Source organism: Alloalcanivorax marinus (assembly GCF_016906305.1).
GTDB classification, from domain to species: Bacteria; Pseudomonadota; Gammaproteobacteria; order Pseudomonadales; family Alcanivoracaceae; genus Alloalcanivorax; species Alloalcanivorax marinus.
Window position 1 is genome coordinate 1 of record NZ_JADDOL010000018.1, and the last position, 57,671, is coordinate 57,671.

Annotated in this window: 42 protein-coding genes (1 of these 42 running past the window's edge); 33 read left to right on the forward strand and 9 right to left on the reverse strand. The window is 66.9% G+C overall.

All coding sequences use genetic code 11. From position 1 onward, the window contains the following. Positions 1–36 precede the first annotated feature (36 nt). From IM760_RS14225 to IM760_RS14305, 17 genes are all read left to right on the forward strand, one after another. Positions 37–366, forward strand: a complete 330-nt coding sequence (locus tag IM760_RS14225) for a hypothetical protein (protein ID WP_420838126.1) — start codon at positions 37–39, stop codon at positions 364–366. 138 nt (positions 367–504) lie between these two features. Next, positions 505–1,707, forward strand: coding sequence for an acyl-CoA dehydrogenase family protein (locus IM760_RS14230; protein WP_204430521.1), 1,203 nt, complete (start codon positions 505–507; stop codon positions 1,705–1,707). 17 nt (positions 1,708–1,724) lie between these two features. After that, complete coding sequence (locus IM760_RS14235) at positions 1,725–2,489, forward strand: SDR family NAD(P)-dependent oxidoreductase (protein WP_204430525.1); 765 nt, start codon at positions 1,725–1,727, stop codon at positions 2,487–2,489. Next, the gene (locus IM760_RS14240; RefSeq protein ID WP_239549856.1) at positions 2,490–3,560 is read left to right on the forward strand and encodes a phosphotransferase; all 1,071 of its coding nucleotides are present in this window, start codon (positions 2,490–2,492) and stop codon (positions 3,558–3,560) included. 23 nt (positions 3,561–3,583) lie between these two features. After that, positions 3,584–4,384, forward strand: coding sequence for a 5'/3'-nucleotidase SurE (gene surE / locus IM760_RS14245; RefSeq protein ID WP_204430527.1), 801 nt, complete (start codon positions 3,584–3,586; stop codon positions 4,382–4,384). A gap of 269 nt (positions 4,385–4,653) precedes the next feature. After that, entirely contained in the window at positions 4,654–6,330 is a 1,677-nt protein-coding gene (locus IM760_RS14250) for a long-chain fatty acid--CoA ligase (RefSeq protein WP_204430529.1), read from the forward strand. 203 nt (positions 6,331–6,533) lie between these two features. Beyond that, positions 6,534–7,391 carry a branched-chain amino acid ABC transporter permease gene (locus IM760_RS14255; protein WP_228234433.1) on the forward strand — a complete coding sequence of 286 codons (858 nt, stop codon included), beginning with the start codon at positions 6,534–6,536 and terminating at the stop codon, positions 7,389–7,391. After that, on the forward strand, positions 7,391–8,419 hold the full coding sequence (locus IM760_RS14260; RefSeq protein ID WP_204430531.1) for a branched-chain amino acid ABC transporter permease: 1,029 nt from the start codon (positions 7,391–7,393) through the stop codon (positions 8,417–8,419). Before IM760_RS14255 ends, IM760_RS14260 begins: the two co-directional genes overlap by 1 nt. Beyond that, positions 8,412–9,194: an ABC transporter ATP-binding protein gene (locus IM760_RS14265; protein ID WP_228234418.1), complete on the forward strand. Its 783-nt coding sequence runs from the start codon at positions 8,412–8,414 to the stop codon at positions 9,192–9,194. The genes IM760_RS14260 and IM760_RS14265 overlap by 8 nt, the downstream gene beginning before the upstream one ends. Further along, entirely contained in the window at positions 9,181–9,888 is a 708-nt protein-coding gene (locus IM760_RS14270) for an ABC transporter ATP-binding protein (RefSeq protein ID WP_204430533.1), read from the forward strand. Before IM760_RS14265 ends, IM760_RS14270 begins: the two co-directional genes overlap by 14 nt. A gap of 72 nt (positions 9,889–9,960) precedes the next feature. Next, positions 9,961–11,124, forward strand: coding sequence for an ABC transporter substrate-binding protein (locus IM760_RS14275; RefSeq protein WP_204430535.1), 1,164 nt, complete (start codon positions 9,961–9,963; stop codon positions 11,122–11,124). 233 nt (positions 11,125–11,357) lie between these two features. Next, a complete protein-coding gene (locus IM760_RS14280) occupies positions 11,358–13,442 on the forward strand; it encodes a 3-hydroxyacyl-CoA dehydrogenase NAD-binding domain-containing protein (RefSeq protein ID WP_204430536.1) in 2,085 nt (694 codons plus the stop codon). Positions 13,443–13,464: 22 nt separating this feature from the next. Beyond that, the gene (locus IM760_RS14285; protein ID WP_204430539.1) at positions 13,465–14,664 is read left to right on the forward strand and encodes an acyl-CoA dehydrogenase family protein; all 1,200 of its coding nucleotides are present in this window, start codon (positions 13,465–13,467) and stop codon (positions 14,662–14,664) included. 12 nt (positions 14,665–14,676) lie between these two features. After that, a complete protein-coding gene (locus IM760_RS14290) occupies positions 14,677–15,828 on the forward strand; it encodes an acyl-CoA dehydrogenase family protein (protein WP_204430548.1) in 1,152 nt (383 codons plus the stop codon). Between the two features lie 149 nt (positions 15,829–15,977). Next, positions 15,978–17,009, forward strand: coding sequence for an NADP-dependent oxidoreductase (locus tag IM760_RS14295; protein ID WP_204430550.1), 1,032 nt, complete (start codon positions 15,978–15,980; stop codon positions 17,007–17,009). Between the two features lie 10 nt (positions 17,010–17,019). Next, on the forward strand, positions 17,020–18,468 hold the full coding sequence (locus IM760_RS14300) for an MDR family MFS transporter (RefSeq protein ID WP_204430552.1): 1,449 nt from the start codon (positions 17,020–17,022) through the stop codon (positions 18,466–18,468). Beyond that, positions 18,468–19,388, forward strand: a complete 921-nt coding sequence (locus IM760_RS14305) for a ketopantoate reductase family protein (RefSeq protein WP_204430554.1) — start codon at positions 18,468–18,470, stop codon at positions 19,386–19,388. Before IM760_RS14300 ends, IM760_RS14305 begins: the two co-directional genes overlap by 1 nt. Before the next feature lie 81 nt (positions 19,389–19,469). On the opposite strand, the gene IM760_RS14310 is transcribed toward IM760_RS14305, so the two are convergent. Together IM760_RS14310 and IM760_RS14315 are read right to left on the reverse strand one after the other, a co-directional pair. Next, entirely contained in the window at positions 19,470–20,225 is a 756-nt protein-coding gene (locus IM760_RS14310; protein ID WP_204430556.1) for a class II aldolase/adducin family protein, read from the reverse strand. An 85-nt stretch (positions 20,226–20,310) separates the two neighbouring features. Continuing rightward, on the reverse strand, positions 20,311–21,276 hold the full coding sequence (locus IM760_RS14315) for an NAD(P)H-quinone oxidoreductase (protein WP_204430558.1): 966 nt from the start codon (positions 21,274–21,276) through the stop codon (positions 20,311–20,313). A 74-nt stretch (positions 21,277–21,350) separates the two neighbouring features. On the opposite strand from IM760_RS14315, the gene IM760_RS14320 reads away from it, so the two are divergent. After that, positions 21,351–22,376 (forward strand): MBL fold metallo-hydrolase, encoded by a 1,026-nt coding sequence (locus IM760_RS14320; protein WP_204430559.1) that lies wholly within the window; start codon positions 21,351–21,353, stop codon positions 22,374–22,376. 140 nt (positions 22,377–22,516) lie between these two features. Here IM760_RS14320 and IM760_RS14325 read toward each other — a convergent pair whose 3' ends face one another. Then, positions 22,517–23,668: an acyl-CoA dehydrogenase family protein gene (locus IM760_RS14325; protein ID WP_204430561.1), complete on the reverse strand. Its 1,152-nt coding sequence runs from the start codon at positions 23,666–23,668 to the stop codon at positions 22,517–22,519. Between the two features lie 203 nt (positions 23,669–23,871). Between IM760_RS14325 and IM760_RS14330 the strand changes: the two genes are divergently transcribed. Then, positions 23,872–25,077, forward strand: a complete 1,206-nt coding sequence (locus IM760_RS14330; RefSeq protein WP_204430563.1) for a 3-oxoadipyl-CoA thiolase — start codon at positions 23,872–23,874, stop codon at positions 25,075–25,077. Here the strand turns inward: IM760_RS14330 and IM760_RS14335 are convergent. Both IM760_RS14335 and IM760_RS14340 read right to left on the reverse strand, forming a co-directional pair. Beyond that, positions 25,074–25,484, reverse strand: a complete 411-nt coding sequence (locus IM760_RS14335; protein ID WP_204430565.1) for a GntR family transcriptional regulator — start codon at positions 25,482–25,484, stop codon at positions 25,074–25,076. The genes IM760_RS14330 and IM760_RS14335 overlap by 4 nt on opposite strands. Further along, positions 25,471–25,755 (reverse strand): hypothetical protein, encoded by a 285-nt coding sequence (locus tag IM760_RS14340; protein WP_204430567.1) that lies wholly within the window; start codon positions 25,753–25,755, stop codon positions 25,471–25,473. Before IM760_RS14340 ends, IM760_RS14335 begins: the two co-directional genes overlap by 14 nt. A gap of 108 nt (positions 25,756–25,863) precedes the next feature. Between IM760_RS14340 and IM760_RS14345 the strand changes: the two genes are divergently transcribed. The 6 genes from IM760_RS14345 (at position 25,864) to IM760_RS14370 (ending at position 41,782) form a co-directional block, all read left to right on the forward strand. Further along, positions 25,864–26,658 carry an AraC family transcriptional regulator gene (locus IM760_RS14345; RefSeq protein ID WP_239549858.1) on the forward strand — a complete coding sequence of 265 codons (795 nt, stop codon included), beginning with the start codon at positions 25,864–25,866 and terminating at the stop codon, positions 26,656–26,658. A 27-nt stretch (positions 26,659–26,685) separates the two neighbouring features. Continuing rightward, positions 26,686–27,141: a MarR family winged helix-turn-helix transcriptional regulator gene (locus IM760_RS14350; protein WP_204430569.1), complete on the forward strand. Its 456-nt coding sequence runs from the start codon at positions 26,686–26,688 to the stop codon at positions 27,139–27,141. Positions 27,142–27,279: 138 nt separating this feature from the next. Next, the gene (locus tag IM760_RS14355) at positions 27,280–27,708 is read left to right on the forward strand and encodes an organic hydroperoxide resistance protein (RefSeq protein ID WP_204430571.1); all 429 of its coding nucleotides are present in this window, start codon (positions 27,280–27,282) and stop codon (positions 27,706–27,708) included. A gap of 121 nt (positions 27,709–27,829) precedes the next feature. After that, complete coding sequence (cysZ, locus tag IM760_RS14360; protein WP_204430573.1) at positions 27,830–28,606, forward strand: sulfate transporter CysZ; 777 nt, start codon at positions 27,830–27,832, stop codon at positions 28,604–28,606. Between the two features lie 545 nt (positions 28,607–29,151). After that, complete coding sequence (locus IM760_RS14365; RefSeq protein ID WP_204430575.1) at positions 29,152–30,714, forward strand: ShlB/FhaC/HecB family hemolysin secretion/activation protein; 1,563 nt, start codon at positions 29,152–29,154, stop codon at positions 30,712–30,714. 28 nt (positions 30,715–30,742) lie between these two features. Beyond that, positions 30,743–41,782, forward strand: a complete 11,040-nt coding sequence (locus IM760_RS14370) for a beta strand repeat-containing protein (RefSeq protein ID WP_204430577.1) — start codon at positions 30,743–30,745, stop codon at positions 41,780–41,782. Between the two features lie 287 nt (positions 41,783–42,069). Here the strand turns inward: IM760_RS14370 and dbpA are convergent, their stop codons facing one another. After that, positions 42,070–43,449 carry an ATP-dependent RNA helicase DbpA gene (gene dbpA / locus IM760_RS14375; RefSeq protein ID WP_204430579.1) on the reverse strand — a complete coding sequence of 460 codons (1,380 nt, stop codon included), beginning with the start codon at positions 43,447–43,449 and terminating at the stop codon, positions 42,070–42,072. Between the two features lie 521 nt (positions 43,450–43,970). Between dbpA and smc the strand changes: the two genes are divergently transcribed. The 6 genes from smc to IM760_RS14405 all read left to right on the forward strand — a co-directional run bounded on the left by smc (position 43,971) and on the right by IM760_RS14405 (position 52,595). Next, positions 43,971–47,465, forward strand: coding sequence for a chromosome segregation protein SMC (smc, locus tag IM760_RS14380; RefSeq protein WP_204430581.1), 3,495 nt, complete (start codon positions 43,971–43,973; stop codon positions 47,463–47,465). A gap of 68 nt (positions 47,466–47,533) precedes the next feature. Further along, the gene (gene zipA / locus IM760_RS14385; RefSeq protein WP_204430583.1) at positions 47,534–48,622 is read left to right on the forward strand and encodes a cell division protein ZipA; all 1,089 of its coding nucleotides are present in this window, start codon (positions 47,534–47,536) and stop codon (positions 48,620–48,622) included. A 145-nt stretch (positions 48,623–48,767) separates the two neighbouring features. After that, positions 48,768–51,101 (forward strand): NAD-dependent DNA ligase LigA, encoded by a 2,334-nt coding sequence (gene ligA, locus IM760_RS14390; protein ID WP_338021404.1) that lies wholly within the window; start codon positions 48,768–48,770, stop codon positions 51,099–51,101. A gap of 172 nt (positions 51,102–51,273) precedes the next feature. Then, positions 51,274–51,852 (forward strand): transglycosylase SLT domain-containing protein, encoded by a 579-nt coding sequence (locus IM760_RS14395; protein ID WP_204430593.1) that lies wholly within the window; start codon positions 51,274–51,276, stop codon positions 51,850–51,852. Between the two features lie 64 nt (positions 51,853–51,916). Beyond that, positions 51,917–52,342, forward strand: a complete 426-nt coding sequence (locus IM760_RS14400; protein WP_204430597.1) for a hypothetical protein — start codon at positions 51,917–51,919, stop codon at positions 52,340–52,342. 25 nt (positions 52,343–52,367) lie between these two features. Beyond that, positions 52,368–52,595 (forward strand): YheU family protein, encoded by a 228-nt coding sequence (locus IM760_RS14405; protein ID WP_204430602.1) that lies wholly within the window; start codon positions 52,368–52,370, stop codon positions 52,593–52,595. 5 nt (positions 52,596–52,600) lie between these two features. On the opposite strand, the gene IM760_RS14410 is transcribed toward IM760_RS14405, so the two are convergent. Together IM760_RS14410 and mnmC are read right to left on the reverse strand one after the other, a co-directional pair. Then, positions 52,601–52,993, reverse strand: coding sequence for an MAPEG family protein (locus IM760_RS14410; protein ID WP_204430612.1), 393 nt, complete (start codon positions 52,991–52,993; stop codon positions 52,601–52,603). Positions 52,994–53,010: 17 nt separating this feature from the next. Then, the gene (gene mnmC, locus IM760_RS14415; RefSeq protein ID WP_204430621.1) at positions 53,011–54,906 is read right to left on the reverse strand and encodes a bifunctional tRNA (5-methylaminomethyl-2-thiouridine)(34)-methyltransferase MnmC2/FAD-dependent 5-carboxymethylaminomethyl-2-thiouridine(34) oxidoreductase MnmC1; all 1,896 of its coding nucleotides are present in this window, start codon (positions 54,904–54,906) and stop codon (positions 53,011–53,013) included. 79 nt (positions 54,907–54,985) lie between these two features. On the opposite strand from mnmC, the gene IM760_RS14420 reads away from it, so the two are divergent. After that, positions 54,986–55,864, forward strand: a complete 879-nt coding sequence (locus IM760_RS14420) for an AEC family transporter (protein WP_204430625.1) — start codon at positions 54,986–54,988, stop codon at positions 55,862–55,864. Here the strand turns inward: IM760_RS14420 and IM760_RS14425 are convergent. Further along, the gene (locus IM760_RS14425) at positions 55,771–56,484 is read right to left on the reverse strand and encodes a hypothetical protein (RefSeq protein ID WP_204430628.1); all 714 of its coding nucleotides are present in this window, start codon (positions 56,482–56,484) and stop codon (positions 55,771–55,773) included. The two genes, IM760_RS14420 and IM760_RS14425, sit on opposite strands and share 94 nt — an antisense overlap. 114 nt (positions 56,485–56,598) lie before the next feature. Between IM760_RS14425 and IM760_RS19100 the strand changes: the two genes are divergently transcribed. Further along, a protein-coding gene (locus IM760_RS19100) for an ATP-binding protein (protein WP_204430635.1) crosses the window boundary here: on the forward strand, positions 56,599–57,671 show its 5' end (the start). It continues 1,465 nt past the right edge of the window; 1,073 of the gene's 2,538 nt are visible here — the first part of the coding sequence; the start codon lies at positions 56,599–56,601; the stop codon falls past the right edge of the window.

Below are 57,671 nucleotides of genomic sequence, written 5' to 3' on the forward strand. Positions count from 1 at the left end.
TTTGTCGGCCACCTTTCTCTCTCGCATACCAACCAGATAATCCGGATACCCTTTTATAAATGTGAATTTACCAAGGAAACCGACCCGCTGATGGCCCGTGTGCGGGACAGTTTCCTGGACGGCGGCGCCAAGGTGCGCCGTACCCTGGGCAACGCCATCGAGCGCGGCCAGTTGCCCGCCACCCTCAATATTGACCGGGCCATCACCCTGCTGCACGTGCAGATGACCGGTCTGCTCTACACCTGGCTGCTGCTGCCGGACAGCTTTGATCTGGACGCGGAGGCGGCGGACTTCGTGGATTGTTACCTGGCCAGTCTGCGCCAGTGTCCCACCCTGGCCGGGCGGACCGCCGCCCCCGCTTCCTGAAATCAAAACGCCATTTCAATTTATTTGACGACGCCGCCGGGGCATGCCACATTCTCCCGACATACCAATAAGTATGTCCGTCGGGCGTTCCGTTCCGGCGGGCCTCAGAACCACGCCGGAAACACCCGAGGAGAGCCCATGCTGCCCCTTTCCGACCGGGCCCAGGCCCTGCACGACCAGCTCGTTGCCTTCATGGACCAGCACATCTACCCCAACGAAGCGCTCTACGCGGAGCAGATCAACACCGGGGAGAACCGCTGGGCCCCGCCGCCCATCGTCAAGGCACTGAAGCAAAAGGCCAAGGCCGAGGGCCTGTGGAATCTGTTTCTGCCGGAAAGCGAGCACGGCGCCGGCCTGAGCAACTATGACTACGCGCACCTGTGCGAAATCATGGGCCGCAGCGGCATGGTGCCGCAGGTGTTCAACTGCGCGGCGCCGGACACCGGCAATATGGAAGTGCTGGCCCGGTACGGCAGCCCCGAGCAACAGGAACAATGGCTCAAGCCGCTGCTGGCCGGCGAGATCCGCTCCTGCTTTTCGATGACCGAACCGGCGGTGGCCTCCTCCGACGCCACCAACATTTGCACCGAGATCAAGCGTGACGGCGACGAGTACGTCATCAACGGCCGCAAATGGTGGTCTTCCGGCGCCATGTCCACCGATTGCAAGATCGCCATCGTGATGGGCAAGACCGACCCGCAAGCACCGCGCCACCAGCAACAGTCCCAGATTCTGGTGCCGCTGGATACCCCCGGCGTGACCATCGAACGTGCCCTGCACGTGTTCGGCTACGATCACGCTCCGAAGGGTCACGCGGAAATCGTCTACGACAACGTGAGGGTGCCCGCCGGCAACCTGATTCTCGGCGAGGGCCGCGGCTTCGAGATCGCCCAGGGCCGCCTGGGCCCGGGCCGTATCCACCACTGCATGCGCACCATCGGTCTGGCGGAGCGGGCCCTGGAAGCCATGTGCCAGCGGGTCGAGGCCCGCGAGGCCTTTGGCCGCAAGCTGTCCCAGTTTGATTCCATCCGCAAGGACATTGCCCGCTCCCGCCTGGAGATCGAACAAGCACGGCTGATGACGCTGAAAGCGGCGCACATGATGGACACCGTGGGCAACAAGGTGGCCCGTCAGGAAATCGCCATGATCAAGGTGATCGCCCCGGAAATGGCGCTCAAGGTGGTGGACCGCGCCATCCAGGTCCACGGTGCCCTGGGCGTGTGCCAGGACAGCTTCCTGGCCTCCGCCTGGGCCAACCTGCGCACCTTGCGCCTGGCCGACGGCCCGGACGAGGTGCACCTGGACACCATCGCCAAGCTCGAACTGGGCCGGTATCGGTAAAACCAAGGAGAACAACAATGAGCAAACTCTTTGATCTGACCGGCAAGGTCGCCCTGATCACCGGCTCCACCCGCGGCATCGGCAAGGCCATCGCCGAGGAAATGGCCCGCGCCGGCGCCAAGGTGGTGATCTCCAGCCGCAAGCCGGAGCCCTGCCACGAAGTGTGCGAGGCGATCAAGGCGGAAGGCGGCGAGGCCATCGCCGTGCCCTGTAACGTGGGCAAGAAAGACGACCTGATGAACCTGGTCGACGAAACCCTGGCCGCCTTCGGCAAAATCGATATTCTGGTGTGCAACGCCGCCACCAATCCGGTCTACGGTCCCACCGCCGAGCTTACCGACGAGGCCTGGGACAAGATCATGGACACCAACGTCAAGGGCACCTTCTGGCTGTGCAACCGGGTGCTGCCGGAGATGGACAAGAACGGCGGCGGCAATGTGGTGATCATTTCCAGCATCGCCGGCCTGCGCGGTAATACCGTGATTGGTACCTACGGCGTGTCCAAGGCCGCCGAGGCCGCCCTGGCCCGCAACCTGGCGGTGGAGTGGGGCCCGCGCAATATCCGTGTCAACGCCATCGCCCCGGGCCTGGTGCGCACCGACTTCGCCAAGGCGCTCACCGAGGACCCGGAACGCCGCAAGCGCGCCGAGGAGCGTACCCCGGTGCGCCGCATCGGCGAGCCGGTGGACATCGCCGGGGTGGCGCTGTTCCTGTCCAGCGCGGCCAGTGGCTATGTCACCGGTCAGACCATCGTGGCCGACGGCGGCGAAACGATCTGCTGATTGCGTGAGGTTCTTATGGAAGGTCAACCGGAGATCGTGCCGGTCCTGGACGCCCATCGCATCGACGAAAAGCGCCTGGCCGACTATCTTCAGCAACGGGACCTGCTCGACGGTCCCCTGACGGTGCGCCAGTTCCAGGGCGGCCAGTCCAACCCCACCTACCTGCTGGAAAGCGGCGCGCGGCGCTATGTGCTGCGCAAGAAGCCGCCGGGCAAGGTGCTGCCGTCCGCCCACCAGGTGGACCGGGAATACCGGGTGATGAAGGCGCTGGGCGAACACAGCCAGGTGCCGGTGCCGACCATGCACGTGCTGTGCGAGGACGACGAGGTGATCGGCACCAGCTTCTATGTCATGGATTTCGTGCCGGGCCGGGTCTATTCGCACCCGCAGCTGGAGAGCCTCGACAAGAACGATCGCACCCGACTCTACCAGGATAAGATCGACACCCTGGCGCGGCTGCACCGGGTCGACTACCAGGCCGCCGGGCTCGGCGATTTCGGTCGTCCCCAGGGCTATGTGACCCGCCAGGTGAAGCGCTGGAGCGCCCAGTACGAAGCGTCCAAGACCGATGAACTGCCGGCCATGGACAACCTGATGGCCTGGCTGGCGGACAACATTCCCGACGACGACAGCGCCGCCATCGCCCACGGTGACTTCCGCCTGGGCAACCTGCTGGTGGACAATCGGGAAGCGCGGGTGGTGGCGGTGCTGGACTGGGAACTGGCCACCATCGGTCACCCGCTGGCGGACCTGGCCTATTGCTGCCTGCCGTACCACATGCCCCACGGCGTCAACGGCGTGCGCGGACTGGATGGCCTGGATCTGAGTGCCCGTGGCATCCCCGACGAACGCACCCTGCTGGAGCGTTACTGTGAAGGGGCCGGCCGCGACGGCATCAACGACTGGCCGGTGTTCCTGGCGTTCGCCCTGTTCCGCTCGGCGGCGATTTTGCAGGGCGTCTACGCTCGCGCCCTGCAGGGCAACGCCAGCAACCGGGACGCGCTGGAGGTGGGCAAGCGCGCCGGCCTGATGGCCGAGCGCGGCTGGCAGATCGCCCGGGCGCATAAATAGCGAACCCCAACCGAGAGAGCCTCATGTCGAAAACGTTCCGCAAGATCCTGGTCACCAACGACGACGGCATCGACGCCCCCGGGCTGCGGGTGGCCGAAGCGGTGGCCGCCGAGCTCGCCGACGAGGTGTGGACGGTGGCGCCGGAGCACGACCAGAGCGGCGTGGGGCAGGGCATATCCCTGCACTCGCCACTGCGCGTCTACCACCACGGCGAACGGCGCTTCGCGGTGTCCGGCACGCCGGCGGACTGCGTCATGTTCGCCATGGCCGAATGGTTCGCCGAGGACCCGCCGGATCTGGTGCTCTCCGGCGTCAACTGCGGTGCCAACCTGAGCGATTCGGTGATGTATTCGGGCACCGTGGGCGCGGTGCTGGCGGCGGCCCATCTGGGGCTGCCGGGCATCGCCCTGAGCCAGGCCTTCGTGGGCGACCGGGAGGCCATCGATTACGCCCCCACCGAGCGCCACTCGGCGGCCCTGATCCGTGAACTGTGGGAGGCCGGCGCCGACCGGGACGGTTACCAGCGCGCCTGCTGGAACCTGAACTTCCCGGACCGGCCGGTGGCGGAACTGCGCGGCAGCCGGTTCACCCGCCAGATCGGCGGCGGCATCGCCGGCCCGCGGCTGGTGCACGGGACCGACGGACGGGGCCTGTCGTACCACTGGCTGGCGTTCGAGCGCCGGCCCGGCGCCATCGAGCACCCGCAGTCGGACGTGGTGGCCCTGCGCGACGGCTTCGTGTCGGTGATGCCGCTGCAGCCGACCCGCTGTGACGATGCCCTGGCGGACCGCTGCTGGGAGCAGGGGGAGCGGCCGCTGCCGTGAGCGTTGCGGCGGCGTCCGTTTTTCGAAACCATATTCCAAAATAATATTGACGGTCCCGGGAGGCCATGTCAGATTGACCGCTTGCCCCCGGTCCGGGCGCCGTTTTGCCGTGCCCGCCGACCGGTAATGCGATCGTTCATGGCCGTCCACGGCTATTTATACAACGATCCGTCAGCGATCCATACAGCTATTTATACAGCTATTTATACAACAAGGGCGCGGTCCGTCCGCGCCATGAAACGGTTCGACTTTTTAGGGAGAGTACAGGCATGTTCGATCGGCATTTTGCCGTCTGGCCGGATGGGGCCCCCCATCATCTGACCCTGCCGGAAACCAGCCTTTACGAGAATCTGGCGATTTCCGCCCTTCGCTACCCGAACGAGAACGCCATCATCTACTATGATCGGCCGATCACCTACCGGGCGCTGAAGGACGAGGTGGACGCGCTGGCCGGCCAGCTCGAGCACCTGGGCGTGGAAAAGGGGGACCGCGTGCTGCTCTTCATGCAGAACGCGCCCCAGTTCATCATCGGCTACTACGCGATCCTGCGCGCCAACGCCATCGTGGTGCCGATCAACCCGATGAACCGTACCGCCGAACTGGAGCACTATCTGGAAGACACCCAGGCGTCCGTCTGTCTGTGTGGCCAGGAAGTGTTCCCGCAGATCGAATCGCTGATCGGCCATGAGCGCCTGCGCCATGTGATCGTCGCCGCCTACGGCGAGTACGCCGCCGCCGACACCGATCTGGACCTGCCCGCGGAAGTGCGCGCCCCGGCCCAGCCGGTGAGCGGCGAGGGCGTGATCGGCTGGCGCGCCGCCCTGGACGACGGCTACCGCCCCGGCGAGCTGCTGGTGGGCGCCGACGATCTGGCGGTGTTCCCCTACAGTTCCGGCACCACCGGCGCGCCCAAGGGCTGCATGCACACCCACCGTTCGGTGATGGCCACCTGCGTGCACGGCGCCGCCTGGCGGCCCGGCGGCGGCCGCGAGGGCGTGACCCTGGCGACGCTGCCGTACTTCCACGTGACGGGCATGCAGGGCGCCATGAACAGCCCCATCTTCCAGGGCTCCTGCATCGTACTGATGACCCGCTGGGATCGCCGCACCGCGGCCAAGCTGATCGAGCGCTACCGGGTCACCAGCTGGACCAACATCGTCACCATGGCCATCGATCTGCTGTCCGACCCGGACGTGGAATCGTTCGACCTGTCCAGCCTGCAGAACATTGGCGGCGGCGGCGCGGCCATGCCCGAGGCGGTGTCCGACAAGCTGTTCAATCTCACCGGCCTGCGTTACATCGAAGGCTATGGCCTGTCCGAGACCATCGCCGCCACCCACATCAACCCGGCGGATCACCCCAAGAAGCAGTGCCTGGGCATCCCGGTGTTCGACACCGACTCGCGCATCATCAACGAGGAAACCGGCGAACAGCTGGGCGTGGGCGAGGTGGGGGAGATCGTGTCCCATGGCCCGCAGGTGTTCCAGGGCTACTGGAACCGTCCCGAGGAAACCAAGAAAGCCTTTATCGATCTGGACGGCAAGCGCTTCTTCCGCACCGGCGACATGGGCTACTACGACGAAGAGGGCTATTTCTTCATCGTCGACCGGGTCAAGCGGATGATCAACGCCTCCGGCTTTAAAGTTTGGCCGGCGGAGGTCGAAAGTCTGATGTACCGGCACCCGGCGATTCAGGAAAGCTGCGTGATTTCCGCGCCCCACGACCGCCGCGGCGAAACCGTCAAGGCCTGCGTGGTGCTGACCGCCGCCGAGAAAGGCAAGGTCAGCGAGGCGGACATCATCGACTGGTGCAAGGAACAGATGGCCGCCTACAAGGTGCCGCAGATCGTCGAATTCCGCGACGAACTGCCCCGCTCGCCCACCGGCAAGGTGATGTGGCGCGCGCTGCAGGAAGCGGAATGGGCGGCGCACCAGAAGCAGGCCTGATCACGGTCGCGTTTCCATAGCGAAACAGTGTTCCGAAATATTGACGCTGGCGGCCCCCGCTGCTAGCGTCAACGGCGGCTCTTCACGGGCCGTTTTTAATGACAAGAAAAACGAAATCGTATCAGCGCGCGGACCGGACGACGGGACTTCCGGAAGGGCCGTGCGCGGCGGTTTCATAACAACGAGGAGTTCAAGCCTTGGACGTGTTTTTGCAACAAGCACTCAACGGCCTGACGCTGGGCAGCATCTACGGGCTGGTGGCCCTGGGGCTGACCCTGGTCTACGGTATCCTGCACGTTCCCAACTTCGCCCATGGCGCCCTGTACATGGTGGGGGCCTACGTCAGTTATTTCATCATGGTCGAGCACGGCCTCAACTACTGGGTGGCCATGGCCGGCGCCGGGGTGGTGGTGGCGGTGCTGTCGGTGCTCTGCGAACGGCTGGTGTTCCATCCGCTCAGGCACGCGCCACCGATCCATGACAAGATCGCCGCCATCGGTATTCTGCTGTTCCTGGAAGCCGTGGTGCAGATGCACTGGGGCGCGGATTTCCGCCGCATGCCCACCCCCTACACCGAAATCTTCCACTTCGGTTCCCTGACCCTGCCGGCCCAGCGCCTGCTGATCATCGTCGGTGCCTTCTCGCTGATGGGCGCGCTGCACCTGTATCTGAAAAAGACCATGACCGGCTCCACCATCATCGCCATGGCGCAGAACCGGGAAGGCGCCTTCCTGGTCGGCATCGACGCCAACCGGGTGGCGATGATGACCTTCGCCATCGCCGGCTTCCTGGCGGCGGTGGGCGCCACCCTGTTCGCGCCGATCAACCTGGTGTACCCGGCCATGGGTCACCTGGTGATCATGAAGGCGTTCGTGATCATCATCCTGGGCGGCATGGGCAGCATCCCCGGCGCCATCGTCGGCGGCCTGATCATCGGCTTCGCCGAGGCGCTCGGCGGCTACTACCTGTCCGGCACCTACAAGGATCTGATCGCCTTCGTGTTGTTGGTGGCCATCCTGTCCATCAAACCCACCGGCCTGTTCACCAAGGGGGTGCGCTAATGGACCGCGTCTTGAATTTCCTCGCCAGCCCGGCCATGAAAATCGTGCTGCTGGCGGCGGGTATCCTGTTTCCGCTGGTGGCCAGCAGTGAATACCAGATCTACGTGATGGCACTGGCCTTTATCTGGGCCATCGCCGTGTACGGCCTGAACATCATCACCGGCTACTGCGGGCAGCTGAACCTGGCCCATGGCGGGTTCTTCGCCATCGGCGCCTACGCGGTGGGGCTGCTCACCGTGGACTACGGCTGGGCGTTCTGGCCGGCGTTCATCGCCGCCGGCGTGATCGGCGCGGTGCTCGGTTTCCTGGTGGGCATCGTGTCGCTGCGCCTGAAGGAGCATTACTTCGCCATTTTCACCCTGTGCGTGGGCTTCATCATTTATCTGCTGATCGAGAAGTGGGAAGAGCTGACCCACGGCACCCTGGGCGTGATCAGCATCGCGCCGCCGGAAGGGTTCGGCCTGGTGGATTTCACCGAGACCATTCCGTTCTACTACCTGGTGCTGTTCTTCCTGGTGCTGGCGATCTGGCTGATCAGCCGCATCTCCCGCTCCCTGGTGGGGCGCACCTTCCTGGCGATCCGCATCAGCGACGATCTGGCCCAGTCCCTGGGCATCAACCTGATGCGCAACAAGGTGCTGGCGTTCGTGCTGTCCACCACCTATGCCGGTCTGGCCGGCGCGCTGCTGGCCGGCGTGGTGCGGTTCATCGGCCCGGATCTGGCCGAGATCACCCACACCTTCGACGTCATCACCTACCTGCTGGTGGGCGGCATCGGCACCCTGATGGGGCCGCTGGTGGGCACCCTGCTGATCACCTGGATCACCCAGGCGGTGCAATCCTTCGAGGAGTACCGGATGATCGTGTTCGGGCCGCTGTTGGTGGTGCTGGTGATCTTCATGCCGCGCGGCATCGTGGGCACCTTCCTGACCTGGCGTGGCCGCCGGCTGGCCAGCAAGGCGCCGGCCAAACAGAGCGCGTCCCGCGTCGAGAACAAGAATTCCGAGGAGGCCGGCACCCATGGCTGAGCAACCGCTGCTGAAAATCAGCAATCTGACCAAGCGTTTCGGCGGTCTGGCCGCGGTCAACGACGTGAGCGTCACCTTCGAGGCCGGCAAGATCAACGCCATTATCGGCCCCAACGGCGCCGGCAAGACCACCTTCTTCAACCTGGTGGCCGGCGCCATGCCGCCCAGCGACGGCACCATCGAGTTCCAGGGCATGGACGTGACCGGCATGTCGCCGGACCGCATCGCCCGGCTGGGCATCGCGCGCACCTTCCAGACCACCATGCTGTTTGAACAGTCCACGGTGCTGGACAACCTGATCGTCGGCCACCGGCTGCGCACCCAGTCGCGGCTGTGGGACGTGATCATCAACTCCAAGCGCCTGCGCGACGAAGAGAAGAAATGCCGGGCGCGCGCCGCCGAGGTGCTGGATTTCGTCGGCCTGTCCCACCTGGCCAACCGCTTTATCCTCGACATCAGTCAGGAAGAGCGTAAACGGGTGGCGTTCGCGCTGGCCATGGCCACCGATCCGGAGCTGGTGCTGCTCGACGAACCCGCTGGTGGCATCAACCCGGAGGAAACCGAGAACCTGGCGTCGCTGATCCGCAAGATGGTGCGGCACGGCATCAGCGTCTGTCTGATCGAGCACAAGATGGACATGATCATGAGCCTGGCGGACAAGATCATGGTGCTGGACCACGGCGAAAAAATCGCCGAAGGCACGCCGGAACAGATCAAGAACGATCCGGTGGTGATCGAAGCCTATCTGGGGAGTGACGAAGATGTTGAAGCTTGAGAATGTTGACGCCCGCTACGAAGGCTTCAAGGCCCTGGACGGCGTCTCCATGAACGTGGAGGCCGGCGAGCTGGTGGTGCTGCTGGGCGCCAACGGCGCCGGCAAGTCCACCCTGTTCAACACCATCAGCGGCCTGCTCAAGGCCAGTGCCGGGCGCATCAGCCTCAATGGCGAGGACGTCACCGGCAAGAAGCCGTCGGCGCTGGTGCAGGCCGGCGTGGTGCAATGTCCGGAAGGCCGCAAGTTGTTTCCGGAAATGTCGGTGCTGAAAAACCTGATGCTGGGCGGCTATGTACACCGCCGTGATCGCGCCGGTATGAAAAAAACATTGGATCATGTCCTTGAAATGTTCCCGATTTTGAACGACAAAAAGGACGATGCGGCGGGCTCGCTCAGTGGCGGTCAGCAGCAGATGGTGGCGATCGGTCGCGCTCTGATGGGCCGTCCCAAGCTGCTGATGCTGGATGAACCGTCCCTGGGGCTGGCGCCGCTGGTGGTCAAGCAGGTGTTCGAGGCCGTGCAGTCCATCAACCGCGAGGGCACCACGGTGCTGCTGGCGGAACAGAATGCCTTCGCGGCGCTGAAAATCGCCACCCGCGCCTACGTGATCGAAAACGGTCGCCTGGTGATGGAAGGGGACCGCGAAGCCATGCTCGGCAATGAGGCGGTACGCAAGGCGTACATCGGTGCCTGATCCGAATCAAAGAAAAAGCAGTTCATCAACACAACAATACCCCCACAAAAAACATTGGGAGAGAACAGCATCATGAAATTGACCCGAACCTTTCGACGCCTCGCGGTCGCCAGCGCCGTGGCGCTGACCCTGGGCGGCGTGGCCCAGGCGGAAGAAGTGACCATCGGTTTCACCGGCCCGCTCAGCGGCGGCGCCGCCCTGTACGGTGAAAACACCGTGGAAGGCCTGCGCATGGCCGCCACCGAAATCAACGAGGCCGGCGGCTTCGACGTGGACGGTGAAAACTACACCATCAAGATCGAAGCCCTGGACGACAAATACTCGCCCAGCCAGGCGGCGGTGAACGGCAAGCGTCTTGTGCAGCAGTACAAGGCGCCGATCATCTTTACCCCGCACTCCGGCGGTACTTTCGCTCTGCAGGCGTTCAACGAGCGCGACGGCTTCCTGGTGATGTCCTACACCTCGGTGCCGGCGGTAACCGCCAAGGGCAACAAGCTGACCGTGAAGATTCCGCCGAACTTCACCGACTACCTGGTGCCGTTCGCCAAGATCACCATGGACCGCTTCGGCAAGAACATGGCGGTGGCCAACGCCACCCACGACTACGCCAAGTACTGGACCAAGGAATTCGTGCCGGTATGGCGCAAGATGGGCGGTGAAGTGGTCGCCACCAACCCGATGGACTACAACAAGTCCGCCGATTACTACACCGGCGTGAGCAAGGTGCTGGCCGAGAAGCCGGACGTGATGTTCGTGGGTGGCGCCTCCGAGCCCACCGGTCTGGTGGTGCGTCAGGCGCGCGAGCTGGGCTTCAAGGGCGGCTTCGTGATCATGGATCAGGCCAAGATCGATGAAGTGGCCAAGGTGTCCGGTGGTCTCGAGTCCCTGGAAGGCTCCGTGGGCGTGGTGCCGCTGGCCGACTACAACACCCCGGGCGCCGAGCGTTTCGTGAAGCTGTGGACGGAAAAGCATGACGGCGTGGCCACCTCGGAAACCGCCTACCACTACTTCGCCATGTACCTGCTGATGCACGCCATGCAGGAAGCCGGCTCCGTGGACGATCCCGCCGCCATCCGCGCCGCCATTCCGGAAGCGCTGAAGGACGTGGATCCGAAGCACAACCCCTACGACGTGACCGCAATCACCGACGACGGCAACCTGGGCGCCGAGCCGCAGATCGCCGAAGTGAAGGACGGCAAGGTGGTAATCCGCGAAACCCGGGACTACAAAGAGTAAGCCTCGGAATCACGCGGAAATCAGAAGGGCACCCGGTCGGGTGCCCTTTTTGATTGCGCGGAACGGCCCCGGACTGGCCGTCCGCTAGATAAAACCAAGTTTCAAATTATTGATAAAAGGCCCGTTTTTCCTATACTGGTGGGCCTGCACTTTAACCCTTTTCAAGGCCGCCGGAGACGCCGGAAACATGGCGAAAAAAGACATTTCCGGGGCCTTCCGCTGAAGGAGGCATCATGAGCGAGGTAGTCAGCTACCGTCTGGAAGGCGACATCGGCGTCATCAGTGTCAATTATCCGCCGGTGAACGCCCTGGGGCAGGGCGTGCGCCAGGGGCTGACCGAGTGTCTGCGCCAGGGGCTCCAGGACGACCAGGCCAAGGCCCTGGTGGTGATCGGCGAAGGCCGCACCTTCCCGGCCGGCGCCGACATTCGTGAATTCGGCAAACCGCCCCAGGGCCCGGCCCTGCCGGACGTGGTGGCCGAGTACGAAGCCAGCGACAAACTGGTGGTCGCCGCCATCCACGGCACCGCCCTGGGCGGCGGCCTGGAAGTGGCGCTGGGCTGCGACTACCGCGTGGCCCTGGATTCCGCCAAGGTCGGCCTGCCGGAAGTGAAGCTGGGCATTCTGCCCGGTGCCGGCGGCACCCAGCGTCTGCCGCGCCTGATCGGCGCCCAGAAGGCGCTGGAAGTGATCGTCTCCGGCAACCCGGTGAAAGCCAAGGACGCCCTGGCCCTGGGCATCGTCGACGAGATCGTCAGCGGTGACCTGCTGGAAGGCGCCCTGGCCTATGCCCGCAAGCTGGCCGCCGACAACGCGCCGCTGCGTCGCATCCGCGATCTGCAGGCCAAGAAGGAAGATCCGGACCTGTTCACCAACTTCGAGAAATCCATCGCCCGCAAGCAGCGCGGCTTCAAGGCCCCGTTCCACTGCATCAAGGCGGTGCAGGCGGCGGTGGAGCTGCCCTTCGACGAGGGCATGAAGCGCGAGCGCGAGCTGTTCGCCGAACTGCTGGTGAGCCCGGAGTCCCGTGCCCAGCGCCACGTGTTCTTCGCCGAGCGTGAAGTGGCCAAGGTGCCCGGCCTGGCCAAGGACACCCCCAAGCGCGAGATCAACCAGGTGGCGGTGATCGGTGCCGGCACCATGGGCGGCGGCATCGCCATGAACTTCGCCAACGCCGGCATCCCGGTGAAGATCCTGGAAGTGAAGGAAGAGGCGCTGGAAAAAGGCATCGCGGTGATCCGCAAGAACTACGAGAACACCGCCAAGAAGGGCCGCATTACCGAGCAGCAGGTGGAGCAGCGCATGGCGCTGATCCAGCCCACGCTCAGCTACGACGATCTGTCCGATGTGGACCTGGTGATCGAAGCGGTGTTCGAGAACATGGACGTGAAGAAAGCCGTGTTCAGCGAGCTGGACCGCGTCTGTAAGAAAGGCGCCATCCTCGCCACCAACACCTCCACCCTGGACGTGAACCGCATCGCCGCTTTCACCCAGCGTCCCGAGGACGTGATGGGCATGCACTTCTTCAGCCCGGCCAACGTGATGAAGCTGCTGGAGAACGTGCGCGGCGAGAAAACCGCCGATGACGTGATCGCCACCGTCATGGACCTGAGCCGCCGCATCGGCAAGGTCGGCGTGCTGGTGGGCGTGTGCCACGGCTTCGTCGGCAACCGCATGCTGCACAAGCGTCAGGCGGAAGCGGTGCAACTGGTCAACGAAGGCGCCAGCCCCGCCCAGGTGGACAAGGTGCTGTTCGATCTGGGCTTCCCGATGGGCCCGTTCGCCATGTCCGACCTGGCCGGTATGGACGTGGGTTACCGCATTCGCGAAGAGCTGCGTAAGGAAGATCCCGACAACGCGCCGCCGCGTAACTGGACCGATGAACTGGTGGAGCAGGGCCGTCTGGGTCAAAAAACCCAGGCCGGTGTGTTCGACTACAAGGACGGTGACCGTACCCCGGTGCCTTCCGAGCAGGTCGATGCCCTGATCGCCAAATTCCGTGAGGAAAACGGTATTCAGTCCCGTGAGGTCAGCGACCAGGAAATCCTGGAGCGCTGCATGTACGTGATGGTCAACGAAGGCGCCAAGATCCTGGAGGAGGGCATTGCCGCCCGCCCGCTGGACGTGGACGTGATCTGGATCTACGGCTACGGCTTCCCGGTGTACCGCGGCGGCGTGCTGTTCTGGGCCGACTCCGTGGGCCTCAAGACCATCTATGACAAGGTCAGCCAGTTCCACAAGGAAACCGGCAACGACGTATGGAAGCCGGCCGCGCTGCTCGAGAAGCTGGCCAACGAGGGCAAAGGCTTTTACGGCTGAGCCCCGCTAGAGAGAGGACACTATGGATATTAACTACACCCCGGAAGAGCGCGCCTTTCGCGATGAAGTGCGCGGCTTCCTGAACGACAAGCTGCCGGCGGACATTGCCCGCAAGGTGAAAGAACACAAGCGCCTGGGCAAGGAAGACACCGTCCGCTGGCAGAAGATTCTCAACGAGCAGGGCTGGCTGGCCCTGCACTGGCCGAAGGAATACGGCGGCACCGGCTGGAGCCCGATCCAGAAGCACATCTTCGAGGAAGAGTGCGCGGAAGCCGGCGCCCCCACGGTGCTGCCGTTCGGCGTCAACATGGTCGCCCCGGTGATCATCAAGTTCGGCACCCAGGAACAGAAGGACCACTACCTGCCGCGCATCCTGCGCAGCGACGACTGGTGGTGCCAGGGCTACTCCGAGCCCGGCGCCGGGTCCGACCTGGCCGGCCTGAAGACCCGCGCGGTGCGCGACGGCGATCACTACATCGTCAACGGTCAGAAGACCTGGACCACCCTGGGCCAGCACGCCAACATGATCTTCTGCCTGGTGCGCACCGACCCGGACGCCAAGAAACAGGAAGGCATCTCCTTCCTGCTCATCGACATGGAGAAAAGCGAAGGCATCACCGTGCGTCCGCTGATCACCCTGGACGGCGAGCATGAAGTCAACGAAGTGTTCTTCGACGACGTCAAGGTGCCGGTGGAAAACCTGGTCGGCGAAGAGAATAAAGGCTGGACCTGTGCCAAGTACCTGCTCACCTTCGAGCGCACCGGCATCGCCGGCGTGGGCGCGTCCAAGGCGGCCCTGGCGCACCTCAAGCAGGTGGCCCGCGAGCAGCAGGTCAACGGCAAGCCGCTGATCGAGGAACCCCACTTCCGCGCCCGTCTGGCCGACGTGGAGATGGAGCTGATGTCCCTGGAGATGACCAACCTGCGCACCGTGGCGGCCGCCGAGGCCGGTGGCGTGCCCGGCGCGGAAAGCTCCTTCCTGAAGATCATGGGCACCGAGCTGCGCCAGGAGATCACCGATCTGTTCCGCCGCGCCGCCGGCCCTCACGCGCTGCCGTTCCTCCCCGAGGAAATGGCCGGTGATTTCGAAGGCCCCTACGTGGGTCCGGAATTCGCCGCCTCCGTGGCCAGCCGTTACTTCAACTTCCGCAAGCTCTCCATTTTCGGGGGCTCCAACGAAATTCAGAAGAACATCATCTCCAAGATGATTCTCGGTCTGTAAGGAGACGCGAACATGGATTTCAAACTCAACGACGAGCAGCGCATGCTCGAAGAGACCGTGGGTCGTCTGGTCCGTGACACCTACACCTTCGACGCGCGCAACAAGATCCTGGAGTCCGATCAGGGCTTCAGCGCCGACATGTGGAACCAGTTCGCCGAGCTGGGCCTGCTGGGCGTGCCGTTCTCCGAGGAAGCCGGCGGCTTCAACGGCGGCGGCCCGGAACTGATGGTGGTGGCCGAAGGCTTCGGTCGCGGTCTGGTGGTGGAGCCCTACCTGGCCACCGTGGTGCTGTCCGGCACCCTGATCGACAAGCTTGGCAACGACGCCCAGAAAGAGCAGTGGGTGGCGGCGATCATCGGCGGTGAAACCCGCTTCGCCCTGGCCGCCTACGAGCCCCAGGGCCGCTACGACCACACCGTGGTCGACACCAGCGCCAAAAAAGACGGCGACGGCTACGTGCTGAGCGGCGAGAAGGCCGTGGTGCTGCACGGTGACAGCGCCGACCAGCTGGTGGTGATCGCCCGTACCGCCGGCAACGCCGGCGACCGGGACGGCCTCAGCGCCTTTATCGTGCCCGCCGACGCGGACGGCGTGACCCGCAAGGGCTACGCCACCATCGACGGTCTGCGCGCCGCCGAAATCACCCTGAGCAACGTCAAGGTGGACGGCGACGCCCTGCTGGGCGAGGAAGGCCAGGCCATCGACGCCCTGGAAGCGACCCTGGATCTGGCCCTGATCACCCTGTGCGCGGAAGCCTCCGGCGCCATGGAAGTGGCCTGCGACCAGACCCTGGACTACATCAAGGAACGCCAGCAGTTCGGCGTGCCGATCGGCAAGTTCCAGGCCCTGCAGCACCGCATGGTGGAAATGCGCATGGAACTGGAAAAAGTGCGCTCCATCACCATGCTGGCGGCCTGCAGCCTGGATGCCCCGGCGGACCTGCGCAAGAAGCGCATCTCCGCGGCCAAGGCCCAGGTCGGCAAATCCGGCCGCAAGGTGGCCGAGGAAGCGATCCAGCTGTTCGGCGGCATGGGCATGATGGAAGAAACCCCGGTTTCCCATTACGCCAAGCGCATCGTGATGATCGACCACTGGTTCGGCGACCGGGAATACCATCTGGGTGTTCTGGAAACGCTGATCGACGTGGACGACCACGCGGCGTAACCCAAAAAGGGCGGCCCGCGGGCCGCCCTTTTTAGTTGCCCTAATTCTCCGTAGGAGCGACTTCAGTCGCGATCAACCGCCTTGGCAATCGCGACTGAAGTCGCTCCTGCGGTGTGTCACGAATAACAAATTTATCGGGAGAGAGCATCATGACCGTCAATCGCCAGATCATTCTCGCCAAACGTCCCACCGGCATGCCCGGTGACGAAAACCTGAAACTCCAGGAAGGCAGTGTCCCGGAAGTGGGCGAGGGCCAGGTACTGGTCCGTACCATCTATCTGTCCCTGGACCCCTACATGCGCGGCCGCATGAGCGCCGCCAAGTCCTACGCCGCCAGCGTGGAAGAGGGCGCCGTCATGGAAGGCGCCACCGTGGGCCAGGTGGTGGAATCCCGCAGCGGTGATTTCAAGCAGGGTGACTATGTGCTGTGCCCGGGCGGCTGGCAGGAGTATTCCGTCAACAACCCGAAAATGATGCGCAAGCTGGACCCGGCCCAGGCGCCGATCAGCACCGCCGTGGGCGTGCTCGGCATGCCCGGCTTCACCGCCTACGTGGGCCTGGCCGAGATCGGCAAGCCGCAGAAAGGCGAAACCGTGGTGGTGTCCGCCGCCGCCGGCGCGGTGGGCCAGGTGGTCGGCCAGATCGCCAAAATCCAGGGTTGCCGCGTGGTCGGCGTGGCCGGCGCCGAGGACAAGTGCAAGCACGTGGTGGAGGCCTACGGCTTTGACGCCTGCGTCAACTACAAGGACGCGGACTTCCGCGACCAGCTGAAAAAAGCCTGCCCGGACGGCATCGACGTCTATTTCGAAAACGTGGGCGGCGACACCTTCGACGCGGTGATGGAGCTGGTCAACGACTTCGCCCGGATTCCGGTGTGCGGCCGCATCGCCCACTACAACGACACGGAAATGCCCCAGGGCCCGGACCGCCTGCCCGGTTTCATGGGCAAGGTGCTGGTCAAGCGTCTGCTGATCAAAGGCTTTATCCAGTTCGATTACGCCCACCGTGGCCCGGACTTCCAACGGGACATGAGCGCCTGGATCCGCGACGGCAAGGTCAAGTATCAGGAAGACGTGGTGGACGGCCTGGAGAACGCGGTGAGCGCCTTCCAGGGCCTGCTGCAGGGCAAGAACCGGGGCAAGCTGCTGGTGCGCGTCGGCGAAGACCCGACCCTGAACTGACGGCGTCCCGATGTCAGACAATCCGGCCGTGGCGCGTTTGTTCGAGCGCCACGGCCCCCGTTATCGATGGTTCGCCACCGTCACGGTGATGCTCGGCACCCTGTCCGTGGTGCTGGCCTCCACCATTATCAACGTGGCGGTGCCGTCGATCATGACCCAATACGCGCTGGAGCAGGACCAGGTCCACTGGCTCGCCACCGGTTTTCTGGCGGCGATGACCGTGGGCATGCTGCTCAACGCCTGGGCGGTGGCCCGCTTTGGTTCCCGTGGCGCCTTTCTGCTGGCCATGGGCGTGTTCGTGGCCGCCTCCCTGCTGGGCGGTTTCGCCAACGGGTTTCCGGTGCTGGTGCTGGCGCGGGTGGTCCAGGGGGTAATGGCCGGCATGATCCAGCCGCTGGCCATGATCACCATCTTCCAGGTGTTTCCGCTGCACAAGCGCGGCCAGGCCATGGGCATCTATGGCATGGGCGTGATTCTGGGGCCGGCCATCGCGCCGGCGCTGGGCGGCGTGCTGGTGGACGCCTGGTCCTGGCGCGCCACCTTTTTCGTGGTGCTGCCGGCCTGCGCCCTGGCCATGGCCCTGGGACGCGCCTTTCTGCCCAACCACCGGGAAGCGGAAGCGCCGCGCCTGGACTGGGCCGGCCTGGCGCTGCTCAGCCTGGGGCTCACCGCCACCCTGTGGGCCATGGCCTCCGGGCTGCGGCGCGGCTGGCTGGAGCCCTGGCTGTTGAGTGCCCTGGTGGGCGGCCCGCTGCTGCTGATCGCCTTCGTGCTCTGGCAACGCCGTGCCACCCACCCGCTGTTTGATCTGCGGGTGTTCGCCACGCCCGGCTTCGGCGGCGGCTTCCTGCTGTCCATGGCGATCGGCGCCGGGGTGTTCGCCTCCACCTACATGTTCCCGCTCTACTTCCAGCAGGTGTCCGGGTTCAGCGCCTCCGCCTCCGGGCTGATGCTGATGCCCGCCGGGCTGGCCATGGCGTTCATCTTTCCGCTCGTCGGCTACCTCACCGACCGCTGGCCGCTCACCGGTCTGGTGGCCACCGGGCTGCTGTTCTTTATCGCCAGCATGGTGCTGATGCGCGCCGCCGACCCGACCACCGCCGGGGTCTGGCTGGTGACCTGGGCGGTGCTGGCACGGCTGGCCATGGGCCTGATGATGCCGCCGGTGACCACCGGCAGCCTGATGATGTTGCCGCCGGCGCTGATTTCCCAGGGCTCCGGCATCATCAACTTCGGCCGCCAGATCGGCGGTGCCCTGGGCATCAACCTGTGCGCCATCTGCGTACAATTCTTTTCCGACCGGTACTGGCAGGCTTACCCGGAGGCCGGTCACCCCCGCGCCTTCGAGGTGGGCTTCGACGATGCCTATCTGATGCTGTTCATTGTTTTCGTTCTTGGCTTCTGGCCCCTGCGCGCGCTGCGCCGGGGCGAGCGACGTTTGCACGCGGAGAAATCCTGATGACCGATTCCCAACCCCATGCTCTGATCATCGGCGCCGGCGCCATCGGCAGCTTCTACGGCGCCATCCTCAAGCGCGCCGGCTGCACGGTGAGCGCCGTGGTGCGCTCCGAATACGACGCCATCAAGGCCAACGGCTTTCAGTTCGAGAGCCCGCTGGGGGACATTTCCTGGGCGCCGGACCGGCTCTACAAGGACGGCGATGCCCCGGACGCGGTGCCGGACTATGTGATCCTCGCCACCAAGGTGCTGCCCGGCAGTGACCGCGCCGCCCTGGTCAAACCCTGGGTGGGCGAGGGCACCCGCATCGTGCTGATTCAGAACGGCCTGGACATCGAGCGGGAACTGGCCGACGCCTACCCGGACAACCCGATCATCAGCTGTCTGGCGTTCGTGGCGGTGAGCCGCCAGGGGCCGGGCCGCATCAAGCACAACGCCTATGGCCGTCTGGTAATGGGCCGTTTTCCCAAAGGCGCCGACGCGCACTGCGAGGCGCTGCGGGACCTGTTCGTGGCCGGTGGCATCGACATCAAGCTGGCCGACGACGTGGTCCGCGAGCGCTGGCTCAAGTGCGTCTGGAACACGCCCTTCAATCCGCTCTCGGTGCTGGCCAACGGCGCCGACACCCTGACCATGCTGGACGCGCCCGGCGGCGAGAAACTGGTGCGTGAACTGATGGACGAGGTGATGGCCACCGCCGCCGCCGACGGCTACCCGCTGCCGCCGCAACTGCCCGACAGCAATATCGAAGGCACCCGCAAGATGCCCGCCTACAAGAACAGCATGGCGCTGGATTATCTGAACGGCCGGCCCATCGAGCTGGACGCCATTCTCGGCAACGTGGTGGCCATCGCCCAGAAGCACGATGTCGCCGTGCCGCGTCTGGAAACCATGCTGGCGGCGCTGCGCATGCGCGCCTGAGGGAAGGGGAGAATCGCGACTGAAGCTGCTCCTACGAGCTCTCCTGTAGGAGCGACTTCAGTCGCGATCAATAACGCCCGATCAGGTGGCGTAATCGCTGCCAATCCGCTCCAGCTTGCGCAGCAGCGCCGGCCAGGTCAGCTTGCTGGCCATGCCCAGCTGTTTGGACTGCTCGGAGGTGGTGTCGGTGGCCTGTTGCGAGGGCAGGTAGGGCTCGCCCTGGCCCAGGGTGCGCACCTGAATCTCGGCGGCCTTCATCAGGAAGTACATATAGGTGAAGGCCTCGCCCACGTCGCGGCCCACGGTCAGGGTGCCGTGGTTGCGCAGCAGCATCATGTTCTTGTCGCCCAGATCGCGGATCAGCCGTTCCCGTTCGTCCAGGTTCAGCGCCACGCCTTCATAGTCGTGGAAGGCGATGTGGTCCAGGCACAGCATGGCGGTCTGGCTGAGCGGCAGCAGGCCGTCCTTGTGAGCGCTCACCGCCACGCCGTCCGGCGCGTGCAGGTGCAGCACCGCGCCGGCTTCCTCGCGGGCCATGTGCACGGCGCTGTGGATGGTGAAGCCGGCCGGGTTGACCCGGTTGGTGGCGCCCGGATCGACGATCTCGCCGTCCCGGTCCACCTTCACCAGGGAGGAGGCGGTGATCTCGTCGAACAGCATGCCGTAGGGGTTGATCAGAAAATGATGCTCCGGCCCCGGCACGCGGGCGGACAAATGAGTGAACACCAGGTCTTCCCAGTCGTACAGCGCCACCAGGCGGTAGGCGGCGGCCAGGTCCTTGCGCACTTCCCACTCTTCGTGACTCATGGTGCTCTGGCGAGCGGTTGCTTCGGTCATTGCGGCACCTCGTTTGTTGTGAAATAGTGTTTCATTAATATAACAACCGTATTGATTTATGCACCCGTTTCCCGGCGCCGCTGACCTAGTCGTTCACCAGCACCCGCTTGCCGCTGAAGCTGTCCTCGACCATGTGCGTGTGCGCGGCCTGCGCATCGCTGAACGGGAAGCTCTTCAGGGGCAGAGGCTTGAGGCGGCCGTTGGCGAACAGCGGCGCCAGCCGGTCATTGAACACCTCGGCGATGGCGATGCGTTTTTCCAGCGGCTGGCTGCGCATGGTCATGGCCATCATGGTCGGGCGGCGGGCGATCAGCGCGCGCAGGTTGAGCTCGGTGGTGGCACCGGCCAGGGCACTGAGCATCACCAGCTTGCCCTCGATGCGCAGACCCTTGAGCAGGTTTTTCCAGTCCGGACCGACCATGTCGAGCATCACCGCCACGCCGTCGCCGGTGATCTCCAGCAGCCGGTCGGGCAGGTTCTCGTCTTCCACCACCGCTTCCAGCAGACCCATGTCGCGGGCGGTGGCCAGGTTGTCCAGATCACGGCTGGTGCCGATGGGGCGCGCGCCCAGGGTGCTGGCCAGCTGGGTGGCGGCCAGGCCGACGCCGGCGGTGGCCGGGCGGATCAGGCACCATTGGCCGGGCTGCAGGCCGCCTTCCAGAAACAGGCCGCGGTAGGCGGTGAGAAACGCCTCGGGCAGCGTGGCGCCTTCGGCGAAACTGAGTTCGTCGGGCAGGGTCAGCGCTTCGCGTTCATGCACCACCACCTGGCCGGCGTAGGCGCCGCTGGGGATCAGGCCCATCACCCGGTCGCCCACCTTGCGCTTCATCACCCCTTCGCCCACGGCGTCGATCACGCCGGCGTATTCCAGCCCGGGCACGCTGTTGTCGAACCCCGGCGGCGCCGGGTAAAGGCCCTGCACCTGCATGATGTCGGCCCGGTTCACGCCGGCCGCCTCGACTTTCACGCGGACCTGTCCGACGCCGGGCTCCGGCGATTCCCTGTGGTCCAGTTTCAAAGTGTGGTCGTCCTGAATGCGCCACGCCTGCATCGTTTTTCTCCCTGCCAAAAAAATGAGTGGTCGGCGCCTTGTCGCGCCGGCTCGCGGAATAAGAGTGTCCCGTTATGAGTTCAGTGCTTCAACATCCTTTCAATGAACCGCCGGCGCCGGGCGCCCGCCGGGAAGTGGCGCCGGGTGTTCACTGGCTGTACTTTCCGTTGCCGTTCGCGCTCGATCACATCAATTTGTGGCTGATCGAGGACGGCGACGGCTGGACCCTGGTGGACACCGGCTTCGGTTCCCCGGGCACCCGCGACGTCTGGCGCGCGGCCTTCGACGACGCCCTGGAAGGCCGGCCCATCCGGCGCATCCTGGTCACCCACTATCACCCGGACCATGTCGGCCAGGCCGCCTGGCTGGCGGACACCTTCCAGGCGCCGGTGTGGATGACCGGCGGCGAGTGGGCGCTCACCCGCCGGCTGCACGAGGCCAGCGACGACGAAGTGGGCGAGGGCTTCCGCCGCTTTTTCGGTCGCCACGGCCTGCCCGGCGACGCCCTGGAGACCCTGGCCCGGCGCGGCAACAGCTACCGGCGGGTGATGAGCGCGCTGCCGCCGTCGCCCACCCTGATCGCCGGCGGCGACCGGCTGGAGATCGGCGGCGACGCCTGGCAGGTGCACATTGGCCGGGGGCACGCGCCGGAGCATGCCTGCCTGTACCGGGAACGGGACCGGCTGCTGATCAGCGGCGACCAGGTGCTGCCGCGCATCTCCAGCAACCTGACCGTGCGCGCCCACGAACCGGACGATGACCCGGTCACCGATTTCGTGGACTCCCTGCGCGCCCTGCGCGCCGCGCTGCCCGAGGACACCCTGGTGCTGCCCGCCCATGGCCTGCCGTTTCGCGGTCTGCACCCGCGCATCGATGACCTTTGCGCGCACCACGACGAGCAACTGGATGCCGCCCGGGCGGCCTGCGGCGAACGGCCCCTGACCGCCTTCGATCTGCTGCCGGTGCTGTTCAAGCGTGAACTGGACAGCCACCAGCTGATGTTCGCCATGGGCGAAAGCATCGCCCACCTCAACTGCCTGCACGCCACCGGTCGGGTGCGCCGCGAGGAGCGCGACGGGATTCTCTATCACGTGGCCTAGCATACCGGTCGGTATGGGCGAGGCATTGTATAAATTGGCTGGGGGAGGGGGCGCGCGACTGAAGTCGCTCCTACTGGGAGTTTGTAGGAGCGACTTCAGTCGCGATGGAGGTCGGCTACAAGCCCCGCGCTTGCAGCTTGCTATTGCGCGTCGCGCACCATGCCGCGAGCGATCACGATCTGCTGGATCTGGGTGGTGCCTTCGTAGATCCGGAACAGACGCACGTCGCGGTAGAAACGCTCCACCGCGTACTCGGCCATGTAGCCGGCGCCGCCGTGGATCTGCACCGCCCGGTCGGCCACCCGGCCCACCATTTCCGCGCAGAACAGCTTGCAGCAGGAGGCGTCGAGGCTGACGTTCTTGCCGGCGTCCTTGCTGCGTGCCGCTTCCAGCACCATGGACCGGCCGGCGAAGGCTTCGGCGCGGGAGTCGGCCAGCATCGCCTGGATCAGCTGATGCTCGGCCAGGGGCTGACCGAACTGCTTGCGTTCCATGGCGTACTTGAGCGCGTCCTCGATCAGACGCTCCGCGACGCCCACGCACACCGCGGAGATGTGCAGACGACCCCGGTCAAGCACCTTCATGGCGGTCTTGAAGCCCTGGCCTTCCTTGCCGCCGATGATGTTCTCGGCGGGCACCCGGCAGTTGTCGAAGGTAATGTCGCAGACGTGGGCGCCTTTCTGGCCCATCTTCACGTCCGGCTTGCCACGGATCAGACCCGGGGTGTCGCCTTCCACGATAAAGGCGGTGATGCCGCCGGCGCCCTTGTTGTCCGGATCGGTACGCGCCATCACCGTGTACAGGCCCGCTTCCGGACCATTGGTGATGTAGCGCTTGGTGCCGTTCAGCACGTAATGGTCGCCGTCCTTGTCCGCCCGGGTTTTCAGGCTGGCGGCGTCGGAGCCCACATCGGGCTCGGTGAGACAGAAGGAACCGATCACCTCGCCGGTGGCCAGCTTGGGCACGTACTTGCGCTTCTGTTCCTCGGTACCGTCGATCAGAATGCCCTGGGCGCCGATGCCGTTGTTGGTGCCGAACAGGGAACGGAACGCCGGCGAGGTGTGGCCGATCTCGAAGGCCACCAGGGCTTCCTCTTCCATGGTCAGCCCGAGGCCGCCGTACTCTTCCGGAATGGACAGACCGAACAGGCCCATTTCCTTCATTTCATTGGCGATGTCTTCGGGGATGGCATCGTTTTCCGCCACGGTCTGCTCCGCCGGAATCAGGCGGTCGCGCACGAAACGGCCGATGGTGTCGACGAGTTGATTGAGCACTTCCTGGTCGCGAATCATGGGGCTCTTCTGTCTTATTGGTTAATCTGGAGGTCGGTTCATCCGGAGGCATGACCGGTGGGTCGCCGGCGGCTTGCATCGCACTCTGTCACGACCTATTCTTTCCGTCAAGTTTCGGAATAACGTTCCGCTATGCGGACTATCACCCTTTTTTATGGCGGTCGCGCCCCGCGTCCGCCTTCCCCCGATTCGAGGACCTCTCCATGCTCGACGCCTATATTTATGACGGCCTGCGCACGCCGTTCGGTCGCCATGCCGGCGCCCTCGCGCCGGTACGCCCCGACGACCTGCTGGCCGGCGTGATCCGCGCCCTGATCGCGCGCAATCCGTTCGCCCCGGAAGACTTCGAGGATCTGGTCGCCGGCAACACCAACCAAGCCGGCGAGGACGCCCGCAACCTGGCCCGCCACGCGGGCCTGCTCGCCGGGCTGCCGGAATCGGTGGCCGGGCTCACCGTCAACCGGCTGTGTGGCAGCGGCCTGGCCGCCACCCTGGACGCGGCGCGCATGGTCACCGTGGACGAAGGCCAGTTGGTGATCGCCGCCGGCGCCGAGTCCATGAGCCGGGCGCCCTTCGTCATGGCCAAGGCGGAATCGCCCTACAGCCGCAACATGCCCATGTTCGACAGCACCATCGGCGCGCGCTTCCCCAACCCGGCCATCGAGAAGCAGTTCGGCAGCGACACCATGCCGGAAACCGCCCAGAACGTGGCCGCCGAGCTGGGCATCACCCGCGAGCAGGCGGACGCCTACGCGGCCCAGTCCCAGCGCCGCTACGAAGCGGCCCGGGTGGACGGTTTCTTCCAGGGCGAAATCCAGGCGGTGGAAGTGCCCCAGGGCCGCAAGAAGCCGCCGCTGTCGGTGTCCGAGGACGAGCACCCGCGCCCGGGCACGGACCTGGAGAAGCTGGCCAAACTGCCGGCCATCGTGGAAGGTGGCGTGATCACCGCCGGTAACGCCTCCGGCGTCAACGACGGTGCCGGCGCCCTGATCATCGGTTCCCGCGCCGCCGGCGAAAAGGCCGGCATCGCCCCGCGCGCCCGCATCATCGCCGGCGGCGTGGCCGGCGTGCCGCCGCGCATCATGGGCCTGGGCCCGGTGGGCGCCTGCCGCAAGGTGCTGGACCGTGCCGGCCTGACCCTGGCCGACATGGACGTGATCGAAATCAACGAGGCCTTCGCCGCCCAGGTGCTCGGCTGCTGCAAACAGCTCGGCCTGGAAGGCGATGACGAGCGCCTCAACCCCAACGGCGGCGCCATCGCCGTGGGCCATCCCCTGGGCGCCTCCGGCACCCGTCTGGCGCTCACCGCCCTGCGCCAGCTGGAGCGCATCGACGGGCGCTACGCCCTGGTCAGCCTGTGCATCGGCGTGGGGCAGGGCGTCGCCATGCTGATCGAGCGCCAGCGCTAACCGTCGCCGGTGCCGCCGAGGAAGGCCCGGGCCTGCGCGTCCGCTTCCTCGGCGGTGGCCACGATCCGCAGGGGCACCTTGAACAGGCCCGCCAGGGCCGCGCTTTGTGCCCGCATCATTGCTCGTTTGCGGGTGTCCGGCTCCACCGCCACCATGCCCCGGCAACGGCGCGCCAGGGTGTCCCGGTTGCGCTTCATCCACAGGGTGCGGCGTTTACGGTCCTCATGGGCTTCCCGATGCTCACCGCGGAGGGCGGCGACCACCATCACGAACGGATCGGATTGTCGGATCAGCGCTTCCATCTCCGCCTCCCATCGCACCGCGTAGCCCTCCGGCAGCCCCTCGGGCATCAGCCGCACCAGGGGAAAATCGGTCACATCGTGCACCTGAAAGTCATTCGGATTCATGGCCAGCCCCCGGTCCGGTATTGGCGGCGTCCAGCCAGGCCCGCAGGGCCGGATCGCGCACCTCGAGAAGCTCGAACAGACCCAGCGCCTCCAGCGCCGGCAGCAGTTCGCGCAGATGTTGTTCCGCTTGATGGCGCCGCTGGGTTTCCGTGTCCTGATCCAGCCACAGGCGGGCGTTGGCCAGAAAGGCGCCCACGGATCCCTTACGGATAAGGGTACCGTTCCGCTCCAGGCTGTTTTGTTGGTCGGCAAGAATATCGTCGGCTCGCATAGTCGTTTCCTTCAGTCGGGGCCGGGAATCAGGGTGCGATCCAGACTAGCGGCGCGCTTCTGACTGAAATACCGTATAACGGACATTCAATATCGGAATAACGCCAAGATGGCTTTGACCAGGATGCCCGCCGCCGGGGCAAGCGGCACCTTTCCGTCTTTCCAGGGCCCGCTGCTCGCCCGCATTTGGGACAAATCCCTGGCCAGCCGCGAGGCCCGGGCCGCCGGTGTCCATCAGCACCGGGAGGGGCAGCTGTGTGGCGCCACCGAAGGGCTGTTGACCGTGCACACCGGTGACACCCGCTGGGCGGTGCCCGCTCTGCACGCCATCTGGATTCCGCCACGCCGGGAGCACGGCATCGACCCCCACGGTCAGTTCGACGGCTGGGCCATGCTGATCAACGAAACGCTGTGCCAGGGGCTGCCGGCGGAACCCTGTATCCTGCGCGTCTCCGGTCTGCTCATGGAGGCGGTGAAGCGCGTGGCCGGCTGGGATGAACAGACCTGGGCGCCGGAGCGGGATCCGCTGGTGGCGGTGATCGCCGCCGAAATTCGTGCTTTGCCGGACGCGCCCCTGGGGCTGGTCATGCCCCGGGATCCGAGGCTGGCGCGCATCGCCGACGCCCTGCTGCGGGACCCGGCGGACCGGCGTGGCCAGGCGGAATGGGCGAGCCGGGCCGGCCTGTCGCCGCGCACCCTGTCGCGCCGGTTCCCCCGGGAAACCGGGCTCGGTTTTCAGGCCTGGCGCCAACGCGCCCGTCTGCTGCGCGCCCTGGAGCACCTGGCCGCCGGTCTGCCGGTGACCACCGTGGCCCTGGAGTGCGGCTACCAGACCACCAGCGCCTTCATCGAGGCGTTTCGCGCTGTGTTTGGCGTAACGCCAGGTCGCTTCTCTTGCTATTAAATAGCGCGCTATGTAATCATGCTTGCCATGAGCAATGACACCGACACCCCGGATTCCCTGCTGCGCCTCGATCTGCAGCTGTGCTTCGCGCTGTACTCCACCCAGCTGGCGATGACCAAGGTCTACCGCAAGCTGCTGCGCGACCTGAACCTGACCTATCCGCAGTACCTGGTGATGATGGTGCTGTGGGAGCGGGACGGGCAGTCGGTGTCGGCCATCGGCGAGCGGTTGTTCCTGGATTCCGCCACCCTGACGCCCCTGCTGAAACGGCTGGAGAGCGCCGGCCTGCTGCAACGCCGGCGCGCCGCCGAGGACGAGCGGCGGGTGGAGGTGCGGCTCACCGACGCCGGCCGGGCGCTTCGCCAGCGCGCTGAAGCGGTGCCCGAGGCGTTGGCCTGCGCCAGTCAGTGCGAGCCCGAGGAACTGGCGGCGCTCAAAGAGCAATTGGAAACACTGCGCCGGCGGCTGACTGAAACGTCCTGAACGCCCGGTCGCTCCCAGGGGCCTGCCACTCTCCCCGTAGGAGCGACTTCAGTCGCGATCCACCTTCAACGAGAAAGTACACACACTTAAATCGCGCACGATTAAATAGTGCAAAAATCAACAACACGGAGAAACACCATGACCATCGAAAAAACCCTGTATCAGGCGGAAGCTCGTGTCACCGGCGGCCGCGACGGCCGGGTCACCAGCAGCGACAAGCAACTGGATCTGCAACTGGCCATGCCCAAGGCCCTGGGCGGCCCGGGTGGTGACGGCACCAATCCCGAGCAGCTGTTCGCCGCCGGCTATTCCGCCTGCTTTCTCAGCGCCCTGAAACTGGTGGCCGGCCAGGCCAAGGTGAAGCTCTCCGAGGAGACCCACATCAATGCCAAGGTCGCCATCGGCCCGGACGGGCAGGGCTTCGGTCTGGCGGTGACCCTGGCGGTGACGCTGCCCGGCCTGGACGAGGACGACGCCCAGGCGCTGGTGGACAAGGCCCATGAGGTGTGCCCGTACTCCAACGCCACCCGTGGCAACATCCCGGTGGAACTGGAAGTCTACGTCTGACCGGCTCGCCCGCGGCCCCGTCTCCCGGCGGGGCCGGCCCCCGGGCACTGGTCCCGGCCTGCTGCGATGCTAGAATCGGCCCCAATCCGTTCAAACCGCCCAAGCCAACTGCGAGGTCGCCGTGTCCCAGATCACCCGTGCGCTGGACTATCTCAAGCAAGCCCTGACCCTGGCCCGCAGTCCCGGGCTGCGCGGTTATGTGATTGTGCCGATGATCTTCAACGTGCTGGTGTTCGGCGGCCTTTACTACCTGTCCGGCCAATGGATCGCCGGCTGGATCAGCGCCGCCACGGCGGGCTGGTCGTTCGATGGCGGGCTCAGTTTTCTGAACGGGGCGGTGGATTTCCTGGTCGGCGCCGCCGTGGTGCTGGTGTGGATTCTGCTGCTGGGGCTGATGGCCAGCGTCTTTACCCTGGGCGTGCAGCTGATCGCCGCGCCCTTCATGGGCTTTCTGGCGGAAAAGGTGGACGTGCGCATCAGCGGCCGGCCGCTGCCGGAGGAGTCCATCGCCGCCATGACCGTGCGCGTGTTCAAACGGGAACTGCGCAAGACCTGGTACTGGCTGTGGCGGGCCTTGCTGATCCTGCTGGTGGTGCTGGTGATCTACTTTATTCCGGTGGTCAACGTGCTGGCCTCGGCGGTGTGGTTCCTTTGGTCCGGTTGGTTGCTGGGCATGCAGTACATCGACTATGCCGCCGACAACCGGCAGGTGCCGTTCACGGTGATGCTGGAACGGTTGAAGACCAAACGCTGGCTGGTGCTGACCTTCGGCTCGGTGATCCTGGGGCTGACCATGCTGCCGCTGGTCAATCTGGTGATCATGCCGGTGGCGGTGATCGCGGGCACCCTGGTGTGGGTGCACGAACTGGCGGAGGAACCGGTGCCTCGACAGGGCTAAGCATCGAAAGCGTTCGCCATCCGGGATTTTTTTGCTTTTCTCTACAACTATTTTTCTAATGCCAACGGCTGAGTCCCGCCTTTCCTTCGCCACCGATCCGGCGGGCGGTGGGCGCCCGGACTTTGTTTCATCTTTATGTTCTCCCCTTCCAGGTCATGAAACAGCATCCCCTCGCGGCGAACCCCCGGGAACCCGGGCGCGAGCGATCCTCGATCGCTTCTCATCCTTTAGGCTTAGGGTGTGCTAAGGGTGCGAAAATTTAGTGATCAAAAGGCTTTGTAAAAGGTTAACGATTGTAAAGAAATGCACGTTGACCGTTGAATTCCCGTGAAATAGATTGCCCGAATTGTGAACTCGTTCCTTGAATGAAAGAGTTTGCAATAGGCCTTCGGGCCAGGGGGTGAGAACAACGATCGGGGCGATGAACTCCGACCGGGGATAGCAAAAAAATACGGGGGGAAGGGACCTTAACCGCCACCCGGGGTGCGCCAGCACCTTGCTCTCCATCTCGATCCTTTTATCGACGGGTTTTTCGGGATGCAACAATGAGCAGTCAATCCGGTTTCTTGCGTATCGCACTTCTGGCCCTGGCGCTGGCCTTCCACATCGGCCCCGCGCGGGCGCAAAGCACGCCGCCCCAGGTGGTGGTCAACGGGGTAACCTTCCAGGGCAACTACACCTACACCGCCTCCGACCTGTCCGGGCTGATCGCCTCGGAAATCGGCAAACCCATGACGCTCAAGGACATCCAGGGCCTGGCCGCCAAGGTGGAAGCGTTCTACCACGATGCCGGTTACCCGCTGGTCAAGGTGGTGGTGCCGCAACAGACCTTCGCCGACGGCACGCCGGTGAAACTGGTGGTGCTGGAAGGCCAGCTGGGCGAGATCCGTATCGAGGGCAATCAGCGCTACGACTCCCAGCGCATCCTGGACGCCCTGGCCGCCGCCGACGTGCACCGTGACGAGCCGGTGCGGCTGGACCGGGTGGAACGGGCCCTGACCCGCCTCAACCGGCAGTCCGGCATCGAAGCCGCCGCCGCCCTCAAACCCGGCGCCCGCCAGGGCTACACCGACCTGGTGATCAAGGTCGAGGAAGCCCCGCGCGTCACCGGCGCGCTGGAGCTCAACAACTACGGCAGCAAGGACACCGGCCGCTACCGGGTGGTGCCGTCCATCACCCTGCAGAACCTGACCGGCCGGGGCGACAACGCCAACCTGATCGGCATGCAGTCCATCGGTGACGGCGACGCCTGGTTCGCCTACGCCGACTACGTGACGCCGGTGAACGCCCGCGGCACCAGCGTTCAGGTGTACGGTTCCACCGGCAACGTCAACGTGGGCCGCGACTTCGAGGTGCTGGAAGTGGAAGGCGACAGCACCGGCCTGGGCGTGGGCGTGCTGCAGGACCAGATTCTGTCCGCGCGCAGCGTGCTCACCTACAGCGCCTGGCTGGAAGGCACCGACCTGGATCAGGACATGCTCGGCGTGCGCATCGCCGAGGACCGCATCCGCAAACTGCGGGTGGGCGTGGCCCTGGACCGCACCGACCTGTCCGGGCGCAGCCTGGTCTCCGTGGACCTGCACCACGGCCTGGGCGAAAGCCTGGGCGGCATGGACGACGACTCCTCCCTGTCCAGCCGTGCCTTCGCCGGCGCCGACAACGACTTCACCAAGATCACCCTGGACCTGGCCCGCATCCAGCGCCTTAACGCGCGCACTCTGCTGATCCCGCGCCTGTACGGCCAGTACGCCTTCGACCCGCTGGTCTCCAGCGAGCAGTGGGCCATCGGCGGCGTCAATTCGGTGAAGGGGCATCCGCCGTCGATCTACTCCGGCGACAGCGGCGTCACCGCCACCCTGGAGGCCCGCTACGACCTGTTCGCCGACGACTCCCGTTATCAACTGATCGGCCAGCTCAGCCACGGCCGTCTGTACATCAAGAAGCCGTTCTACGACCAGGACGACGAACGGGACATCTCCGGCGCCAGTCTGGGCCTGCTGGTCCGGCCCTGGGACCCCATCGAGGTGCGCCTGGATTGGGGGCTGCCGTTGGGCACCGAAACCGGTGACAACAGCTATTTCTACGCTCAAGCACGCTACCGCTTCTGAGCGCCACCACTTTTACGGGTAACGAATCATGGCACGAAATAAAAAACGCAATGCTTCAGTGGCGGTCGCCGTTTCGGTTTCAGTGTTCGGCTTCAGCGGCGCGGTCCACGCGGGTCCCAGCGGCGGTCAGGTGGTGGGTGGTGACGCCAATGCGGTGATCGCCCAGGCGGGCGGCAACACCACCATTGAACAGTTCGTCAACAAGGCGGTGATCAACTGGAACGACTTCAGCATCGATCCCGGTGAGCTGGTCAAATTCATCCACCAGGCCAACACCGATGTAACCCTTAACCGGGTCACCGGCGACACCGTGTCCCAGATCAAGGGCGCGCTCACCGCCAACGGCAACATCTTCCTGATCAATCCCAACGGCATCGTGTTCGGCGCCGGCGCGGAAATCGACGTGGCAGGCCTGCTGGCCACCACCTTCGACATCGCCGATCAGGATTTCATGGACGGCAAGCTCAACTTCAGCGGCGAGCTGATGAGCAACGCGTCCATCACCAACCAGGGCTCGATCGAGGTGGGCAACGGCGGCTTCGTCTACCTGATCGCCCCCAATGTGGAAAACACCGGCCACATCATCGCCAACGTGGGCCGCGTGACCCTGGCCAACGACGGTTCCTACGACATCGACCTGACCGGCAACGGCCTGGTCACTTTCTCGGTGACCGACGCGGACCTGACCGGCGCCACCGGCTCGGTCAAGAACGGCCCGGGCGGCGAGATCGAAGCCGGCCATGTGCTGCTCTCCGGCAGCCAGAAGGACGCCGTGGTGTCCTCCGTGGTCAACCAGGGCGACATCACCGCCGCCACCGAACTGACCATGGCCGGTGACGATCTGGAACAATCCGGCACCATCGCCGCCGGCGACACCACCCTGGAGGCCACCAACGCCATCGTCTCCAACGGCGGCTCCATCAGTGGCGGCTCCGCCACCCTGAAAGCGGGCACCGGCATCGGCGCCGCCAGCGCCGTGCACACCGACGTGGACGACCTGGCGGTGAGCAGCGAGAGCGGCGCCATCCGCGTCGCCGAAGCCAACCAACTGGACAGCCTGAGCATCACCACCGGCGACAGCGCCCAGGTGAGCTTCAAGCAGGACGGTGTCGATCCGATTACCAGTGACCCGGTGCAAGACGACGTCAGCGTGCAGTTCAACGGCCAGACCTTGAGCGCCAGCCGCGACACGGTGAAAACCGATCTGAGCTTCACCCACGGCGACGGCGGCGTGACCCTGTCCGGCGTCAATGTGGAAGGTGACCTGAGCGTCACCGCCGCCGGCAACATCGTCGGTAACGGTAACCTGGACACCGCCGCCAGCGGTAACCGCGTGGAGCTGGCCACCACCGTGGACGGCGCCACCATCGGCGCCGAGAACAACGCCCTGCGCATCGACGCGGAGACCCTGCGCGCCGAAGCGCAAAAAGGCCATGTGGTGATCACCGACACCGCCGGCGACCTGACCCTGGAGCGCGTCAGCACCGGTGACAACAGTGTGGACGCCGGTCTGCGTGCCCTGATCACCGCCGAGAAAGGCGACCTGCGCGGCGGCGACAGCGGCGAGATCAACGTGGAAGCCTGGGCCACCAATCTGAAAGCGGACGGCGCCATTGGCAACCCCGGCCAGGCGGTGACCACCGCCGTGGACGTGCTCTCCGCGTCCACCCAGGACGGCGGCATCTACGTGGACGACCGGGACGGTGAGCTGGTGCTGGGCAAGATCAGCGCCGGCGAGCGCATCATCCAGGCCGGTCTGCCCGCCTCGTCCACCGGCATCAGCAACGCGGACGGCAGCGTCACCCTGAGCAACGGCGCCACCGGCAGCCACAGTGTGGTGATCGGCGCCGACGACAACATCGTCATCGGCGACACCGTGTCCGCCACCGACGACCTGATCATCCTGTCCCGCGGCGGCGGTCTCTACAACGGCGGCGACGCCGCCGTCCTCACCGGGCGCTTCGTGTTTCTGCAGGCCGCGGATCGCATCGGTCAGAGCGGCAGTGCCCTGAAAACCCAGAGTAACCACCTGAGCGCCGCGTCCGGCGGCAACGGTGTGTACCTGACCGAGAACAACGGCCTCAACGTCACCTCCATTTATTCCCACGGCGAGAACGCCAAGGTGGAACTGGAAGCCACCGTGGGCGACGTGGTGCTGGGCCTGGTGGAGGTGCAGAACGGCGACGCCTCGGTGATCAGCCAGGGCGGCAGCATCCGCGGCGACGGCGGTACGCCGCCCAACGTACGCGCCAACCACCTGACCCTGGACGCCGACGGCGCCATCGGCACCGCGGCCCAGGCGCTCACCACCGAGGTGGAAGGCCTCACCACCACCACCGGCACCAGCCTGGCCGGCACCTACGTGGCCAACACCGGCCTGCTGTCGAGCCTGGATGTGACCACCCTGGGTGGCAACGTGTCGGTCACCGACGCCGACGGCGGCGTGCGCTTCGACCGCGCCAACGAACACCTGGCGATTGAACGTAACAGCGGCCAGGGCCTGGACCTGACCGTCAATAACGGCGCCGGCAATCTGATCGTGGAAGGCGCCGATCTGAGCGGTCATCAGGTCGACCTGAGCGCCAGTGGTCGCATCGGCGACGGCGGCGGCGTACTGGCCGCCGACGGCCTGACGCTGGCCGCCGGTGACGACATCGACCTGACCACCGACGCCAACCGCATCGACGCCACCACCACCGACGGCGATATCGGCCTGGACAACCTGGGCGAAGGTCCTCTGGCGCTGAACGCCGCCGCCGGCGGCGATGATCGTGACGTCAGCGTGAGCCATCAGGGCGACCTGAACCTGGGCCAGGTGTCCGCGGACGGCCTGATCAGCCTGACCGCCAGCGGCGACCTGAACGGCGACGGCGACAACACCGCCATCACCGGCAATGACGTGAAACTGGACGCGGCCAGCATCGGCAGTGACAGCCGTGACCTGTCCACCGCCATCACCGGCAAGCTGTCCATGCTCTCCGACGGCGACGTCTACGTGACCAACGTGGGCGCGCTGACCATGCTCGACGGGGAAGCGGTTGGCGACATCGACTTCACCCAGTCCGGCAACGCCGTGCTGGGCCGGCTGTCCAGTGGCGGCAGCGTGACCTTCAACGCCACCGGCCGCGTCAGTGACGGCAACGGCGACGCCGACAACATCGTCGCCAACGATCTGACCCTGGACGCCCTCCAGGTGGGGGCCGCCGACGGCACCGTGGACGCCCTGGAAATCCGCGTCGACGAACTGGTGGTCGACGCCCGCAACGGCGGCATCTATCTGCGCAACCGTGACAGCGGTCCGCTGAGCCTGATGCACGCCCGCGCCGCCGGTGGCGATGTGAACATCGACACCGCCGGCACCATGAACCTGGGCACCGTGACCTCGGCCGGCGGCAACGTCACCCTGACCAGTGGCGGCGCCATCAACGACGCCCGCCCGGACGGCTCCAGCGACGCCAACGTGGTGGCCCGCAAGGTGGACCTGCGTGCCCAGCAGGGTGTCGGCAACACCGGCCCCCTGGTGCTGGACGTGGACCAGATGTCGGTGAGCGGCGGTAACGGCGACGTCAACGCCGCCAGCCCCGGCGCCGTGGAAGTGGACGCCGACAGCCTGGTGGGCAAGGGCACCGGTGGCGTCACCATCGTCGCCGCCTCCATCACCGTGCTCGACAACAACGGCGGCATCCTGGTGATGGACGGCGGCAAGCTGGTGCTCACCGCCACCAACGGCAACATCGTGTTCCTGAATCAGGACGACACCATCCGCCTGCCCGGCGGTGGCAGCATCACCCTGACCGCCCGCGCCGACGGCACCAACGAGGGCTATAACGGCAACATCATTACCGGCAACCTGGTCACCGAGGGCGGCGACATCACCCTGGACGCGGACCGCAACGTGACCCTGGGCATGCTCGACACCGGCGGCACCGGCGACGTCTATGTGATCGCCCGTGACGGCGTGATCCTGGACGGCAACGGCGCCGACCAGAACGTGCGCGGCGACCACGTCACCCTGATCGGCAACACCCCCACCCAGCGCGACGCGGAAATCGCCCGCGACACCGCCATCGCCGACTACGCCGGCCGGGTGGCGGAGCTGAACGCCAAGATCCTGCAGCTGCAAACCCTGCAGCAGCAGCTGGAGGCGTACATCGCCGCGCTCAACTCGGCGATCGTCAACAAGAACATTTCCCAGCAGAACCTGACCAGCGCCCAACGCACCGCGGACCGCCTCAACAGCCAGCTGAGCGCCGCCAGCCGCGCGCTGGATAACCTCAATCGCGTGGTCTCCGTGGCCCAGGCGGCGGTGGATGCGGTGGCCCTGGCCGCCGGTGCCGCCCAGGCCATTCCGTTCAGTGGTGACGGCGGCTCCGAGGGTGTGTTCCAGGGCCTGAGCCTGGCCCTGTCCATCGCCCAGATCGCGGTGGACGAATACGACCGCAACGTGGTCTCGCCCCTGGCCAACGACGTCAACAATGCCCTGAACGACCTGGACGTGGCCAAGAGCTACTTCCGCGACGCGGTCACCAACGTGGATACCTGGACCCGCCTGCGCGACACCACCCGGGTGTCCCGCGACATGGCGGACCACTCCGTGTTCAAGGCCACCGCCGCCCGCGACGCCAGCCAGGCGCTGCGCCAGCAGTCCATCGCCGCCTACGATCAGGCGCAGGACATCGACATGTCCGCCGCCAAACCGCTGGGCATTCAGGCCAACCAACTGGACATGGGCACCAGCAGCGGCCGTGCCCTGAACAGCGGCGTGTACCTGGACTCCACCGGTAATCTGGGCCTCGGCGACATCAACTCCGTGGGCGAGATCCGCGCCGAAAACGTGGCGGGCAATATCAGCGTGGTGGGTGACGTGGTCAGCCCGACGCTGATCTCCCTGCAGGCCGAGGGCGCGGTACGCGGCATCGGCGGCACCTGGGTGAACGGAGAATGGGTACCGGTGGCGGGTATTCTGCACGCCCCGGCCATCGCCGTGCGCGCCGAGCAGGGCGTCGCCAACCAAGAGGACTCGCTGTACACCGACACCGATGAAATCGCCATCGACGGCGGCCAAGGCGATGCTTTCGTGATCAACGACAACGACGGCGACGAACTGGTTCTGGGCACCGTGGACGGCCTCAGCGGCATGACCGCCTCCGGCGACATGGGCCTCGCCAACCGGGGCGACCTGCGCCTGAAGACGCAGATCATCGACACCGACGTGACCGCTGACAGCGACACCTCTCTGGTGGCCGAGGGCGGCGCCATCATCGACGACAACGGCGACACTCTGAACGTCACCGGCGGCGATCTGCACTTCCGCGCCGACGGCCAGGTGGAGCTGGACACCCGGGTGGACCGCGTGGTCAACAGCGGCACCAGCGAAGGCGACGTGCTGCTGCGCGAACGCGACGACCTGGCGCTGATCGCCCTGGAAACCCTGAACGGCGACATCGACGTCACCGCCGGCGGCAACCTGACCGTCCATGAACTGGCCGCCGGTGGCGACAGCGCCACCATCCGGCTGGACGCGGACGGCCGCATCGACGACGACCAGGACAACAGCACCCTGATCGCCGGCAAGCGACTGGAACTGACCGCCGGCGGCGCCATCGGCGCCACCGGTAGCGTTACCCAGCGCGGCCTGGACACCGCCGTGGACGTGGTCACCGCCGACGCCCAGGGCGAGATCAATATCCACGACCGGGACGACCTGGACGTGGAGAAGGTCACCACCACCACCGGTAACATCACCCTCACCAGCGACGCCGGCGACCTGCGTCTGGGCGAAGTGCGCACCAACGGCGAGGGCGGCAACATCACCCTGATGGCCGACGGCGCCATCGACGCGCTCAATGAAGCGGACGACACCCCGGAACTGTACGCCGACCAGCTGGCTCTGCGCGCCGGCAACGGCATCGGTACCGCCGACCAGGCGCTGCTGATCGAAACCGGCGCCCTGGAAGCGGACGCCGGCAACGGCGGCCTCTACCTGTTCAATCAGAACCGCGACCTGACCGTGGGCGGCGTGACCCCGAACCTGGGCCTGCCCGGCCTCACCGGCCTGGACGCCAACGGTGACCTGCACCTGACCGTGGCCGACGGCGCCCTCACCGTGAACGAAGCGGTGACCCAGACCGGCGAAGGCGACACCCGCCTGAGCAGCGGCAAGGGCCAGTTGGTCAACGCCAACCTGGACGCCGCCGGGGATCTGACCCTGACCGCCGCCACCGGCGATATCACCGCCATCAACGGCGTGCAACTGACCAGCGACGGCGACTTGTCCGCCACCGCCACCGAAGGGGGTGTCAGCCTGGTGCAGAACAGTCGCGCCCAGGCCGACGGCGACCTGACGCTGAAGGGCGGCACCACCGTGTCGCTCAACAACGCCAGCGCCGAGGCCGGCGGCGACCTGACCCTGACCGGTGAAAACGGCAACGTGACCCTGGTTCACGGCCAGGCTACCGGCGCCGAGGACGTGACCATCAGCGCCGGCGACAACATCACCGTGTCCGGCGTCTCCACCCTGACCGCCACCAACGGGGCCCTGAAAGCCACCGCCACCGAGGGCAACCTGGAGATCAGCAGTGGCAGCAGTGCCTCCGCCGCCACCACCCTGGACCTGAAAGCGGGCGACCAGGTGGCGCTGAACAGTGCCACCGTCCAGTCCGGTGGTGACATGAGCGTCACCGCGGAAGACGGCGACGTGCTGCTCACCAACAGCCGCGCCGCCACCGAAGGGGCGCAGACCGTCAGCGCCGGCGGCAGCGTGCGCCTCACTCAATCGCAGCTGCACACCGAAACCGACGGCGACATGAAAGTGACCGCCACCAACGGTGACATCAGCCTCAACAACAGCCAGATGCTGGCCGGCGGTGCCTTCGACGGCCAGGCCGGCGGCGACGCCGTGCTGATCAGCGGCCTGATCAGCGCCGGGGGCTCTCTGAATCCTGAAGCGGATCCCGCTAACGGCACTTTGGATCTGGACGCCGGCGGCAGCGTGCGTCTGACCCAGGGCAGCACCCTCACCGGCACCGGCGACACCCATGTGGGCGCCGAGGCAGGCGAGCTGCTGGTGGTGGATAACGGCAAGATCCTCTCCGGTGCCGATATCGACCTGAGCGCCGGCACCAACGCCACCTTCAACACCGGCCGGGCGACGGCCGGGCAGGACCTCACCCTTACCGCCGGCCAGAACGTTAGCCTCTCCGGGGGCGGCAATCTGACCGCCACCGACGGTGACCTGTCGGCCACCGCCACCGGCGGCGATGTGCTGTTCACCCAGAACAGCAGCGCCACCGCCGGCGGTGACCTGGAACTGACCGCCAAGGGCAACACCATCCTCACCAACGCGCTGATCAACGCCGGCGTCGACCTGGCGCTGACCGCGAGCCAGGGCTCCCTGCGCATGACCGACAGCGACGCCATCGCCGGCGGTAAGCTGGATGCCAGCGCCGGCCAGGATCTGCAACTGGCCGCGGGCTCCACGCTGATCGCCAACGGCGGCACGCTCAACGCCACCGCCACCGACGGCTCTCTGAATATGAGCCAGAGCAGTCGCGCCGCCGCCACCGGCGACGTGGCCCTGCGCGCCGGCACCGACCTGGCCCTGAACAACGCCACGGCGGAGTCCCTGGAACAGAACCTGCGCCTCACCGCCGACACCGGCAGCGTGACCCTGGTGACCAGCCAGGGCACCGCCCGGGGTGACGCCACGGTGACCGCCGGGGAGAACCTGGTGCTGTCCGCCGGGTCCGCGCTCACCGCCACCGACGGCGACCTGGACCTCACCGCCACCGACGGCAATCTGAGCGTGAGCCAGTCCTCGCGCCTGACCGCCGGCAATGACCTCACCGGCAACGCCGGCACGGACCTGGCCTTCACCACCGGCACCCAGGCCACCGCCGGCGGCGACCTGGACCTGGACGCCGGCCGTCACCTCACCGTGGAAGACAGCCAGGTGCGCGCCGACGGCGACGCCGCTCTGACCGCCACCGCGGGCAACCTGTCGGTGACCCGCTCCACGGTCACCGCCGGCGGCTTCCTGGACGGCGACGCCGGCCAGGGCATCCTGCTGACCGCCGCCACCCTGGCCAGTGGTCGGATGCCGATGGTGCCGTTCACCGCCGACTTCGACCCGGCCCCCGCCGCCAACGTGGATCTCACCCTGAACGCGGGCAGCGGTGACATCGCCCTGTCCCAGGGCACCCGCGTGGAGTCCGCCGGGGCCCTGGTGATGGACAGCGAGGAAGGCAACGTCAGCCTCACCAACGGCAGCCGCGCCACCGCCGTCACCGACGCCACCATCGAGGCCGGCGCCGACGTTACCCTGGCAGAAGCATCACGCCTGGAAGCCGGCAACGGCGACCTGAAAGTGACCGCCACCGACGGCGACCTGATCGTCCGCCAATCCTCGGTGCTGCGCGCCGGCGGTGACCTCACCGGCCGCGCCGGCGGCGACCTGGCGTTCTCCGAGGGCGCCCAGGCCGACGCCGACGGCGACCTGGATCTGGACGCCGGCGACAACCTGACCGTCCAGGAAGCCGGCGTACGCGCCGACGGCAACGCGGCGCTCACCGCCGCCACCGGCGATCTGGCGGTGACCCGTTCCACGGTCACCGCCGGTGGCTTCCTGGACGGCGACGCCGGCGGTGCCATCACCCTGACCAGCGCCACCCTGAACAGTGGCGTGAGCGATCCGGCGCCGACCGGCAACGTCGACCTGAGCCTGAACGCCGGCAGCGGCAACCTGACCCTCACCGATGGCAGCAGCGCCTCCGCCGCCGGCGACCTGGTGCTGGGCAGTGAGGAAGGCAGCATCGTCCTCACCAACAGCAGCCGGGCGCAGGCGGCCACCGACGCCACTCTGACCGCGGGCAGCGACGTGCGTATCAACAACAGCGCGTCCGTGGAAGCCGGGGAGGGCGACCTGACCGTCACCGCCACCGATGGCGATCTGAGCCTGGCCAGCGGTGCCGCCCTGAGCGCCGGCGCCGACCTGGACGCCAGCGCCGGTGGCAAGATCACCATGGACGCCAGCAGTGTTATGAGCAGCGGCGCCGACCTGACCCTGGACGCCGTCGACGACGTGGCCCTGTCCACCCTGCGCGCTGGCGGCGACGTGTCGGTGACCAGCGAGGAGGGCGGCATTCAGGCGGATCCGGCCATCGCCGAGCACATCCACGGCGACAACCTGTTCCTGTCCGCGGCCAAGAGCATCGGCTCCACGCTCAGCGGCCTGAAAACCCGCGTGACCCACCTCTACGCCACCATCACCGGCAGCGGTGATCTGCACCTGGAGGACCTGGACACCAACGGCCTCACCGTGAAGGACAGCAGCCTGGCCGACGGCGACGCGCACCTGCGCGCCGGTGGTGACCTGACCATCGACGCCCTGGCGGTGAACGGCGACGCGGTGCTCGACAGCGCCGGCCGCCTGGCCACCAGCGCCGAAGGCACGCTCAGCGCCGACGACCTGCAGGGCACCGCGGTCAACGGCATCCGCCTCGACAGCTCGCTGCAAAGCGCCACCCTGGCGGTGACCGGCACCGGTGCCATCGACCTGGACAACCAGGGCGACCTGCGCCTGGACGGCGCCACCACCGCCGACGGCGACATCAACGTGGACAACGGCGGTGACCTGGGCATTGGCCGGGTCGACGCCGGTGATCACGATGTGGCGCTCAGCGCCGCCGGCGCCATCCGCAAGGACGGCGCCGGCGAGGTGGAAGGCGTCAACGTGACCCTGCGCGCCAACGACGGCATCGGCGAATGGGCCACCGACAACCCCACCGATGGTTTCCTGAACCTGACCGCCGAGCGCATCGACGCGCTCTCCGTGGCCGGTGACCTGGTGCTGAACCAGCAGGGCCCGGTACTCATCAGCCAGGCCCGCACCGGCGACGGCCGCGTCGGCCTGATGGTGGAGAACGGCGATGCCACCCTGGGTGACATCCACGCCCAGGGCCAGGTGACCGTGGTCGCCAACGCCGGCAAGCTGATCGACGACGGCGATGCCAAAACCCGGGTGGTGGGCGACGAGGTCCGTCTGGGCGGCCGCGACGGCGTGGGTACCGACACCACCGCCATCGCCACCCGCGCCAACATCCTCGACCTGCGCGCCGAAAACGGTGTCATCAACGTGGAAGAACAGGACGGCCTGGCCGGCCTGAACGCCCACATCGACAACGGCGACATCCGCGTGCGCACCCTCACCGGCGACCTCACCGTCAACGAAGTGCGGGCGCTGACCCCGGGTAACGCGGTGATGCTGTCCGCGGTGGCGGGCGCCATCCTGGACGGCAACGCGGAGGCCACCAACATCGTGGCTTCCCTGCTGGAACTGAGCGCGGCCACCGGCATCGCCCGCGCCAGCGACCCGCTGGACGTGGACGTGCAAACCCTGGGCGCCACCGGCGGCAGCGGCGGTGTCTACATCAACAACCGAGGCACCGGCCCGCTCACCGTCACCGGCCTCACCGGCCAGGGCGGTCTGGGCCTGACCACCGGCGGCGATCTGGATCTGGACGGTGACCTGAACGGCCGCCGCGTGGACCTGAGCGCCGGCGGCGATCTGACCCAGCGTGGTCGCATCACCGGCACCGACGGCGTCAGCGTCAGCGGCAACGGCAACGTCACCATGGCCACCGGCGCGGAAACCGGCAGCACCGGCCAGGTGCGCTACCGCGCCGGCCAGACCCTGACGGTGGATCGCATCCACACCACCACCGGACTGGGCGGCGGCACGGTGATCCTGGAAGGTCGCGACCTGGCCAGCAACGCCACCGGGTCCGGCTCCATCCGCGCCGGCGAGGTGCGGGTGCGCGTGCTCAACGTGGACAGCGACCGGGTCTACGAGATGGTCGACACCACCGACGGCAAGGCACGGGTCTCCCTCAACGACCGCACCCTGGGCGGCAAGGTGGTGGAGGACACCCAATACGTGGCTGACCTCACCGCCCCGCAAAGCGTCATGCCGCGCCTGGTGTTCGAACCGTTCGAACCGTTGCGCCCCGCCGACGGCCTGGGCTTCCAGCCCCCCGCCGACGACAGCGACGAATGGCGCTACCAGCCCTGACCCCCCAAGCCCGGCTCCGCCGGGCTTTTTTTCGGGGCTTTTTTTGGGGTCGGACCGCCGTAACCGCTTGATTTAAATGGGCTAAAGGGGGTTTCTGGGCGGTGTTTTTGCGGTTAGAACGGGATTTTTAGGGGTGAAAAAGGGCGTTAAGCCCTTTTTTCCTTTCTGTCTTGGCGGCTTTTGGGGTGGGGAAAATCGCCGTTTAAGCTCTATATATCGCGCGAAAGGTGCTTCTTTTTGATATTAATCAGTAGCTTAGGGTGGTCCGACCCCGGGGCTCCCTGAGGTTACAGCAGCCGGACGCGGAGGGAGCGGCCTTTGATCTTGCCGGCCTGGAGACGTTGCAGGGCTTTGTCGGCGACGGCGCTTTCCACCGCCACATAGGCCTGGTGGTCGAACAGCGTGATCTTGCCCACCTTGTCGCCGGGAATGCCGGCGTCACCGGTGAGCGCGCCGAGGATGTCGCCGGGGCGCAGCTTTTGCTTGCGACCGGCGCCGATGCACAGGGTCGTCATGGGCGCCGCCAGCGGGCTCCGATCGGAATGCGGGCGCACCTCCTCCAGGGGCAGCCAGGGCAGGGTGCCGAAACGATCCTCCAGGGCCAGGGCGCGGCGCATTTCCCGGGGCGCCACCAGGCTCACCGCCAGCCCCGCCTCGCCGGCCCGACCGGTGCGGCCGATACGATGAGTGTGGGTGTCCGGGTCGTGGGCCAGCTCCACATTGATCACCAGATCCAGCGCGGCGATGTCCAGCCCGCGGGCGGCCACGTCCGTGGCCACCAGCACCGACAGGCTGCGATTGGCGAAGCGGCCCAGCACCTGATCCCGGTCCCGCTGATCCAGGTCGCCGTTCAGCGCCATCGCCGACACGCCCTTGGCGACCAGATGATCCGCCACCTCCTGGCACTGTTGCTTGGTCACGCAAAACGCCACGCAGGAAACCGGTCGCAGGCTGTACAGCACCCGCGTCACCGCTTCCAGCCGCTGTTCCGGCGCCACCTCGTAGAAGCGCTGTTCGATGGCGGGCCGGTCCTCCCGCTCCGCCGCCTCCACCGTCACCGGATCACGCAGAAAGCGATCCGCCAGCTCGCGGATGCCCGCCGGCCAGGTGGCGGAAAACAGCAGGGTCTGCCGGCGGGTCGGCGTCTGCCCGACGATCTCGCTGATGCTGTCCACGAAACCCATGTCCAGCATCCGGTCGGCCTCGTCCAGCACCAGGGTATTCAAGCCATCCAGGGACAAGGTGCCCTTGGCCAGGTGCTTCTGAACCCGCCCCGGCGTGCCCACGATCACCTGGGCGCCATGCTCCAGGGACCCCACCTGCGGGCCCATGGGCACCCCGCCGCACAACGTCAGCACCTTGATGTTGTCCCGGCCACGGGCCAGACGCCGCACCTCCTGGGCCACCTGATCCGCCAGCTCGCGGGTGGGGCAGAGCACCAGCGCCTGGCAACCGTAGTAGCGCGGATTCAACGGATGCAGCAACCCCAAGCCGAACGCCGCGGTCTTCCCCGACCCGGTGCGCGCCTGCGCGATCACGTCCCGCCCCTGGAGAATCGACGGCAAGCTTTGCGCCTGCACCGGCGTCATGGCGGTGAAGCCCAGCGACGCCAGGTTCGCCAGGGTGGCGGCGTCCAACGGCAGGGAAGCAAAATCGGTGGCGGGCATGGCGAAACCTGACAGCAAGAAAAGGGCCCGCATTCTAACACCTTCCCAGGGTCGGACCCGGCTAAGCGATTGATTTCATGTACGCTGAGCAGCCCGGCAGCGGGCCACCCGGGGTCCACCCGGGGTCGGACCACGCTAACCGCTTGATTTTCCCTTCCTTTGAGGCGACCACAAGCCAATACGGAGGGCCATGAGCCGGTTTTTCGGGGTTAAAAGAAGGGGTTAAACGGAACCGGTTGAGGGGCATTGGCTCGCTAGCGGCCTCTTTTGAGGGGCCAAAAGACGCCGCAGGCTCCATTTGCGCGCAATATTTTCCAGTATTTTCATTGATATCAGTCGGTTAGCGTGGTCCGACCCCGGGGTGGGGCGGTTACGGCAAACACACGGAAAGTGGCGCCGCGCCGGGTGAATTCGGCCCCGCTTGTCGCTAGACTAGGCGGCTTAAGCTCTGCTTACGGTCCCGCAGCCAGGCGGGACCCCTGGCCCTGTTCTGGAGCGGTTGCGGCCGCGATACGCACGCTATGAGACTGAAAACCATCAAGCTGGCCGGCTTCAAGTCGTTCGTGGATCCCACCGCGGCGTTGTTTCCGGACAACCTGACCGCCGTGGTCGGGCCCAACGGCTGCGGCAAGTCCAACATCATCGACGCGGTGCGCTGGGTGATGGGGGAGTCCTCCGCCAAGCACCTGCGCGGCGAGTCCATGGCCGACGTGATCTTCAACGGCTCCAACGCCCGCAAGCCGGTGGCCCAGGCCTCCATCGAGCTGGTGTTCGACAATTCCGACGCCACCGTCACCGGCGAGTACGGCAAGTTCAACGAGATCTCGGTGAAGCGCCAGGTGACCCGGGACGGCCAGTCCAACTACTTCCTCAACGGCACCAAGTGTCGCCGCAAGGACATCGCCGACATCTTCCTGGGCACCGGCCTGGGGCCGCGCAGCTACGCGATCATCGAGCAGGGCATGATTTCCCGGCTGATCGAGGCCAAGCCCGAGGAGCTGCGGGTCTACATTGAGGAAGCGGCGGGCATTTCCAAGTACAAGGCGCGCCGCCGCGAGACCGAGAACCGCATGCGCCGCACCCGCGAGAACCTGGAGCGGCTCACCGACATCCGCGAGGAGCTGGAGCGCCAGCTGGAGCGCCTCAGCCGCCAGGCCGCCGCCGCCGAAAAGTACAAGCAATATAAGGAAGAGGAGCGCCAGAAGAGCGCCCAGCTCAAGGCGTTGCGCTGGCGCGGCCTGGATCAGCAGGTGCGCCAGCTCGATCAGATCATCGCCGAGCTGGAAGTGGCCCTGGAGGCGCGCATCGCCGAGCAGCGCCACGCCGACGCCGAGATCGAGCATCTGCGCGAGAGCCACAACGACGTGCAGGAAAACTTCAATCAGGTGCAGCAGCGCTATTACGCCCTGGGCGCCGAGGTGGCGCGGCTGGAGCAGAGCATCCAGCACCAGCGCGAGCGCCGTCAGCAGCTGTACGAGGAACTGGAGCAGGTCACCGCCAGTTGGAAGGAGGCCGACCAGCACCAGCGCACCGACGCGGACAAGCTGGCGGAGCTGGACGACAACCTGGCCGGCCTGGAGCCGGACCTGGACCTGGCCCGCGAGCGCGAGGAGGCCGCCGCCGAGACCCTGGCCCTGGCGGAGGACGCCATGCAGGACTGGCAGCAGGCCTGGGAAGGTTTCAACAACAAGGCCGGCGAGTCACGCCGTCAGGCGGAGGTGGAGCAGTCGCGCATCCAGCACCTGGAGAAATCCATCGAGCGCCTGGGCGACCGTCTGGAGCGGCTGGCCAAGGAGCAGGAGTCCCTGGACGCCGGCCCCCTGGCCCAGGAAATGCGCCAGCTCGAAGAGCAGGTGGCGGAATATCAGGAGCAGCGCGAAGAGAGCGAGCTGCGCGCCGAAAGCCTGCAGGACCGCATCAACCAGATGCGCCGGGAAAACGGCGAGCGCGGCCGCGAGCTGGATGAGGCCCGCGACCGGCTGCAGGCGGACAAGAACCGCCACACTTCCCTGGAAGCGCTGCAGAAAGCGGCCATGGGCGACGACGGCGCGGTCAGCGACTGGCTGGAGCGCCACGCCCTGGATCAGCGGCCGCGCCTGGCGGACCGGCTGCAGGTGGCGGAAGGCTGGGAGAAGGCCGTGGAAGCGGTGCTCGGCGACGCCCTGCAGGCGGTGGCCATCGACGGCCTGGAGCGGGTCGGCGACTGGCTGGATGACCTGACCCACGGCCGTGTCACCCTGGTGCAGGCCGGCGCCGACGCCGGCGCCGCGGACGGCAGCCTGCTGCGCGCCCAGGTGCGCGGCGAGGTGCCGGAGGGCCTGCTGGCCGGCGTGCACGCCGCCGAGGATCTGCCCGCCGCCCTGGCCCTGCGCGCGCGCCTGGGGCCGGGGGAATCCGTGGTCACCCGCGACGGCATCTGGCTGGGCGCCGACTGGTTGAAGGTGGTGCGCGAGCAGGATCAGGAAGCCGGCATTCTGGAACGGCGCCGGGAGCTGGAAGCCCTGGAAGGCCGCATCGACACCGGCCAGGCCCGGGTGGACGAGCTCAAGGCCGGCCTGGAAGAGGCCCGCGAGCGCATCGCCGAGCTGGAGGAAGAGCGCGAGGAAGTGCAGCGCCAGGCCAGCCGGCTGAACCGGGAACTGGGCGAAGTGAACGCCCAGGTCAGCGCCCGCCAGGTGCGTCTGGAGCAGATCACCATGCGCCGCGAGCGTCTCAATAAAGAGATGGAGGAAGCCCGCGGCCAGCTCGACCAGGAACAGAATCAGATCAAGGAAGCCCGCGCCGTGCTCCAGGAAGCCCTGGACGCCATGGAGCAGGATTCCGGCGAGCGCGAGGCGCTGCTGTCGCGCCGCGACGAAACCCGCGCGCGGCTCGACGACGCCCGCCAGCAGGCGCGCCAGCACCGCGACCGCAGCCACCAGCTGGCGATGGACGCCCAGGGCGCCCGCACCCAGGCCGAATCCCTGCGCCAGAACCTGGCGCGGCTGGAATCCCAGGTGGCCACCCTCAGCGAGCGCAAGGCGCAGCTGGAGCAGCAGGCCGGCGGCGACGAGGACCCGGCCCGGGAGCTGCAGGAACAGCTGGAAGAAAAGCTGGAGCAGCGCCTGGAGTCCGAGCAGCAGCTGGCCGAGGCACGCCGCCAGCTGGAGGACGTGGAACACAAGATGCGCGACCTGGAAGGCCGGCGCGGCCAGCACGAGCGCCAGGCCCAGGAAGTGCGCGACACCATCAACAACAAGCGCATGCAGTGGCAGGATCTGACCACCCGCCGGCAGACCGTGGCCGAGCAGCTGGACGAGGGCCACTTCGATCTGCAGACGGTGCTGCGCAACCTGCCCGAGGACGCCGAGGAGCGGCACTGGTCCGACCAGCTGGAACAGATCGGCCAGCGCATCGCGCGTCTGGGGCAGATCAACCTGGCGGCCATCGACGAATACCAGCAGCAGTCCGAGCGCAAACAGTACCTGGATCAGCAGAACGACGATCTGGAAGACGCGCTCAAGACCCTGGAAAACGCCATCCGCAAGATCGACCGGGAAACCCGCACCCGCTTCAAGGAATACTTCGACCGCATCAACAAGGGGCTCCAGGAACTGTTCCCGAAGGTGTTCGGCGGTGGCCACGCCTACCTGGAACTGACCGGCGAGGACCTGCTGGACACCGGCGTGGCGATCATGGCGCGCCCGCCGGGCAAGCGCAACAGCACCATCCATCTGCTGTCCGGCGGTGAGAAAGCGCTCACCGCCCTGTCCCTGGTGTTCAGTATTTTCGAACTGAACCCGGCGCCGTTCTGTCTGTTGGATGAGGTGGACGCGCCCCTTGACGACGCCAACGTGGGACGGTTCTGTAATCTGGTGTCGGAGATGGCGGAGCGGGTACAGTTTATCTACATCACGCACAACAAGATCGCCATGGAAATGGCCCACACCCTGATGGGCGTGACCATGCACGAGCCGGGCGTGTCCCGTCTGGTGTCCGTGGACGTGGACGAAGCCGCCGAAATGGCGGCCATGTGATCCGGGCGATCCGATGAACCTGATCCAATGAATCTGGGCGACGCGAGCCAAGCTAAGGAAGAGGCAACATGGGCCTGAATCTGGAAACACTGATCGGCATTCTGGTTATCCTGATCCTGCTGATCCTTGCCGACGGCGTGCGGCGCATGATCCGCGAGCGGCACGGCCGCCTGCGCATGCGCATCGACCGCCGCTTCGGCAAGGACCACGGCAAACACCAGGAACCGGACGACGAGGACGACTATCCCACCGATCTGGGCAAGCCCCGGGTGCGTCGCCGGGATGAACAACCGTCCGATTTGGACCAGCCCGGCGGCTTCGACATGGGCCGGGTGGACGACGACGAAGCCGTCGATCCGCCGATGATGATGGACCCGGACGACGGCGTGGACGCCCGACCCGACCCGGCCCGGATCAGCGCCGCCCGCCGTGCCGAGCAGCAGAGCCTGTTCGGCGCCGACGAGGCCGACCACGACGACACGCCGGCCCCGCGGGCCCGTGAACCGCTGACGCCGCCGCCCCGGGAGGAAAGCCTGCCGGAGCCGGAGCACCACCAACGGCCGCCGGAACCGGCGCCGCGCCGTCCGGAACCGCCCCGCGCCGCGGACGTGACCGAATCCGCCGAAGCGGGCCGTAGGAGCGGCTTCAGCCGCGAGACCCCGGAGGACGCCCCCGAACCGCCCCGGGCTAAAAAGCCCCGCGCCCCGGCCCAGGAAAGCGCGCCCCTGGAAGTGATCGTGTTCCACCTGATCGCGCGCCGCCCGGACCGCTTCGACGGCCAGGCCATGCTGCGGTTGCTGCTGGAAAGCGGCCTGCGCTACGGTGACATGCACATTTTCCACCGGCACCGGGAAACCGCCGGCCAGGAGCGCCTGGAGTTCTCCGTGGCCAATGCGGTGGAACCGGGCACCTTCGACATCGACACCATGGAAGAAGAGCAGTTCGCCGGCATCACCTTCTTCATGAAGCTGCCCGGCCCCGGCGAACCGCTGGGCGCCCTGGACCGCATGCTCAGCGTCGGCCGCCGCATGGCCGAGGAGCTGGAGGGCGACCTCAAGGATGAGCAGCACAGCGTGCTCACCCCGCAAACCATGGAACATCTGCGCCAGCGCGTGCAGGAATTCGAACGCCGCCAGCGCGTCTCACACGGCGCCTGACGGCGGCGGCCTGGCCGCCCCTCGCAGGAGCGGTGGTCCCACCGCGATTCAGCGCCGGCTGATCGCCACCGGGGATCATCCACGAACCGGATCGCGGTCGAACGACCGCTCCTGCCTGGCCCTTCCGAACCAAGGATTCACCCCCGTGACCTCGAAGAAACCGGCCCCGGCCGACGAAATCCGCCAACTGCGCGACACCCTCAACGACTGGTCCTACCGCTATTACACCCTGGACGACCCGGCGGTGCCGGACGCGGAATACGACCGCGCCTACCGCCGTCTGCAGGAACTGGAAGAACGGCATCCGGACCTGGTGACCGCCGATTCGCCTACCCAGCGAGTCGGCGACACGCCCCTGGACGCCTTCGACGAGGTGCGCCACGCGGTGCCCATGCTCAGCCTCGGCAACGCCTTCAGTGACGACGAGCTGCGCGACTTCGATCAGCGGGTGCGCGAGCGTCTGGATGTGAGCGGCCCCATCGATTACGTGGCGGAACCCAAGCTGGACGGTCTGGCCGTGTCCCTGGTCTACGAGAACGGCGAGCTGGTGCGCGGCGCCACCCGGGGCGACGGCGAGACCGGCGAGGACATCACCGCCAATGTGCGCACCATCAAGTCGGTGCCCCTGCGTCTGCGCGGCAAGACGCCACCGACACTGCTGGAAGTGCGCGGCGAGGTGGTGATGCCGCACTCCGGTTTCGAGGCCCTTAACCGCCGCCAGCAGGAAGCCGGCCAGAAGGTGTTCGCCAACCCGCGCAACGCCGCCGCCGGCAGCCTGCGGCAACTGGACTCGCGGATCACCGCCGAGCGGCCGCTGGAGTTCTACGCCTATTCGGTGGCGCGCCTGGAAGGCGAGGACTGGCCGGACACCCATTCCGGCATGCTGAAGCATCTGCGCGATCTGAATCTGCGCGTCAATCCGGAGATCAAGGAGTGCCGGGGCCTGGAGGCGCTGCTGAGCTTCTACCACGACATCCTTGAGCGCCGCGGGCGGCTCGACTACGACATCGACGGCGTGGTCTACAAAGTGGACCGGTTCGACTGGCAGCGCGATCTGGGCTTTGTCAGCCGCGCGCCGCGCTGGGCCATCGCCCACAAGTTCCCGGCCCAGGAAGAACTCACCGTGCTCAACGACGTGGACTGGCAGGTGGGCCGCACCGGTGCCCTGACGCCGGTGGCCAAGCTGGAGCCGGTGCAGGTGGGCGGCGTCACCGTCAGCAACGCCACCCTGCACAACATCGACGAAATCGGCCGGCTGGACATTCGCATCGGCGACACCGTCGTGGTGTACCGGGCCGGCGATGTGATTCCCAAGGTGGTGCGCGCCTTGCCGGAACGCCGCCCCAAGGACGCCCGGGAAATCCATCTGCCCGACGAATGCCCGGTGTGCGGCAGCGAGATTCTGCGCGCCGACGACGGCGTGGTGGCGCGTTGCACCGGCGGTCTGATCTGCGGCGCCCAGCGCCGGGAAGCCATCAAGCACTTCGCCTCGCGCCGGGCCATGGACATCGAGGGGCTCGGCGACAAGCTGGTGGACGCCCTGGTGGATCAGGGCCTGGTGGATAATGTGGCCGATCTCTACCGCCTCAAGGCGGAGGACGTGGCCGACCTGGAGCGCATGGGCGAGAAGTCCGCCGATAACCTGATGAAGGCCCTGGAAGGCTCCAAGCGCACCCGCCTTAACCGGGTGCTGTTCGCCCTGGGCATCCTGCAGATCGGCGAGGAGACCGCCAAGGCCCTGGCGGACTGCTTCGGCGATCTGGAGAGCATCCGCCGGGCGCCGCTGCTGCTGTTTCTGCAGGTGCCGGACGTGGGCCGGGAAGTGGCCAAGGCGATCGCCGCCTTCTTCGCCGAGGACCACAACGAGAAGGTCATCGACGACCTGCTGGCCGCCGGCCTGGAACCGCAATCCGCCGGCGCCCCCTCCCGACGTTTCGTGGACGCCTTGACCCTGGGCGCCCTGCTGCGCGGCGCCAAGAGTCTGGGCATGCCGCTCAGCGGCCTGGGAGACAAAAGCCTGGACGCCCTGGGCCGCCATTACCGCACTCTGGACGCCCTGCTGGCGGCGGTGGAGCGGGGCGAGGACGACAGCGGCGCCCGCGCCGGCACCCTGGAAAAACTGGCCGAAGGGCTGCGCGCCGACGACTGGCAGGCGCGCCTGCGCGAGGCGGAGCAACAGGCCGCCGCCCTGGCGGAACGGGCCCCCGCCGGCGGCGGTGACGAACGTCCCCTGGAAGGCCAGACCTGGGTGCTTACCGGCACCCTGAGCCGGCTGACCCGGAGCGAGGCCAAGGAACGCCTGGAAAGCCTGGGCGCCAAGGTGGCCGGCAGCGTCTCCAAAAGCACCGCCCGGGTGGTGGCCGGCGAGGCCGCCGGCTCCAAGCTGGAGAAAGCCGGGAAGCTGGGCGTGGAGGTGATGGACGAGGACGCTTTCGTCCATTTCCTGGCCGGCCACGGTATTTCATTGCCGGAACAATGAGCGCGGCCCGGGCAATCGCGGCTGAAGCGGAACGCCGCCCGGCCGCTCCTACGGCGATCTCTTTACCGTGTAGGAGCGGCTTCAGCCGCGATGCCAAGCCCCGCCCAACAGGATGGCGGCCCGCCGCCCCGGCGGTTACCATGTCGCCAAGCCGAAATCTCGAGGTCCCTCCATGCGCGTGCTGATCGTGACGCTCACGCTGCTGCTGCTCGGCGGCTGCGCCACCACCCCCACCCATATCGACGACGTCTGCGCGGTGTTCGATCAGAAGGGCGGCTGGTTCAACAACTGGTACAAGGCCGCCAAGCGCAGCGAGAAGGAATACGGCGTGCCGGTGGCGATCCTGATGGCCACCATCTACAAGGAATCCGGCTACCAGGCCCACGCCAAACCGCCGCGCACCAAACTGCTCGGCTTTATCCCCTGGAAGCGGCCCTCCAGCGCCTACGGCTACCCCCAGGCCCTGGACGGCACCTGGGCCTGGTACCAGCGTGAAACCGGTCACGGCGGCGCCAAGCGGGACGACTTCGGCGACGCCGTGGACTTCGTCGGCTGGTACCATTACCAGAGCCACGTGCGCAACGGCATCGCTCTCAACGACGCCTATCATCTTTATCTGGCCTACTACGCCGGCCACGGCGGCTACGCCCGCGGGGTCTGGAAAAGCCGCCCCTACATGCAGCGCTCCGCCCGCCGTGCCCAGGACATGGCCAGCCGTTATGCGGTGCAGATGGAGCGGTGCGGGCGTTAGGGACGTTGAAAGTGACCAGTTAAAAGTTGAAAGGGCGGCGCCCGCGGTTGTTCGAGGTTGAAGTTTGGATAACGAGTCGATTGTCTACGGCTGCATCAAACACCTGCCGTTCGGCGACGAGCGGCAGCGCAAGGCCAGTTGTTTCCACAACCGCCGCGCGGTGCGCGCGCTGCCGGAGGCGGACGAGTCGCCGTTCCTGGGGCAGGACATGTTCGCCTTTTCCGCCGACCCGGGCGGTGGCGGCTACCAGACCCAGGTGATCCACTTCGGCCAGTCCTACCGGGCGGTGGAATACGAGTGGGCCCACTGGATCGCCAAGTTCGAGCGCCTGCTCAAGCAGATGTACTGGGTCAGCGCGGTGGTGCACCTGGACACGGAACTGGCCGGCACCCACACCTTTCACTGGGACTGCGCCGACGATTACCACGAGCCCTCCGACGATCCGCTGCGGGTGCGCTGCGAATGGTCCCGGGAGGGCAATCTTGTTTAGCCGCGAACATGTTTAGAGGTCAGCGATGATCGTTCCCTGGCAGGAGATTCCCGCCGCCACCCTCGACAACCTGATCGAGGAATTCGTGACCCGCGACGGCACCGACTATGGCGAACGGGAAATCGCCACCGCCACCAAGGTGGAGCAGGTGCTCGCCCAACTGAAACGGGGCGACGCGGCGGTGGTGTTCGACGACGCCACCGAAACCGTGTCCATCTTCACCCGCGAGCAGCTCCGCGAAGCGGGCCTGTAAGGCGGTTAATACAACCCCACGATCACAAGCAGATGCACGCTGGCCGCCAGCAGCACCAGCCAGGTGGCGATGATGCCCAGCTTGCGGAAGGTGTTCACCTCGCTGCCCGGCTTGAGCATGCCCCAGGCATGGGCCAGCCGGCCCAGCACCAGCAGCAGCCCGTACAGATGCAGCGCCCAGGCGTTGCCGTTATTGCCTTCCAGCAGCCCGATCAGAATCAGCGCCAGGGGCACGTACTCCACCGCGTTGCCGTGGGCGCGCACCGCCCGGTTGATCAGAACGTCGCCGCCATCACCCAGGGACACGCCCCGGCCGAAGCGGTAGCGCACCACGTTGAAGGCCAGCGCGAGAATCAACAGACCGCACAGAGCGGCGTACAGGGCGGTGATCGGGAACATGGGGCAGCCTCTTGGATTTAAGTTTCAACTTTTAACTTCTTCTTTTTTCTTCTCAGGAATCTTCCCGGATCCAGCGCCTCCAGCAATGGCCCGTCCGCCGGGGGCGGCGCGTCGCTGATGCGGTCGGCCAGGATCTCCGCGCACAGCGGCGTGCCGGTGAGGCCGCGGCTGCCGTGGGCGATGTTCAGCCACAGCCCGGGCAGGGCGGTGGAACCGTCCCCGTCCGGGTCCGGCAGGGGCCCGGTCAGGGGCAGAAAGTCGGTGCTCTGGCAGCGGAAGCCCACCCGCCGTTCGACCACCTGGATGGCGTCGCCGCCCAGTTCCGCCCAGCGGTCCGGCAGGTACTGGCGCAGCTGGGCCAGGTTGGCCCGGTCGTCGTCGTCCCGGGGCGCCGGGTCCCCATCGTGCAGATCGAAGGTGGCGCCCACGCAGTGCAGTCCGTCCAGGGCCGGTGTCAGGTAACCGCCGTGGCAGCGCGCCCGCTCCCAGGCGGCGCTGGCCGCGGTGGCCCGGCAATAGCTGACCTGGCCGCGAATCCGTTTGAGCGGCAGATCGCCCAGTTCGCGGCCCGACACCTCCAGATCGCGGGCGGCGCCGGCGGTGGCGATGACGATGGCATCGGCGGTCCGCTCACTGCCATCGTCGAGCACCGCCACGGCGGGGGTGCCGGGGCGCAGCCCGCCGAGTGTACGGCGCTCCACGGTAATGGCCGGGTGGTCGAGCAGGGCGGCGCACCAGGCCGGCGGGTTCAGGTAGCCACCGCCGCGCAGTTCGGCGCTGTGTTCGCCGGCCACCAGCAGGGTGTCCGGCCAGGCGCCGCTGTCGGCGGCGGCGCGGATCTTGGCGCTCTGCTTGTCGTCCACGTAGTGCTGGACCACGCCGTTCAGAGCGCCCTGGCCGTGGCCCGGGAAGCGGTACCGGCGCAGCCAGCGCAGGGCGTGGCCGTAGCTCAACTGATAGAACCGGTTCTGGGCGGTGAGGTGGGGGCTGGGGGTGCTGTAGACCACGCCGGCCCGGTTGCCGGAGGCGCCCCGGGCGATGCCCGCCGGGTCCAGCACCGTCACCTGCCAGCCCCGTTCCGCCAGGGCCCGGGCGCTGGTGGCGCCGGCCAGCCCGGCCCCGGCCACCAGGGCGGTGCCCCGTCGCAAGGTGGCGGGCCGCCAGGGCGGATCGCCGGCTTCGCTCCGCTCGCCCACCACCATGTGCCGTTTATGGCCGAAGCCGTCGATCCGGCGTACCCGGAAGCCGGCCTCCTGCAGGCCCCGGCGCACGGCGCCGGCGGCGGTGAACGTGGCCAGGGTGGCGCCGGGGCGGCTGTGGGCCGCCAGCGCCCGGAACAGGGCCGGCTGCCACATGTCCGCGTTGCGGGCCGGCGCGAAGCCGTCCAGAAACCAGGCATCCACCCGGGCCGGGCACAGCCGCCACAGCGGCTCCGCCTCGCCCAGCATCAGGGTCAGGCTGACGTTGTCCGCCAGCCACAGGCGGTGGCAGCCCGGCGATGCCGGCGGGTACTGGTCGCGCAAGGCGTCGCACAAGGCCGCCCAGCGGGACTCACCGTCGGGCGCCGGCCAGGCGGCCAGGGCCCGCGCCAGGTCGTCGCCGCCGAGCGGGTGCTTTTCCACCGAGAACAGGTCCAGCCGCGCCCCCGCCGGCGCCCGGGCCAGGAACAGGTCGGCGGCCAGCAGCATGTTCAGGCCGGTGCCGAAGCCGGTCTCGCCGATCACGAACAGGTCGCCATCGGTGAGGGCGGCGAAGCGTTCCGGCAGCCGGTTGCCGTCGAGAAACACATAGTGGCTTTCGGCGCGGCCGTCCTGGCGCGAGAAATAGGGGTCGTCGTAGTCGGTGGCCACCGGCGTGCGGTCCTGCCAGTGCAGGCGCGCGGGGCGGATCGGGGCGAAATCGCCGATGGACATGATGGGGCGGTCTCCTCACACTACGCCGCTCGATGGGGCGGGCCGGCGGTGCCGGGCGCGCCGGGGCGGAGATAGTAGCATGCTGGTAAAAATCTGGGCGGTGATGGCGCCGGTGCTGGCCTGCGCCGGCATCGGTTTTTTCTGGGGCCGCAGCGGCCGGCCCTTCGACATGCGCATGGTCACCGCCCTGGTGACCACCGTGGCCACCCCCTGTCTGATCGTCGCCACCCTGGGCAAGAGCGATCTGGATCTGGCCGCCCTGGCGCGGGTCACCGGCCTGTTCCTGGCGGTGCTCACCGTCACCGGGCTGGTGGCCTGGCTGGCGCTGCGGCTGTCCGGTCGTCCCCTGCGGGTGTTCCTGCCGTCGATGATGTTCCCCAACACCGGCAATATGGGTTTGCCGCTGTCCATGCTGGCGTTCGGCGACCACGGCCTGGCCCTGGGGCTGGCCTGGATGATGCTGACCTCGGTGGTGCAATTTTCCTTCGGCCTGGCCGTGGTCAGCGGCCAGGGCTTGTCCTGGAAGCTGTTCCGGCACCCGATTCTGGTGTCGGTGGTGATCGCCGTGGCCATGGTGCTGTTCCGGGTGCGCCTGCCGGAGTGGCTGTTCAACAGCGTGCAACTGATCGGCGACCTGACCATCCCGCTGATGCTGATTACCCTGGGCGTGTCGCTGTCGCAGTTGCGGGTGCGTCACGCCGGACCCGGCGCCGCTTTCTCGGTGCTGCGGCTGGTGCTGGGGTTCGCCGCCGCCTGGCTGGTTTGCGAACTGGCCGGGGTGGAGGGCGTGCTGCGCGGTGTGATTCTGATCCAGTCCACCATGCCGGTGGCGGTGTTCAACTATCTGCTGGCGCAGACCTACCGTCAGGGCCCGGAGGAAGTGGCCGCCATGGTGGTGTTTTCCACGCTGCTGTCGTTCCTGACACTGCCGCTGCTGCTGGCGGTGGCCTTGCCCTGATAGGCGCGGAATTCCGCCAGCGCCCGCTTGCTCAGCCGCAGTAGCGCGGTGGTGTCCCGGTCCCGGGACGCCGCTTCCAGCCGGATGAAATGCCCCGGCCCGCTGGTCAGCAGCAGCGTCTCGTAGAGCGGCCGGCGGTCCGGCCGGTTGATCAGCCAGGCGCCGCTGGCGGTGACGTGCCCTTCCAGATCGAACAGGCGCTCGCCGACGAAGCGGATCGACTGATCGGCGCTGTTGTAGACCCGGTTGACGCGCTGCTGGCGGAGCTGGCCGTAATGGCCGCTGACGATGCGCGTGTCGCTGAGGTCCTGCCAGCCGCCGGGCAGGCCATAGAGCGTCAGCCGCAGGCGGGTGTCGGCGTTGGCGAACCGCCACTGCCGCCAGCCGTCCTCGCCGGGGCGGCTGACGGTGCCGTCGCCGTCCAGCCCGGCCAGCCGCGCCGGGGCCCGGTAGCCGTCCAGCCGCGCCGGCGGCGCGCTCACCGCCCGGGGCAGGGTGCCGCCGCCACGCAGGTCGGGCAGGCCGCGCGGGGCCGGCGTCTGGCAGCCGGCCAACAGGGCCGGCAGCAGCACGGCCAGCAGCCACGGGATAACGGATTTCGGTCCGGCGTTCGGCAACATGATTCCCCCTGATAATCCAAAAAACCGCGTATGCGGTTCAAGGACCCGGCCATGATAAAGTGCCGGAAAGGCCTTGGCACGCCCCGCCCGGCAGACGGACCCAGGGGGAGACGAGTGGCGGAACGAAAAAAATACCCGGCCATCCTGTTGCTGGTGAGTCTGGTCACCTTGCCCTTTCTGGTGGTGGCGACGCTGGTGTTCCAGCATCGCTGGGACCGGCACTCCCATTATCTGGCCATGGCCGACGACATTCAGCTGTTCCGCACCGGCATGGCGGTTGTCGCGCCCCTGGAACGGGTGCGCGATTTTTCCCCGGTGGTGGCGCGCTCGCCGCTGCCGCCGCTGCAGGAACGCTGGCAGGGCGCCCGCGACCTGACCGAGCTGCGCATGGGCGCCTTTCTGGAAGCACTCGGTGCACGGTCGGTGCCGGGCCTTCAGGACCACGCACGGGCGCTGCGGCGGGACTGGCGGGAATGGCGTCCGCCGCTGGCGCTGGACGGCACCGCCGCCGCCTTTGACAGCGTCGAGCAGGTCAACGAGCGGCTTTACGACACCCTGGCGGCGGTGCTCTACATGGCCGACCTGGCCGCCCGCACCCGCCCGCGCCCCAATGAAGCCCTGTCCCTGACGCTCACCGGCCTGCACGAACTGCGTCGGGAGCTGGGTGTGATCCGGGCGGTGGGCTTGTTTGCCGCCGCCGGCGACGGTCTGCTCGGCGAACAGGATCGCGACCGTCTGACCCGGGCGGTGGCGCGGCTGGGTGAGCGGCTGCTGTTGGTGGAGGGGCAGGTGGGGACCCTGGCCACGCGGGCCGACGACAATGCGCTTCGCGAGCGCTGGCGAAGCCTGCGCGCGGAGCTGGCCGACTACCTGATCTGGGCGGATGAGAATCTGATCCGCACGGTGCCGGTGACGGTGTCCTGGCAGAGGGTGGTGGCGGAAAGCGGCGCCCGCCACGCCGCCCTCAACGGCTTCGACGAAGCGGTGGTGGATCTGGCCGCGCGGCTGGTGGCCCGGGGCCAGGAACGGTCGGACTTCAAGACCGCGTGGATGATGGGCGGCCTGCTGTTGCTGTATCTGGGCGTGCTCACCGCCAGCCTGATGTTCCTGCACCTGGCCGGCCGCGCCATTCGCGGGCGCGCGGAAGTGCGCGCCAAAAGCCAGTTTCTGGCGCGCATGAGCCACGA

Coding starts and splice junctions, on each gene's coding strand:
- IM760_RS14230 (WP_204430521.1), top strand. CDS start 505: ATGCTGCCCCTTTCCGACCGGGCCCAGGCCCTGCACGACCAGCTCGTT.
- IM760_RS14235 (WP_204430525.1), top strand. CDS start 1,725: ATGAGCAAACTCTTTGATCTGACCGGCAAGGTCGCCCTGATCACCGGC.
- surE (WP_204430527.1), top strand. CDS start 3,584: ATGTCGAAAACGTTCCGCAAGATCCTGGTCACCAACGACGACGGCATC.
- IM760_RS14250 (WP_204430529.1), top strand. CDS start 4,654: ATGTTCGATCGGCATTTTGCCGTCTGGCCGGATGGGGCCCCCCATCAT.
- IM760_RS14260 (WP_204430531.1), top strand. CDS start 7,391: ATGGACCGCGTCTTGAATTTCCTCGCCAGCCCGGCCATGAAAATCGTG.
- IM760_RS14265 (WP_228234418.1), top strand. CDS start 8,412: ATGGCTGAGCAACCGCTGCTGAAAATCAGCAATCTGACCAAGCGTTTC.
- IM760_RS14270 (WP_204430533.1), top strand. CDS start 9,181: ATGTTGAAGCTTGAGAATGTTGACGCCCGCTACGAAGGCTTCAAGGCC.
- IM760_RS14275 (WP_204430535.1), top strand. CDS start 9,961: ATGAAATTGACCCGAACCTTTCGACGCCTCGCGGTCGCCAGCGCCGTG.
- IM760_RS14280 (WP_204430536.1), top strand. CDS start 11,358: ATGAGCGAGGTAGTCAGCTACCGTCTGGAAGGCGACATCGGCGTCATC.
- IM760_RS14285 (WP_204430539.1), top strand. CDS start 13,465: ATGGATATTAACTACACCCCGGAAGAGCGCGCCTTTCGCGATGAAGTG.
- IM760_RS14290 (WP_204430548.1), top strand. CDS start 14,677: ATGGATTTCAAACTCAACGACGAGCAGCGCATGCTCGAAGAGACCGTG.
- IM760_RS14295 (WP_204430550.1), top strand. CDS start 15,978: ATGACCGTCAATCGCCAGATCATTCTCGCCAAACGTCCCACCGGCATG.
- IM760_RS14300 (WP_204430552.1), top strand. CDS start 17,020: ATGTCAGACAATCCGGCCGTGGCGCGTTTGTTCGAGCGCCACGGCCCC.
- IM760_RS14305 (WP_204430554.1), top strand. CDS start 18,468: ATGACCGATTCCCAACCCCATGCTCTGATCATCGGCGCCGGCGCCATC.
- IM760_RS14310 (WP_204430556.1), bottom strand. CDS start 20,225: ATGACCGAAGCAACCGCTCGCCAGAGCACCATGAGTCACGAAGAGTGG.
- IM760_RS14315 (WP_204430558.1), bottom strand. CDS start 21,276: ATGCAGGCGTGGCGCATTCAGGACGACCACACTTTGAAACTGGACCAC.
- IM760_RS14320 (WP_204430559.1), top strand. CDS start 21,351: ATGAGTTCAGTGCTTCAACATCCTTTCAATGAACCGCCGGCGCCGGGC.
- IM760_RS14325 (WP_204430561.1), bottom strand. CDS start 23,668: ATGATTCGCGACCAGGAAGTGCTCAATCAACTCGTCGACACCATCGGC.
- IM760_RS14330 (WP_204430563.1), top strand. CDS start 23,872: ATGCTCGACGCCTATATTTATGACGGCCTGCGCACGCCGTTCGGTCGC.
- IM760_RS14335 (WP_204430565.1), bottom strand. CDS start 25,484: ATGAATCCGAATGACTTTCAGGTGCACGATGTGACCGATTTTCCCCTG.
- IM760_RS14340 (WP_204430567.1), bottom strand. CDS start 25,755: ATGCGAGCCGACGATATTCTTGCCGACCAACAAAACAGCCTGGAGCGG.
- IM760_RS14345 (WP_239549858.1), top strand. CDS start 25,864: ATGGCTTTGACCAGGATGCCCGCCGCCGGGGCAAGCGGCACCTTTCCG.
- IM760_RS14350 (WP_204430569.1), top strand. CDS start 26,686: ATGAGCAATGACACCGACACCCCGGATTCCCTGCTGCGCCTCGATCTG.
- IM760_RS14355 (WP_204430571.1), top strand. CDS start 27,280: ATGACCATCGAAAAAACCCTGTATCAGGCGGAAGCTCGTGTCACCGGC.
- IM760_RS14365 (WP_204430575.1), top strand. CDS start 29,152: ATGAGCAGTCAATCCGGTTTCTTGCGTATCGCACTTCTGGCCCTGGCG.
- IM760_RS14370 (WP_204430577.1), top strand. CDS start 30,743: ATGGCACGAAATAAAAAACGCAATGCTTCAGTGGCGGTCGCCGTTTCG.
- dbpA (WP_204430579.1), bottom strand. CDS start 43,449: ATGCCCGCCACCGATTTTGCTTCCCTGCCGTTGGACGCCGCCACCCTG.
- smc (WP_204430581.1), top strand. CDS start 43,971: ATGAGACTGAAAACCATCAAGCTGGCCGGCTTCAAGTCGTTCGTGGAT.
- zipA (WP_204430583.1), top strand. CDS start 47,534: ATGGGCCTGAATCTGGAAACACTGATCGGCATTCTGGTTATCCTGATC.
- IM760_RS14395 (WP_204430593.1), top strand. CDS start 51,274: ATGCGCGTGCTGATCGTGACGCTCACGCTGCTGCTGCTCGGCGGCTGC.
- IM760_RS14405 (WP_204430602.1), top strand. CDS start 52,368: ATGATCGTTCCCTGGCAGGAGATTCCCGCCGCCACCCTCGACAACCTG.
- IM760_RS14410 (WP_204430612.1), bottom strand. CDS start 52,993: ATGTTCCCGATCACCGCCCTGTACGCCGCTCTGTGCGGTCTGTTGATT.
- mnmC (WP_204430621.1), bottom strand. CDS start 54,906: ATGTCCATCGGCGATTTCGCCCCGATCCGCCCCGCGCGCCTGCACTGG.
- IM760_RS14420 (WP_204430625.1), top strand. CDS start 54,986: ATGCTGGTAAAAATCTGGGCGGTGATGGCGCCGGTGCTGGCCTGCGCC.
- IM760_RS14425 (WP_204430628.1), bottom strand. CDS start 56,484: ATGTTGCCGAACGCCGGACCGAAATCCGTTATCCCGTGGCTGCTGGCC.